Below are 57671 nucleotides of genomic sequence, written 5' to 3'. Positions count from 1 at the left end.
ACGGCGCGCTCGTCATCGTGGGAACGCTGCTGTTCGCCGTCGGCCTCAACTGCTTCATGGAGCCTAACGGTCTCGCTCCCGGAGGAATCTCTGGTGTCGCGATCATCATCAGGGCCGCGGTCATCGCGCAGGGTGGTCCGGATATCCCCGTCGGCATCCAGACCCTCGTTATGAACGCGCTGCTGATGGTACTCGCCTGGCGCGCGGGTGGTCCGCGCTACGTCGCCAAGTCCCTCGCGGGCATCGTGTTCTGTTCGGTCTTCATCGACCTCACGGCGCCGTTCCTGCCGGTTCTCGGCAATGGCGACCTGCTGCTTTGCGCACTGTGGGGCGGCGTTGTCTCCGGCACCGGCCTTGGCCTCGTGTTCCGTGCGGGCAGCAACACCGGCGGCACCGATATCATCTGCCAGATCATCGCGCGCCACTCGATGTTTCCCGTGGGCACGTGGGTCATCATCACGGATTTCATGATCGCCGCGGCTTCGGCCCCGGTCTTCTCGGTCGAGAACGCGCTTTATGCCTGTATCGCCACCTATTTCATGGGTAAGGTCTGCGACATGGTGATTGACGGCCCCAGCCGCGAGCGCGTGGCGTGGATCATCTCGTCCGAGCACGAGGCGATTGCCCAAGCAGTTCTTGAGGACCTCGATCGTGGTTGTACCGAGGTCACGGCGAAGGGCAAGTACACTGGCAAGGAGCGCCCGATGCTCTTCTGCATCCTGAGCAGGTCAGATATCGCCCCGCTCAAGGACATCGTCGCCGAGGTCGATCCGGACGCCATTGTCGTCATTACCGAGGCCCACGAGGCCTTTGGCGAGGGCTTCCGCAAGCTCGAGAGCGGAGCCTCGCTGTAACGTTCCGGCGAGTGGGTCTCGCGAGGGGCTTCGGGCGCGCGGCCTTGCGAGTGGGCCTTCGTCGCCAGAATCTACCTCTTGTAACGTTTCGAGTCCGAAATCCGGCCCGATTCCTTACAAGAGGTAGGTTTGCGCGTTCCGACGCGGCGGCGGGCGTCCCGCGACGTCAACCGTGCGTGTGCCGACGCAGCGCCGGGCGTCCCGCGAGGCAGCCGCGCGCGTGCCGGCGTGGCGCCGGGCGTTCCGCGACATCAACCGTGCGTGTGCCGACGCGGTGCCGGCAACAACCGCGCAGTCGCGTCGTCGCTGCGCGCGCGGCTGACTCCCCATTTTTCGTGAGTGCGGCATGGAGCGCCGCCAGTTGCCTACAATCGTGTCGTTGATTCGTCTCTACGAGGAGGAAGTATGGAGCGCGAGAACGCCTGGAAGAAGTACACGGACGAGCAGCTTGAGCAGCTCGAGGCTCTGAGCTGCCGTTATCGCTCGTTCATCAGCGAGAACAAGACCGAGCGCGAGTGCGTCGCCACCGCTCAGGCCAAGGCCGAGGCCGCCGGATACGTGAGCCTCGAGGACTTCGCCGCCAAGGGTCGCACGCTTGAGGCCGGTGACAAGGTCTTCGTCAACACGCGTGGCAAGGCTCTCACCCTCTTCAACATCGGCACTGTCCCGATGTCAAAGGGTCTCAACATCCTCGGTGCCCACGTCGACTCGCCGCGCCTTGACGTCAAGCAGAACCCCGCGTACGAGAAGGCCGACCTCGCCTTCCTCGACACGCACTACTACGGTGGCCTCAAGAGCTCGTTGTGGGTCGCCACGCCGCTCGCCATCCACGGCGTCGTCGCCAAGAAGGACGGCACCGTCGTGCCTGTCGTCGTGGGCGAGGACCCGGCTGATCCGGTCTTCTGCATCTCCGATATCCTGATTCACCTCGCCGGCGAGCAGATGAAGAAGACGCATGCCGAGGCCGTCGACCCCGAGGCCCTCGACGTCATCGTCGGCGGCAAGCCCGTTCGTCTCGGCGATGCCACGGAGGAGGGCGCCGACGAGCCCAAGGAGCCGGTGAAGCGCCTCCTGCTCGATCTTCTCGCCGAGCGCTATGACATCGAGGAGGAGGATCTCCTCTCCGCCGAGCTCGAGATTGTTCCCGCAGGCCCCGCCCGCGACATGGGCCTTGATCGCTCGATGATTCTCGGCTATGGTCACGATGACCGCGTGTGCGCCTACACCTCGCTCGAGGCCATGCTCGAAGTCGAGAACGTCGAGCGCACGAGTGTGTGCCTGCTCGTCGACAAGGAGGAGATTGGCTCCGTCGGCGCCACGGGCATGCAGGCCCACTATTTCGAGAACGCCCTTGCCGAGGTCATGAATCTCGCTGGTGAGAGCGGTGACCTCGCGCTGCGTCGCGCGCTTGCCGCCTCCCGCATGCTCTCGAGTGACGTTTCCGCTGGCTTCGACCCGGCCTACGCCGGCCAGTTCGAGGAGAAGAACAGTGCCTTCCTCGGTCGTGGCCTGTGCTTCAACAAGTACACGGGGTCTCGCGGCAAGAGTGGCTCGAATGACGCTGACGCCGAGTATGTGGCCCTCATCCGCGACATCATGGACGGCGAGGACGTGAGCTTCCAGACCTGCGAGCTCGGTCGCGTCAACGCTGGTGGCGGCGGCACCATCGCCTACATCATGGCTCGCTACGGCATGGACGTCATCGACTCCGGCGTCGCCGTGCTCTCGATGCACTCGCTGTGGGAGGTCGTCAACAAGGCTGACGTCTTCGAGGCCTATCGCGGCTACAAGGCGTTCCTCCACCGCGCCTAGGGTTACGCGGCCCTAGCGCCGGTATAGCTCCGGGACGAGCTAACTCTTTGGATAACGGCTTCTGGGTAGGCCCACTTTCGGGTGGGCCTACCGCCAGGGGCGAGTAGCGGCTCCCGGGAAGGCCTGTTTTCGGGTGGACCCGCCGCCGGGGCGACTCCCTTACTCCCCAGAGATTAGGGACATGAGCTCGCGGGCGTCGCGCGCGATTACGGTCGCGCCGGCGTCTGCGAGCTGCTTTGTGCTGCGGAAGCCCCAGCAGACGGCGAGGCAGGGGAGGCCCGCGTTGGCACTCGTGGCGACGTCCACCTCGGAGTCGCCCACGTAGGCGGCGCGACCTTCGGCGGCGTCGCGCGCGGCCTCCTCGCCCATCAACGAGAGCGCGAGGTCGACCATGTCGCGCGAGGGCTTCTTGGCAACGCCCTCGCGCACACCCACGGCGACGTCGAAGGCATCCGGGAAGTGCTTGGCCACGAGACTCGCCACGGCGTAGTCCGTCTTGTTGGAGACCACGGAGATGCGCCTGCCCTCCGCGCGAAGGCTCTCGAGGAGCTCGGGAATGCCGGGGTAGGGGTGCGTGTGGTCGTCGCAGTGGACGGCGTAGAACGAGTCGAACTCCGCCTGCATCGTGTCGATTATGTCCGCTGACGTGCCTCCGGGCACCGAGTTCTCGATGAGACGGCGGATGCCATTGCCGACATACGCGCGTGTCTCGGCGAGGGTTTGCTCGGGCAGGCCTGCCCAGGCGAGCGTGTGGTTGATGGCGAGGTGGAGGTCCTCGAGCGTGTCGAGGAGGGTGCCGTCGAGGTCGAAGACGACGGTGCTGTAACCGGTCATGTGCTGCCTTTCTTCGTGTCTCGCCCTATCGTAGCGCGCTACTCTCCTCGAGTTTCCGGAACGTAACAAGTACGAAGCGTTCATGCGGCGCTGCTATTATTAATCAATGGCCATACGCACATGTTGCCAGTCGCGGCGCGTGCGTGAGACCGCATCCTGCATGGTGAGAGCCGAGGAGGCAACCTTGACGGAGAGAGACACCACAAACAGGCGAGACGCCCTACGCGCGGCAGAGGAGGAGGCGGCGAAGACATTCGCCGGCATCGATCTGCCCGAGAGCCTTCGCGACAACCTCGAGCTGTTTCTGCGCCTTCTGCGCGAGGTTCTGAGCGAGTACTCGCCCGAACTGCGTTCCACGTTCGATGAAGTTCTCGCAGACCTCATCGCTGCAGACGAAGTCGGCGTGGTCAGCGCCACCGGCGCGTCCACCGAGGACGAGAACTTCCAGGCCGCTTACGAGCTCATGCGTGGCCTCACCGTTGAGCAGCAGACCATGCTCACGCGCGCCCTCACCGCTTACTTCCATCTCGCGAACCTGTCCGAGGAGAACTTCCGCGTCCAGACGCTGCACGAGCGCGAGCGCGCGGTGTCCCTTGACTCGGAGACCGACGAGTCCAACGCGCTCGCCGTGGCTTACCACCAGCTTGTGGAGGAGGCCGGCGAGCAGCATGCCAACGAGCTGCTCTCGCGCCTCGAGTTCCATCCCGTGTTCACCGCACATCCCACCGAGGCTCGCCGCAAGGCCGTCGAGGGCAAGATTCGTCGTCTCTCCCGCCTGCTCGAGCAGCACCCGCATCTGGGTGGCTCGGACCTCGCGGAGAACGAGCGCCACATGCTCCAGGAGATCGATGCGCTGCTGCGCACGAGCCCCATCGCGCTCAAGAAGCCCACGCCCGTCGAAGAGGCCGACACGATCATCGACATCTTCGACAACACGCTGTTTGACATGGCGCCGCAGGTCTACCGTCGCTTCGACGACTGGGTGCTCGGCGACAACGCCGGCAAGGTGAAGCCCGTCTGCCCGGCGTTCTTCCACCCCGGCTCCTGGATCGGTTCCGATCGCGACGGTAACCCCAACGTCACGGCCAAGGTGAGCCGCCAGGTCGCCGCGAAGTTCTTCACGCACATGGTCGCGACGCTCGAGGACAAGTGCCGTCGCGTGGGCCGCAACCTCACGCTCGACGTCGACCACACCAAGCCCTCCGCCGAGCTCGTGAACCTGTGGAACCACCAGGTCGAGATGAGCGAGAAGCTCACCGCCCGTGCCGAGCTCATCAGCGAGTCCGAGCTGCACCGCGCCGTCATGCTCGTCATGGCAGACCGCCTGAAGGCCACAATCGTGCGCAACTCCGACACGATGTACCACTCCTGCGACGAGTTCCTCGAGGACCTGCGCATCGTCCAGCGTTCGCTCGTCGCCGGTGGCGCCACCCGTGCCGCCTATGGCCCGGTTCAGACGCTCATCTGGCAGACGGAGACGTTCGGCTTCCACATGGTGGAGATGGAGTTCCGTCAGCACTCGCTCGTGCACAGCCGTGCGCTCGCGGACATCAAGAAGCATGGCCGCAATGGCGAGAATGGCCCGCTCGATCCCATGACGCGCGAGGTGCTCGACACGTTCCGCGCGCTGGGTTCCATCCAGAAGCGTTACGGCGCCAAGATGGCTCGTCGCTACATCATCTCGTTCACGAAGAGCGCCCAGAACGTCGCCGATGTCTACGAGCTCAACCGCATCGCCTTCGCCCATGCCGAGGACGTGCCCACCATCGACGTCATCCCGCTGTTCGAGCAGCTCGAGGACCTCGAGAACTGCGTTGACGTGCTCGACGACATGCTCAAGCTTCCGGACGTCCAGACGCGCCTCGCGGCAACAAACCGTCGTATGGAGGTCATGCTCGGCTACTCCGACTCCTCGAAGGATGCCGGCCCCACCACCGCCACGCTCGCGCTGCACTCCGCCCAGGAGCGCATTGCCCAGTGGGCTCGTCGCAACCATATCGACCTCGTGCTCATGCACGGCCGCGGCGGTGCCGTGGGTCGTGGAGGCGGCCCGGCCAACCGTGCCGTGCTCGCCCAGCCCGCGGGCTCGGTCAACTGCTTCTTCAAGCTCACGGAGCAGGGCGAGGTCATTTTCGCGCGCTACGGCAACCCCGTGCTCGCCCAGCGCCACCTCGAGAGCGTCGCCGGCGCCACGCTCCTTCAGAGCGCCCCGTCCGTCGAGAAGACGAACACCGAGATGACCAAGAAGTACGCGGACATGGCCGCCAAGCTCTATGACGCGAGCCATGACCACTTCGTCGAGCTGCTGAACACGCCGGACTTCACGCCGTGGTTCTCCACTGTGACGCCGCTCGTCGAGATTGGCCTCCTGCCGATCGGCTCGCGTCCCGCCAAGCGTGGCCTGGGTGCCAAGTCGCTCGATGACCTGCGCACGATTCCCTGGGTCTTCAGCTGGAGCCAGGCGCGCATCAACCTTGCTGCCTGGTACGGCCTGGGCACGGCGTGCGAGAAGCTCGGAGACCTCGACCTTCTGCGTGCCGCCTACAAGGAGTGGCCGCTGTTCACGACGTTCATCGACAACATCGAGATGTCCATCGCCAAGACCGACGGTCGCATCGCTCGCCACTACCTGGCTCTGGGCGATCGCGATGACCTCGCCGAGATGGTTATGGACGAGATGGCGCTCACGCGCAAGTGGACGCTTGCCATCGTGGGCGACGAGTGGCCCCTGCAGCATCGCCGCGTGCTTGGCCAGGCCATTCGCGTGCGCAACCCCTACGTGGACGCCCTGTCCATCTCCCAGGTGCGTGCCCTCACGGCCCTGCGCGAGCACGAGGCGGAGCTTACCGCCAAGGAGCGCGACGCTTACATCAAGCTCATTCTCTCCGCCGTCGCCGGAGTCTCCGCGGGTCTGCAGAACACCGGGTGATGTTCAGGCTTTAGCTCTATCGCAACTATGTCCGCCGGTAGCACTCGCTGCCAGCGGGTGACAAAGGGACAGTCCCTTTGTCAACTTTCCAGGCCTGTCTCGCGCTTCTTGCGCGGGGCAGGCTTTTTTGTCGGCAGGTTTTCAATTTGGGCCATTTGTCCCAAACCGTGGCTCGCAAGGGGCCTTGTGGGCATGTGATTATGCTTTCCCGGGAATCAGAATCCTAGTTGAGAGGAATCGGACGTTGTGTCCGTGGCATCGCTTTAATAGTCAAACTTGTAGGCAGGGAGGCAAGTATGGGGCTCGAGAGCGTCAACTACCAGTGCCCGGCGTGCGGGGGTCCGTTGCGCTATGACGGCGGCAAGGGCAAGCTCGTCTGTGACCATTGCGATTCCGAGTTCGAGGTTGCGCAGATCGAGGCCATGTTCGCCACCGCCGAAGCCAAGGCGGAGGAGCGGGCGGCGGGTGCTAGCGCCCAGACGCTTGACGGCGGCTATGTCTGCGCGTCGTGTGGCGCCCAGCTCATGACTGACGGCACCGTTGCCGTCTCTCGTTGCCCCTACTGTGGCAACCAGACCATGCAGGCAGCCACCTTTACGGGTGACTTCAAGCCTGACCTCGTCATTCCCTTCAAGCTTGATCACAAGGCTGCCGTCGCCGCCCTTGACGAACACTACAAGGGCAAGATCCTCCTCCCGCGCGAGTTCAAGACGGGCAACCACATTGACGAGGTCCAGGGCGTCTACGTGCCCTTCTGGCTCTACGACTCCAACGCCAACGGCAGCGCCACGTTTGAGGCAACCAATACCCGCAGCTATATGCGTGGCGACGACGAGATCATCGAGACTGACCACTACACCTGCGAGCGCTCTGGCTCAATGGCCTTCACGCTCATTCCCGTCGATGGTTCCACGCGCATGCCTGATGGCCACATGGATTCCATCGAGCCGTATGACTACCAGTCTCTGGTTACCTATTCTTCTGCCTACCTTCCTGGCTTCCTGGCGAATCGCTGGGACGAGGACGTCGATGCGTGCCGCTGCCGCGCGGAGCATCGCGTCACCAAGAGCGTCGAGAACGCCCTCGGTGAGACCGTGACCGGCTATGCCACGGTCGACTGCACGTCTTCTAACGTCGACTGTGGCTGGCACGACGAGAAGTGCGCCCTGTTCCCTGTGTGGATGCTGAGCACGAGCTGGGAGGGGCAGAACTTTCTGTTTGCGATGAATGGTCAGACCGGGCGCCTCGTGGGCGATCCTCCCATCTCCAAGCCCAAGCTCATCGCTATCTGCGCCGTTGTCTTCGCCGTGCTCTTCGGTGGGTTGTGGGTCGGCATGGACGGTGCCTCCGTCATGGAGTCCGACAACCCGCTTTGGGGCCTTGCGATGATCGTCCTCATTCCCGTCATCGTCACCGTCATCGTCGGCGCGGTCCTCGTGGGACAGATGAAGAGCGCGATTGAGGCTGGTCAGGCGGATAACTACCTCGACCGGAGCACCTTCCAGCTTGCCTCCCAGAGCGATACCTACACGCACACCACCACGCAGGTCATCCACCACGAGAAGAAGAAGTAACAGCAGCGTCTTTGCGACGCGCATTCGATTGGCTCCAGTACGTACATAACGGCCGTGCCCCGCGGGGCGCGCGCCAACCGGCTCCACCACGTTCGCCACTTCGAGAAAGGAAAAACCATGGGACTTCTTAAGGCTGGTATCGGTGCGGCATCTGGCGTTCTTGCCGATCAGTGGCGCGAGTACTTCTACTGTGAGGCCCTCGATGCTGACACACTCGCCGCGAAGGGCCAGAAGCGCACGGGTAACCGCAGCAGTAACAAGCATGGCGAGGAGAACATCATCTCTGACGGCTCGATCGTCGCCGTGGCTGATGGCCAGTGCATGATTATCGTCGAGGACGGCGCCATCGTCGACGTCTGCTCCGAGCCGGGTAAGTTCGTCTATGACACCGGCACCGAGCCCTCCGTATTCACGGGCAATCTCGGCGAGAACATCAAGAGGAGCTTCCAGGAAGTCGGCAAGCGCTTCTCCTTCGGTGGTGACACTGGCAAGGACCAGCGCATCTACTACTTCAACACCAAGGAGATTATCGGCAACAAGTACGGTACCGCGAGCCCCGTGCCGTTCCGCGTCGTTGACAACAAGATTGGTCTCGATGTCGATATCACGGTCCGCTGCAACGGCGAGTACTCCTACAAGATCGTCGACCCGCTGATGTTCTACAAGAACGTCTGTGGCAACGTTGACACCGTCTACACGCGTGACCTGATCGACTCGCAGCTCAAGAGCGAGCTGCTGACGGCGCTCCAGCCCGCCTTCGCGCGTATCTCCGAGATGGGCATTCGCTATAGCGCGGTGCCGGCTCACACCAAGGAGCTCGCTGCCGCCCTCAACGAGGAGCTCAGCTATGAGTGGCGCGATCGTCGCGGTATCGAGGTCGCCGCCTTTGGTGTCAACACGATCAGCGCCCCTGAGGACCAGGAACAGATGATTCGTGACCTCCAGAGGGCTGCCGTCATGGCCAACCCGACTATGGCCGCCGCAAACATTGCGGCCGCCCAGAGCGATGCCATGCGCACCGCTGCGGCGAACCCCGCCGGTGCCGCCATGGGCTTCATGGGCATGGGTATGGCGGGCGGCATGGGCGGCATGAACGCCGCGCAGCTCTTCGCCCAGGGCCAGCAGCAGGCCGCCCAGATGCCGGCTCAGCAGGCCCCCGCTCAGGCAGCTCCCGGCATGGCGGGTGCGGCTGTCGCCGCCGGTGGTGCTCCTGCCGGTTCCTGGACCTGCTCGTGCGGTGCCGTCAACACGGGTAACTTCTGTTCGACGTGCGGCTCTCCCAAGCCCGCCCCAGCAGCCCCCCAGGCTCCCGCCGAGTGGTACTGCCCGTCCTGCGGCACGAAGAACTCCGGCAACTTCTGCATGAGCTGCGGTACGCCGAAGCCGTAGCGGCATAAGCGTCTGCTTCGGGCGCGGGGCGTTCGAGCCTCCCTTCCGCATCCGCGCCCGGGCAGACGCCGAGAGACGACTAGCAAAGCAAGTGGGAGAAAGGACAAGACATGAAGAAGACGGCGAACCTCTGGCGGAGGATGCTCGTTGGCATCGCGCTCATGCTCACCATGTGCCTCGCCCTTGTGGGCTGCGGCGGCGGTGGCGGCTCCGCTGAGTCCAAGCTCATCGGCTACTGGGAGCTTTCCGGCGGCACCCTCGAAGGCGAAGAGCTCGATGATGAGTTTATCCAGATGATGAAGGACTGGGATGCTCACATGATCATCCACTTCGCCGAGGACGGTAAGTGCGAGGTGGACATGTTTGGCGACGTCTACGACGCCACATGGGACGCCAAGGCCAAGACCATGGAATGGGAGGGAGAGACCGTCGAGTTCAAGCTTGATGGCGACACCCTGAGCATCGTTGACGGATCGGATCACATCGAGTTCAAGAAGGGCAATTCGACCGACCTTGCTTCCTTCATCGAGACCGATCGCTCCAACATGACTCGCAGCGGTACCGATTCCACCACGGACCCTGACGTCGAGCCTGCCATGGTTCCCCTCGATCCCGTCCAGACCATCGCTGATGACGAGTGGATCACCGCTACGGTCGACGCGAAGTACGCTGACGAGTACGGCTATGTTGGTCTTGTCATTTCCGTCAGGAACAACTCCAACGAGAACGTCACGCTCTATTCGCCCACCGGCATGAACTACGTTGACGGCGTCGAGCACGAGGCCTGGTTCAGCTGCAGCCTGACGCCCGGAGAGACCATGACCACCGAGCTCTACTACGACGGCATCACCTCTGTTGACCAGCTCGTCAACATCACCCTCAACCTCGGCCTTTACTATACCGAGTCCTATGACGACATCTGCAGCTACAGTACTGTCGTCATGTAGCTCTTCGTGCGATAGCCGTCCGTTCGCGAGCTAAGTCATGAACGAGGGGCCGGGACGCTTTGAGTGTCCCGGCCCCATTTCTGTGCGCTGGCGACGCAGTGATGCGGAGGGGTGTGGTGCTCGAGCATGCGCGTGGGGAAACGGCGGTCGTGCTGGGGCGAGGGAGTGCGCCGCCATCACGTTCCGTGTCCGCTGCGCCCCCAGCCGTCCGCCACGCGGCGCTGGCGCTTACTTGTCGCCGATGCGCGGGACGATGGAGCCCTCCGCCACGGCATGTACGGCGAGGCGGAGGATGTTGTCATAGCCCGTCTTGGCGAGGATCTCTCCGATACGACGCTTGACCGTGCCTTCGCTCATGAAGAGCTCGCTGGCGATCTCCTTGCGGCTTTTGGCCTCGCAGACGAGGCGGAGAATCTGGATCTCCTCATCCGTGAGAGCTGCGCTTCCGGAGAAGACGGAATCCGGAGCCTTGGGGAAGGTCGAGTAGCCGGAGTCCGTGGAGCGCATCACGGAGAGTAGCTCCGAGATGCCGACGTTCTTGTAGACGAAGCTGTCGACCCCGGCGTCACGCGCCTGCTCGACGAAGGTGATGTCCGGCATGCCCGTCATGATGACGACGCGCGTCCCGGGAGAGTCTCGCTTGATGCGCTTGGCGGCCACTATGCCGCTCGAGTCATTCTCGGTGCAGACGTCCATGAGGGCGAGGCCGACGCCGCCCCTGGCAACGAAGCCAGGCGCATCGGCGGCATCTGCGAGCGAGGCGACGACATGCATGTCTGGCTGGGAATCGATGGTGGAGACGAGGCTTTCCCTGAGCATCGCCTGGTCTTCGACGATCAGCACGCCAATGGTTTCCATGTGATCACCTCTCGGGAATGCCGACATTGATAACGAAGGGGGATTTGCTCGCGATTTCGAGGAAACCGCCGAGGGACTCGACGGCGCGTCTCATGCCCGCGATGCCTGTGCCGCTCGTGATGTCCGCGTTCTTTGCCATGCCGTCGCCGTCATCATGCGCGACGAGCGTGACGAAGCGGGTGCCGTGCGAGGTCTCTTTGCGTCCAAGCTGGATTTCGACCGTGTGGGCATGGCCGTGCTTGCAGGCGTTGGTTGCCGTCTCGCGGATGACGTCGACGAGCGTCGCCGCCACCCGAGGGTTTGTGGGCAGCTCGCCTGTGACCTCGATCTCTACGCCCACGAGGGCGAACGCGGAGACGACGGCGGCGAGGGCGGTGCTGGCATCCCCGGCATTCCCACGCAGGTCATTCATGACCGTGGTGATAAGCTCCTTGAGCTCTGCGACGGAGGTGTCGTCGATGCGCTGTTCCTCGAGGTACCGGTGGATGATGGAGAGACGTTGACCAACGACGTCATGGACGCGGGCTCGCATCTTTAGGTGCGCCTCTCCCTCGGCGACGAGGCCGACGAGCGACATCTGCTCCCGAATGGCCTCGGTTGCATCTTTGAGGTCGAGGTTTGCCCGCCAGAGATTGCGGTTGGCAAGGGCGAGGTCGGTCACGTCGAGTGCGAGCGTCATTTGCCTCTCGTCGTTCTCTAATATCTCCCTAGTGAAGAGTTTGTATGTATCGTTGGGAAGGCGAATGAGGAGCTTCTCGTTTCCCTCGCCTGAAGGCAGCGGGATTCCCTGCAAATTCGCGATGGTGCGAAGGGGTTCCGCAATGCGGTCGAGGCGCTCCCACATGTCACTAAGGTCTCCAAGGTCGGTCGGGAGATCGAGAATGCCGAGCGTGTCTCGCATGGTGTTGTTCATAAGCGCGAAAGCTGATCTGTGCTCTGTGGCGAGGATGCCCACCGGAATGACGTTGACGGTCTCGATGACGGAGAGCTTCGAGAGCTTTTCCGTGCGACGGATGGCGTCGACGCAAATCGCCGCGGTGGTCCTGAAGAGGAAGTACGCCACGTCAAGAATCGCGACGATGGTCCAACTTGGGCCGAGAAGCCTGAGCGCGGGTGGCGTGCAGAGCGCCATGAACGTTATCTCCGGAATCATCACCGGATGTTTCAGGTAGATGCAAAAGGCGATGCCGTATGCCACGGTGATGGCGTTGCCCCAGAGGAAGTGGCCCCATTGGGACGCGAGGATCGTGTCTGCCGCGAATGTGCCTGTGTTCGAGAGGACGCCAATCATGTAGTCCGCTGCGAGGAAGAGGTGGTTCGCGACGCCTATCTCGTAGAAGAGGCCGATAAAGGCGAGGCGGCGGTTGCGTCCGGCTGCGGTGAGGGGGACGTGGACGAGCTGGAGGCAGCAGCTGATGAAGCTACCCACGAAGAGCAGGAGCAGGGATGCCTCGTTGAAGACGCCGGGCATCATGCGTCACCTCCCAAGCGGACCCTCGCGACGAGCCTGAGCTCGCCGGCGTCACCGGAAAGGACGAAGATCACGTCGCGCGCCTCGAGGGTGCGCTCGAGCTCGACCGCCTGGGGTCGAGCCAGGAGGTCGTCATCATCGTCAGACTCGAGCACCGCGCGGAGCTCCGCCGTTCCGTCGGGGCGAGTGCCAAGGTGATAGAGCAGGCTGGGCTTCTTCGTGTCGAGCGCAACGAAGGCGAAGTCATAGATGCAGTCATAGAGCGTGCTCATCTCGCTCGTGGCGAGGGCATGGGGAAGATCGACGGCGGCGGCGCAGTCGATGCCGACCGCGCGAAGGTCGCTCGCAAGCTCGTTGGCGATGAGGACGATGCGGTCTCGGTTGAGCTCGGGGTCCTCGCTGGTCGAAAGGACAAGGGAGCCTTTGCGCTTGCTATAAGCGACGAGCATACGCGCCCGTTCGACCTCGCGCCGGCGTTCCTCGTCGTGGCCGGAACCCTCCGGAAGCGTATCCAGGATTCTCGCCGCCCGTGAGAGGGACGTGGCGAGAGCTGTCTCGATCTCATCGACGAGCTTGCGCTCTGCCTCTACGCCAGCGAGGGCCTTGGCAACCTGCACTTGGGCGCCAAGCACCTCGCTGTCGCGGAGGAGCTCCGCGTGGACCTGCTCGAGTTCGGCATGGACATGGTCAAGACCGCTGACGTCCTGCGCGAGAATTGCGGCTCCGCCCGAAATGGGCCAGACCCTTGTGATCTCGTGCTCGCCCGTTCGTATGGAGATGGCGCCGTCGCCCTTGCTCTTGGCGAGTTCTTCGAGCAGGTGGCGGACGGTGTCGCACCGGACGGACTTCGCCTTAGTTGTGACGAGGTAGGTTTTGCCGTCGAGGTCAACGATGCGCAGGTCAAGGGGGATCTTCGCAAAGGATTTATCGAACCTGACCATGGACGGAATGAGCCCGAGGTCGAGTGAGAGTTCGAGGGCCGTTACTACGAGCGAGGCGTAGACGAGCGAGAAGTTGAGGCGCATTGCGAAGGGGAGACGGAACACGTAGCCGAGCATGTAGAGAACACCAACCAGAAAGACGCCCACAATGATGGCGATGAATGTGCGGAGGTGCTTTCGCGACGCGCGGGCGAGGCAGACGAAGAAGCCGGCGTAACAGAGGACGTTCCAGATCATGAAGAGCCAGTAGCCGCCGCGGTACTCATACTCACCCACTACGCCCGGGTTAGGCGAGTCGAACGAGAAGACGAGCTGATGGAGGTTGTTGGAGAAGACGAGCACGATGAGGGCGCCGGCGAGGGCGATGAGGCCGCATTTGATGTCGCGGGCGGCGGGGGAGCGGTCGAGGCCCGTGGCGCGCCCGCCAATCAGCAGGGTGAGCAGCGGGATGACCGTCATGGGGACGTAGTAGAAGTACCAGCAGAAAATGCCGAGCCAGAGGCTGTGCGTCTTCCACTTGATAATGGCGTCGAGCATCCAAAGGACGAGGAAGATCGCGATGCCAGCGAGGTAGATGCGGTTCTTGCGGTCGAGGCAACGGAGATAGGCGGAGACTCCCCAGAGCGAGAAGGCCGAACTCGCGATGCGCATGTGGACCGCACGGTCTCCCATCCACCTGAACCGGACGTTGCCCTGCGGAACCGGGGGAATGGGCGGCCCCGCAAAGGCCATGGCGGCGATGACGAGGGCGAGGAACGTGATGGCGATCGCGCCACAGACGACGAAGGCCCCGCGCTTGCGGGCTAGGTTTCTTGCCGACTTGATTGGGCTGGCCATCGTCACCTCCCCATGGCGAGACTCATGCATCTTCGGTACTTCTAGGATACGCGACCGTGGGTGGGTCACGTGTCCCAAGCTCGCCATTCTCGGTGCGTGGATGGGCGTGCGGGTGCGTGCGGGTGGGCGTGCGGATGCGTGTGGGCGTTCGAGCGCTTGCTCTCTCTTTTACTCCTCGCGCCAAAGAATCTTCTCGTTAACGAAATCGAGTAGGTGGGGAACACGCATACGGACAAGGCCATAGCCCGCGGCCTCGATGACGCGCTCGCGAATAAGGCTTGTGCGGTATTTGCTTGCCCATGCGCTTGAACGTTCGCATCGCCGAGCGATATCCGCCAGGCGCGATGGTCCTTCCTCGTCCTGGGCCATTGCCTCAATGAAGAGACGCTGTGGACTTCTGAGCCCGTAGTAAACAGGTGCACAAACTGCATCAAAGAAGGCCTCACGAGCGTCGCGAACGCCAAGCTCGACATCAACGGGTTCAATCGTGTCGGATCCACGTTTGTCCGCGGATCGCCACATGTAGTAGCCGACGAGCTGAACAAGGTAAGGATAGCCGCCGGAATGACGTGCGGCGCGCATGGCAGCATCGGAGCCGATTTCCTTGCCCGCTCGGTTGACGGCCTCGACGTATGAATCTCTAACGTCGGGAATCATGACGTCGCCAAGGCGTTCTTTCTGCGCGCGACGCGAGAAGGTAAGGACCTTATTGTCGAGCAGGTCATCCACGGAGGAGGGAAGTGCGGCGAAAACCATGGCGATGCCGCACTTCTGGTCATCCGGCAGCGGGCTCATATCCTGGTCTGCGATGACGTGTTGCAAGGTGGTGGCGAGGGTGACCATGTCTTGCTCCGACGCCGCTTGCGCCTCGTCGACGGTGAAGACAATGCCGCGACCGGGCTCCATTTCTGCGAGTCGAGCGTTGATGGCATCGCATAGCGTGAGGGCACGTTCCTCGGGCGCTGTGATGGAAAGGTTGCCGAGACTTGCGCTGACGACGCCCCCGATGCTCACTGAAGGACTGATTGAGGCGGCGTCTACCCGTGCCTTCCTGGGGGAGAGGGCTTGGAGGAGACGGTCGCACATGCCTCGTGAGGCTGTTTCCGGGAGAACCGTCCATCCACGCGCAATGGCCTCACGGCGAAGTTCGCCAAGCATGACGGTCTTGCCATAGCCTCGGTTTCCGCTGATGAGCATGAGCCTCCCCGGTGCGCCTGCGCCATTTTCGAGGCCTTCGACGAATTCGTCGATTACGCCTTGGCGCCCGACAAGGACCGGGGGCATCTTGCCTGCCGTAGGTTTGAAGGGGTTCGTGGCCACCGCGTCTCCTTCGGTGTGATGCTGGGCGTTTTGTTCGTTGCCCGTTTGATTGAGCTTTACCAACTTATACCAACTTATACCGAATTATACCGAGGTTACGAAGGTCCTCAGCACCTTAGTTATTAAGGAGGAGGATGGCTCAGAGCTTACGGTTTTCGAAAGCTAGCCTGTACTGATTGTCCAAGCTATGTGACATGCTGCTCGTCTCGCGGTTCATGCGCGGGGCGGGCAATTTATGTCTCTGCCGTCTGGCGATTGCCTGCGGGCGTATGTCGCCTGCTCCTGTACACTCAATTGGATTATGTAAATCACCCGCATGTGCCCATGGGGATGAGCGTGCCTTACGAGGGGAGAGACATGGAAGATACCGAGAAGGAGGCGCGCGAGCGTGAAGTTCGCGTTATCGAGGTCAAACAGAGCGTGTTCGCGAGCAACGACCGCGCGGCGGACGCTCTCCGCGACGAGCTCCGTACTCGCAAGACCTTCCTGCTCAACTTGATGAGCAGCCCCGGCTCGGGCAAGACCACAACGCTCGCACGTACCATCGAGGCCCTTGCCGGCGACCTTTCCATCGGTGTCATGGAAGCGGACATCGACTCAGACGTCGACGCGCGCGCCATGGCCGCGACGGGTGTCACGGCGATCCAGCTCCACACGGGTGGCATGTGCCACCTCGATGCCGCTATGTGCCGCCAGGGCCTCGCGGAGCTCGAGGCCGCTGCCGAGGCCGCGGGCACGACTCCCCTTGACCTCGCGATTCTCGAGAACGTGGGCAACCTCGTGTGTCCGGCGGAGTTCGATACGGGCGCGAGCGTGAACGTCGCGATCCTCTCCGTGCCGGAGGGCGACGACAAGCCTCTCAAGTATCCGCTGATGTTCGAGGTCTGCGACGTCGTCCTCGTCAACAAGATGGACGTGGCGCCGTACTTCGACTTTGACCTCGCGCGCTGCGAGGAGAATGTGCGCCTACGAAACCCCGGTGCCAAGGTCATCCCGATGAGCGCCAAGACGGGGGAGGGCACAGACGCGTGGGCGGCATGGCTGCGCACCGCCGTCGCCGCGTGGAAGACCGGCACGTTCGAGAAGGCCACGCCGGCCAACAGCGAGGCCCCGCACTATCCAGGCGAGTAGCGGCGGGCTACGTCATCCGCCACGTCCGCCGCGCGCCACGCGGGAAGCGCACGCCCGGCTCCCCGTCGTCCGCGCACGCCCACGTCCATCCGTACGCCTGCGCCCGCACACCCGCGCGCACGCGTCCGTCCGTCTCCCAGATCCGCCCCTTACGCCCCAACCCAGAGGAGTGACCATGATCATTAACGGCCCCGGCATTTCCTACACCGAGCCTGACATCGGATCCGAGTTCGTCCCCGAGCTTCCGGAGAACCCGCGCCCCAGCATCGTGGCCCTCTGCAAGCACTGCACGAACCGCCTCCTCGGAAAAGACGAGCTCCTGCCCTACGAGTACTGGAGCTTCGCAGAGGCTGCGACTGACGAGCAGGCTGACATGCTCGTCAAGCTCAAGATGCGCCAACCCTACACGCTCGAGGCCGCCGTCAAGGCGACGGGCATCCCGGCGGAGAAGCTCGAACCCATGCTCGACGAGGTCTCCTACGTGGGCCTCCTCGAATACAACTGGGAGAATCCCCAGCATGAGAAGCAGTGGGTTCTCCCCATGCTCGTGCCGGGATCGGCGGAGTTCCTCAACATGCGCTGGAGCCAGCTCGAGGAGCACCCGGTCTTCGCCAAGTTCTTCGAGCAGGCCTCGAAGGGCCCGCTCTCCCGCGCGACACCGCTCGTGCCGCCCGGAGGCGCGGGCATCGGCATGCACGTCATTCCCGTCGAGCGCGCCATCGAGCACGAGAACCAGTCCATCTCCATCGAGCACATCAAGCATTGGCTCGACAAGTACGACGGCAAATACGCCGCCAGCGCCTGCAGCTGCCGCATGAGTCGCCAGCGCATGGGCGAGGGCTGCGGCGATGACTTTAACGACTGGTGCATCGCCGTCGGCGACATGGCGGACTACGTCGTCGAGACGAACCGCGGCCACTACATCACGCGCGAGGAGGCCCTCGACATCTTCCAGCGCGCGGAGGATAACGGCTTCGTCCACCAGATCACCAACATCGACGGCGAGAACAAGATTTTCGCCATCTGCAACTGCAACGTGAACGTCTGCTACGCGCTTCGCACCTCGCAGTTGTTCAACACGCCCAACCTCTCGCGCTCCGCCTACGTCGCCCATACGGATCCCGCCAACTGCGTGGCTTGTGGCCGATGCGTCGAGGTTTGCCCCGCCGGCGCCGTGAAGCTCGGCCAGAAGCTGTGCCAGAAGTCGACTGGCGAGGTGCCTGAGTATCCACGCCAGGAGCTGCCTGATGCCGTCAAGTGGGGCCCGGAGAAGTGGAGCCCCAACTACCGCAACAAGAACCGCATCGAGACCTACGACACGGGCACCGCCCCCTGCAAGACGGCCTGCCCGGCGCACGTCGCCGTCCAGGGCTACCTCAAGCTCGCGGCCCAGGGTCGCTTCACCGAGGCGCTCGCCCTCATCAAGCGCGAGAACCCGCTGCCCGCCGTCTGCGGCCGCATCTGCAATCGCCGCTGCGAGGACGCCTGCACGCGCGGGCGCGTGGACGAGGCCATTGCCATCGACGAGGTTAAGAAGTTCATCTCCCAACTCGACCTCGACGCCGAGACGCGCTACATCCCACCCCAAGTCCGCCCGAAGGTAGAGGGTGACTTCGAGGAGAAGATTGCGATCGTCGGTGCCGGTCCCGCGGGCCTCACCTGCGCCTTTTACCTCGCCGAGAAGGGCTACAAGCCCGTCGTGTTCGAGAAGAGCGAGCGCCCCGGCGGCATGCTCACCTATGGCATCCCGGCATACAAGCTTCCCAAGGACGTGGTCCAGGCCGAGGTTGACGTCATCGAGGCCATGGGCGCGGAGTTCCGCTATGGCGTGGAGGTGGGCCGCGACGTCACGCTCGCCGAGCTGCGCGAGCAGGGTTTCAAGGCCTTCTACGTCGCCATCGGCTGCCAAGGCGGACGCCTCGCGGGCGTTCCTGGCGAGGATGCCGAGGGAGTGACGGTTGCCGTCGACTTCCTTCGCGAAGTCGCGACGGAGCAGCTGGACCGCGGCGAGGCAGTACCCGTAAGCGGGAAGGTCGTCGTCGTGGGAGGCGGAAACGTCGCCATCGACGTCGCACGGACGGCCGCCCGCCTTGGTGCGGAGAGCGTCGAGATGCTCTGCCTCGAGTCTCGAGATGTCATGCCCGCCTCGAACGAGGAGGTTGCCGAGGCTGAGGCCGACGGCGTGCGCCTCTCCTGCGGATGGGGCCCGAAGGAGGTCCTCGCGCGGGACGGCCACGTGACGGGCATCGTCTTCAAGCGCTGCACGCGCGTCTTTGACGAGGACGGCCGCTTCGCTCCCGAGTATGACGAGGACGACACCATCGAGCTTTCCTGCGACCAGGTGGTCATGTCCATCGGCCAGACCATCGTGTGGGGAGACCTGCTCGAGGGTAGCGCCGTCGAGCTCGGCCGCGGCTCCGGTGCCGTGGCGGATCCGAAGACCTATCAGACCGCAGAGCCTGACGTCTTTGTGGGCGGCGACGTCTACACTGGCCCCAAGTTCGCGATTGACGCCATCGCCGCAGGTCATGAGGCGGCGGTCTCCATCCATCGCTTCGTCCAGGGCGGCACGCTCACCATCGGCCGCAACCAGCGCAGCTACGTAGCGCTCGATCGGGACGACGTTGACTTCGGCTCGTATGACACGACGGCTCGCCAGGAGCCTGCGATTGACCACGACCGCGAGAAGGCCGAGCCCTTCGGCGAGTACGTGCGCACCTTTACCGCAGAGCAGGTCATGGCCGAGACGGCGCGCTGCCTTGGCTGCGGTGCGTCGGTGGTCGACCCCAACAAGTGCATTGGCTGCGGCCTCTGTACCACGAAGTGCGACTTCGACGCCATCCACCTGTTCCGCGAGAAGCCCGAGTGCTCCACGATGGTCAAATACGAGAAGAAGGTGCCGAGCCTGCTTAAGTATGCGGCAAAGCGCCAGGTAAAGATTATGTTTGGTGGCAAGGGCAAGTAGGCCTTGCCAAGCGCCCGCCCGTCGCCTCGTGCCGGGCGGGCGCGCCGTCGCTTGGGGGGCCGCGTGCACGAGCTGGGAATCGTCTTCTATATCATCGACGACGCCAAGAAGGCGGCGACGGACAACGGGCTGACCTCCGTGCGGCGCGTGACGCTCGACCTCGGCGAGGTGTCCGGCGTGGTGCCGGACCTCCTCCAGGACGCGTGGACGTGGGCGTGCAGGCGCGAGCCGATGATGGAGGGGTGTGAGCTCGAGGTCTGCGAGAGGGAGGCGGCGAGCGTCTGCGAGGCATGCGGGACCGAGTACGGGACCGTTGCCCACGGGCGCATCTGCCCCGCGTGCGGCAGCGAACGCACGCATCTGTTGCACGGGCGCGAGGTCATGATTCGCGAGATCGAGGCGTACTAGGCGGCCGCCTTCTCGCGACGGGCGTAGATCTTGCTTGGGCGGATGATCATCAGGGCGATGAAGACGAGCAGCGTCGTGGAGCCAAGGCTGATGGGGTAGATCGCCAGAAGCCTCAGGAACGAGGGTGCGGCGGGGAAGACCACGCTCACCCAGAAGAAGCGCCACCCGCACACGCTTATGGCCGTGATGAGGGCCGGCGGCAGCGAAATGCCAAATCCGCGCAGGTAGCCGCTCATGTTCTCGTATGCCATGCTGAACATGTACGACGGGAACAGGACGCACATCCTCAGATAGCCCAGCTCGACCACCGTGGGGTCGGGATTGAAGGCTGCCATGATCTGCCTACCGAATCCCAGCAGGATGGCGAGCACGATAAGCTCTGCGACCTCCGCCTCCGCGAATGCGATGAGCAGAATCTTCTTGCAGCGCTTGATCTGGCCGGCGCCGTAGTTCTGGCCCACGAAGGTGGTGCAGGCCTGGCTGAACGAGTTCAGAAGGTTGTAGACCACGTACTCGAGCGACAAGACCGCCGAGCTCGCGGCCATGACCTCGGTGCCGAGGCTGTTGATGCAGGCCTGGATGACGATGTTCGCGAGGGAGAAGACCGCGCTCTGGAGGCCCGCAGGCAGGCCGATGCGCACGATGCGCCCGAGGACCTGACGGTCGATGCCAAGCTCGCGGGGGTTCAGGCGGATGGGTGAGTCTATGCGCACGAGGCGCACGAAGAGGATGGCGGCGCTGATCGTGTAGCTGATCGCCGTTGCCGCCGCGGCGCCGCCGACTCCCAAGTTCAGCACGGGGATGAACAGGAACACGAGCGCGACGTTGACGAGTGAGGAGAACGCGAGCGCCTGGAGCGGCATCTTCGTGATGCCGACGCTGCGGAAGATTGCCGCCTCGAAGTTGTAGAGCAGGATAGAGGGCATGCCCAGCAGGTAGACGCGAAGGAAGGAGAGGGCCTGACCGAGGTTCTCGGGCGGTACGTTGAGAAGGCGGAGGAGAGGCGCGGCGAGTAACTCTCCCACGATCGTGACGACGACGCCAAAGGCGGTGAGCGAGACCGAGCTGTGGACCGCCTTGTGGACGGTGTCCTTGTCGCCCGATCCGATTGCGTTGGCGATGACGACGTTCGTGCCGAGCGCGATGCCGATGAACAGGTTGAGCAGGAGGCTGGTGATGGGCGTGTTCGAGCCGACGGCGGCCATGGCGGCAGGGCCGGCCTCGCCGGAGAGGTGACCGACCATCATCGTGTCGATGAGGGAACTCATCTGCTCGAGGATGCCGGTGAGCGCGACGGGCAGGGCGAAGGCGGGAATCGTGCGCCAGAGCGAGCCGCGAAGCATGTCGAGCCTGCGACGGCTACCAGCGGAGTGCTTGTCGTTCGTCTCTTCGCTCTGAATCGCGCTCGTCTCTTCGCCCATGCCACCTAGCCCTTCGAGTGCACCCTGTTCGACAGCTTTAGTCTAGACACGCCGCGCGTGCGTGCGCAACGCTTTTGGGAGGTTGAAGGTGGATTTGTAACGGACGCGCGGCGAACCCTACAGGCAGTCGTAGGCGATTTTGGCGAACTCGTCGATGACGTGCCAACGCTGCGGGCTCGCGGGCAGGCAGAGGCTGATTAGGTAGCTCGCGCTCGGGCCCAAGTCATATATCAAGAGCTCACGGCGTTGAAGCCTGCTCGTGATGACGTCAAGCAGGTTGAGGGGACAGATGCAGGCGCCGATTCCGTTCAGGGCCAGCGCCAGCAGCGTGTCCATGTTGCGCGAGCTCGCGCGCACGATCGGCTTGAATCCGGACCTGCCAAACAGCTCGCTCGCGATGATTCCCGTGACGTCCTCCGGCGGGCTCGCCACGAACGGGCATGTGGTGAGAGGGGAGAGGTCCCCCTCGGAGAGCGGCTCCGCGATGGCGTGCTTGTCGATGCCAACGTTCTGCAGGAGCTCCTCGCTCACCAAGAGCGCTGTCTGCTCGCGGTAAAGCGGGGTGGCCTCGATGCCGGGCACGGGGTGTCCTGCGACGCCAATCGCCACGTCGAGCTTGCCCTCCGCAAGCGCGAGCATGATGCCGTCGTTGTCGTTCTCGAGGACCCTGATCGCGACGTTTGGGTATTTCTTGCCGAGGACTGACGCGATGCGGGGGAGGACGGCGCGTCCGCGGGTGAAGGACACGCCGATGCGCAGCGTACCGGTCTGCTCTGTGGAGTCGCCGGCGAGCTGGCGCCTCAGGCTGCGCATCTCCGCGGAGAGGCGCTCGCAGTAGGCGAGGAAGGTGTCACCCTGGTGCGTGAGCCGCAAGGGTACGGAACGTTCGATCAGGGTGCATCCGAGCTCGCGCTCGACCCCGGCGATGTGCGCGGAGAGCGTCTGCTGCGTCACGTGCAGCCGCTCCGCCGCCTTCGTGAAGCTGCGCTCCTTCGCGATCGCCTTGAAGTACTCCGCCGTCTGGAAGTTCATCCCACCTCCTCGCCCACGCGACCTGAAAAAGGGACAGTCCCTTTTTCAGGTTTTCCTTTGGCATGCCCGCGATTGAAAAAGTGACAAAGGGACAGTCCCTTTGTCAACTCGTGGCCACAAGTATAGATTGTGGCAATCACTAGAAGCAACAGTTTGAACGTGTGGATATCGGGGCGCATAGTGGGGTGGCAAGCGGGCGGAGGGAGGCCCGCAGCGACGTGGATGTGGAGGATGTCTTGGCGGAGATCGTGGTTCTCGGAGCGTTTTGTACGGAGCTCATCGCCTGCGTGGCGCTTGGCGTTCCCATGCCGTTCGCGCTCCTTGTGGGTCTCGCCATGTTCTGCGGCTATGGCCGCTATCGTGGCCACGGCGCTCGCGAGCTCGCTCGCATGTGCGCGGACGGCGTTAACTCCGCAAGTGGCGTTATCCAGTCGTTCGTCCTCATCGGTATCCTCACGGCGCTGTGGCGCGCCTGTGGCACGGTCTCCCAGATAGTGGTCATGGTGACCCCACTCGTGACTCCGGCAACCGCGCCCCTCTCGGTCTTCCTGCTCTGCTCGCTCATGTCGTTTCTCACGGGCACCGCGTTTGGCACGTCTGCCACGATGGGCGTGGTGAGCATGACGATGGCGAACTCCATGGGCGCGAACCCGCTGGTCTGTGGCGGCGCGGTGCTTGCCGGCGCCTACTTTGGAGACCGCTGCTCCCCGATGAGCTCGAGCGCCCTTCTCGTCCGCTCGGTCACCGGCACCAGCATGTCTGACAACTTCAAGGCAATGATGCGCTCGTCCGCGGTCCCCTTCGCGGGCGCGGTCGCGATCTATGCCGTGGCGGGGCTGCTCCTTCGCCCGAGCGGCTCGTTTGGCGCCGCGTCGACCGCCACGGTGCTGGCCGCCTACTTCGACCAGGGCATCGTCGCCCTGCTCCCCGTGGTTCCCGTCATCGTTTTCCCGCTCATGCATATCGGCATGAAGCGCTCGATGGCGGCGAGCATCGCGGTCGCGGCTCTCGTGTGCGTTGTTTTCCGCGGCATCGCGCCGATGGATGTCGCTGCCTTCAGCCTGCTTGGCTTCCGCGTCGCGACCCCGCTTGTCTCGAGGCTCATGTCGGGCGGTGGCGTCGTCTCGATGCTCAACGTGACCGCCGTCGTGTGCCTGGCCTCGTCCTTCGTTGGCCTCTTCGAGGGAACCGGTCTCCTTGATGGTGTTCGCAACCATATGGAGGAGGTCGCGGACAGGATCACCCCCTTCGGGGCGATCCTCGCGGTGACGGTTCCGGCGAGCATGGTTGCCTGCAACCAGACGCTCGGCATCATGCTTGCGAGCCAGCTCTGCGAGAACGTCGAGCCCAACAAGCGCTCGCTGGCCCTCGCCCTCGAGGACTCCGCCGTGGTCATATCGCCCCTGGTGCCGTGGTCGATCGCCTGCACCGCGGTCATGACGATGTGCGGCGCCCCTTCGGCCTGCTGGGTCACCGCGGTCTACCTGTGGTTCATTCCCCTCTGGCACCTACTCTGCAGCCTGCGCTCACAGCGCACCGGTCGTCTCGTCCCGGCGATTGCCTGCGAGTAGCTGACGCGGCAGCGACGCGGCTGCGACGAGGCTGATGTCGCGCCGGGCTGCCGCGTGTCGCGTGCCGGGCTGCCGCGTGTCGCACCGCGCGACTAGGCGACTAGAAACGAAAACCTACCTCTTGTAAGGAATCGGGCTCGATTTCGGCCTCGAAACCTTACAAGAGGTAGGTATTGGCGATTTGAGAGGCCCCACGCTGGGGTGACAGCGAACTGCGGTTCGCCCCACGCCGGGGTATCAGCGAGCTGTAGGGCGCCCGCGCCCGCCAGCCGCCCTCGCGAAAAGTTGACAAAGGGACTGTCCCTTTGTCAACTCCCGCCGTCGCGAGCGCCCTACTTCCTCGGGCGGTAGGCGGGGTCGACCTCCTGCAGCTCGGCGAAGGAGTCGATCTCGATGATGTGCGAGGGGTCGCATTCGCGCACGTGCACGTCGTAGTTCTCGGCGAGGACGCGACAGGGCACGTCATCCCAGAAAATCTGGCGGTTCTCGTCAGACATCTCGAACGCGACGGGTAGGTCGCGAGCGAGCTTGGCGCCATCCTCGGCCGTCCAGTAGGAGAGGCCGACCATCTGCCAGCAGTCGTGGCCGAGGTCCTTGGCGAGCTTCGTGATGCGGCCGCTCTCGTCCGTCTCGAAGTACCAGTCGAGCGTCTCGTCAACGGGGAATCCGAGATAGCTGCTCCGATACTGGTACTTGCTGATGTAGCGCGGGTTCGTGAGGTAGAGGTCCGACTCGAAAGCGTAGGCGTTCTGGAAGCACTCGGGCACGGCCTTGACCGCCGCCACGGCGGAGGAGATGTTGTTCGTCTCGGCGTAGATGGGGTTGTCGATGAAGTGGATCCCGGGGTATTGCTTGAGCAGGACGTCGAACTCGTCCGGCAGGTAGCCGCGGATGACGTAGATCTCCTCGATGCCCGCGGCGAGCACAGCGTCAATCAGGCGCTCGATGAAGCGCTTGCCGTGGACGCGCACGAGCGGCTTGGGCGTGTTGACCGTGATCGGCAGCATGCGCGAGCCAAAGCCCGCTGCGAAGAAGACCGCTCGGCGCGCGCGATAGGGCTCGAGTGACATGAAGCCCGCCGTGGTGAGCGAGGCACCCACGCTCGTGCGGTTGACGAGGCCCTCGTCCGCGAGTCGCGCAAGCACGGAGGCGTCCGCCTCGTTGCCCCTCCCGCCTTCGACGGCGACGAGCGTGTCGAACTCGGGGCGCGTGAGGGCGTGGAGGTTCTTGCAGCTCTCGTCCAGCATCTCCTGCGCGGCGGCACTGAAATCCTTTGCGGCGTCATACCAGATGCGCGTCCACTTGCCCACCGGTGCGCCCTTGCACTCCTTGAAGAGCGCCCAGACGTACCAGTACCAGCCCACGACAGCCACACACGCGGTGCAGTGCAGAAGCTCCTCGTCGGTCGCCTCCCGGCCGAAGTAGTAGGGCAGCACCTCGAGCGCGCGCTTGACGCTATAGCCCGAGCCCTGTGCGATGAAGTTGCCAAAGTCGCAGCCGTAGTCGCCCATGGCCGCGTACTCCCAGTCGATGAGGCAGATGTCGTCACCGGTAACGAGGAGGTTCGGGCCGTAGAAGTCGTTGTGACAGAGGACGGGGGCGCCGGCGCCGGTGCGCATCGGGCCGACGAGCTTGCCGATTTGCTCCGCAAGCTCGTCGAAATCCGCAGGCAGCGGCCAGCCCTCCTCCTCGAGCAGGTGCCAGATCCGCTTCGCCTCGTCGTAGAAGTCGAACTTCCAGGGCGAGGTGGCGCCGGACGCGTGGAGCGAGCGCGCGATCTCGAGCGCGTGCCTGACCTCGTCCTCGTTCTCATAGTCGAGCTCGTGGCAGCCCTCGATGAAGCGGCTGAGCTTCCAGCCGGTCTTGGGGTCCTCGTAGATGAAGCTCGAGTCGAGACCCAGGTCGGAGGCGACGCCGAGGGCATAGGTCTCCGCCTCGCGGTTGATGATCTCGTCCGTGCCGGCGCCGGGGTGGCGGTAGACGTAGCGCGCGCCCCTGCAGGTGAAGAGGACGGACAGGTTCGTGAGACCCGAATCGAGCGGGTGGACGTCCGTGATGTCGTCGCGGCCGCAGCTGAGCGTGCGGCAGATGTTGTCGAGGATCGCGGAATCGACGTTCTCCATGAAGGCGGTGTCGAAGGCGCAGAGGTCGCCGAGGTAGTCGAACTCGTGGATCGTGTCGCGGGTGAGCTTGCGGGCGAACATGTGCAGCTCGTCGACGTGCTCGATGAAGATGGTCTCCCAGAGCTTGCCCTCGGTCTCGGGGAGGTTGTACTCGTCTTCGAGGATGTCGAGGTAGTCGTCGGCGAAGTCCTGGTCGAGGTAGGCCGGGCCCTCCATGCGCCAGGCGACGTCGGTGTCCTTGCGCGCGGCGACGATGAGGTCGTTGGCGCCGAGGTCGAATGCCTGCTTGGCGCCCTTGCCCTGGGTGCGCACGGCCACGCAGCTGGAGCGGTACTCGTACGGGTGGAAGAGGTTCTCCTCGTAATACTGGTCCGCCGGGCACACGTAGGTGTTGCCAAGGAAGCTGCGCGCGCTCCAGAGCGACGCGTGGTTGTTCCTGGTGGCGTATTCCGTCGTCTGGACGAGCTTCACGCCGAGCTTGTCCTCGAGGTAGTAGAAGCTCTCCTTCATCGGCCCGACGACCACGTGGATGTCCTCGACGCCCGCCTCGCGCAGCTGGCGGATGAGACGCTCGATGAGGACCTCGCCCCTCACGCGGAAGAGCGCCTTGGGGCGCTCGAAGGACAGCGGGGCGAAGCGCCTGCCGATGCCCGCGGCGAGGATGACGGCGCCGCGCACGCGGAACGGCTCGAGCGCCTCGCGTCCGGCGTCGGTGATGGAAAGGTCGCTCGCGACGAGGCCGGCTTCCGTCAGCGCGCGAACGGCCTTGTTGACCGAGCCGAGCGAGACGCCGGCGTTGGCAACGATGTCTCGCTGCGTGGTCGCGGGCTTGGTGGCCAGTGAGGAGAGAACGCGGAACTGGATGTGCGAAATCATTGACGGTCCTTCGTTTGTTGGAAACCTGAAAAAGGGACAGTCCCTTTTTCAGGTTTTGGGCGTGATGGCGGGTGGGTGCGGAGCGGCGGGCTAGCAGACTCCGTGGCCGAGCATGCCGCGCGCGATGGCGGCGGCGACGCCCTGGCGCTGCGGGCGATACGGGCGACCCTGGAGGAGAAGCTCCTCGACCTTGATACGCTGGAGCTCAGCGGTGGGCACCTCGTAGGGGTTCTCGGAGAGAATCACCATGTCGGCGAGCTTGCCGGCCTCGAGAGAACCGCGGTCGTGCTCGTCGAAGGTGGCCCAAGCGCCGTTGTAGGTCGCGGCCCTGAGCGCCTCGCGGATGGTGAGAGACTGGCCGGGCGTGCTGTTGTTGCAGGCGCGGTGCAGCCAAAGGATCGGGTCGGGGTCCGTGCAGGGCGCGTCCGAGCCGAGGGAGATCACGACGCCGGCGTCGGCGATGTCGCGAAGCGGGTTCAGGCGGCCGACGCGCTCCTCGCCGAGGAGCTCGACGAGATAGGACTCGGGCTCCTGCGGCCAGTCGATGAAGGAGGACTGCATCGGGAAGTGGATGCCGTGGCTCGCGCAGAGGGCGATGCCCTCGGGCGTGGGCAGGTCATCGTGGATGATGCCGTGGCGGGCGTCCTCGCGCGGGAACTCGTCGAGCGCGCGGGCGAGGCAGCGGGCCGCCTGGTCAAACGCGGCGTCGCCTATGGCGTGGACCTCGATCTGGAGGCCGGCGCGGTTGGCGGCACGGCAGAACTCGAGGACCTGCTCGTCGGTGTAGTAGAGGACGCCCTTGTCGTCGGTGCCCTCATAGGGCTCGTGCATCGCGGCGTCCTTCGAGCCAAAGCAGCCGTCGAGCGCGCAGGCGAAGCAGCCGCCGATGCGCGGCAGGTGGCGCTTGGTGGCGACCTTCGGGTCGAGCGACTGCGGGAAGACGCGGATTTGGAAGCCGCTCTGGGCGCTCTTGGCGAGCCACTGCTCGAGCGAGATGTCGAGGTCGCCGGTGAAGCCGACACCCGAGACGTCGTGGACCATGCCGATGCCCTTGCTGGCGAGGTAGTCCATCGCGTGCTGGATGTTCCTGACGAGCTCGGGGATGGAGAGCGAATCAGTGATGAAGTTCGAGACCGCGAAGAAGGCCTCCTGGTTCATCTCGCCCGTGTCCGGGTGGTAGCCGCGGAGGACGGAGACCTTATCCTCGACCTTCTTGAGCAGGGGAGTGTTGACGACGCAAGCGTGGCCGTCGTACTTCACGATCATGAGCGGGCGGTCCGGGCAGACGGCGTCGAGCTCCTCGCGCGTGACGAGGTGGCCCTCCTCGACGGAGTAGGGCGAGGCGCCGAAGGCGATGAGGGTCTTGGCGGATGACCTGACGGCGAACTCGCTCACCATCTCGCAGATCTGGGCGTTCGTGCGGGCGTCCATGACGTTGAGGCCGGCGTTGAACGTGGCGAAGCTGGCGAGGTGCTCGTGCGTGTCGACGAAGCTCGGGCAGAGGGCGCGGCCGGCAAGGTCGACGCGCTCGCCGGTGGCGTAGCGTTCGGGCAGGTTATTACCTACGTAGACGATGCGTCCGCCGTCTTCGACGAGGTAGCGCGCCACGTCGTCCGTGGCGTTGACCGTGAGGATGGAACCTTCGTAGACCTTCATACGTGTGTCCTTACGTGCAAGCGCGAGCCTTTGTTCACGAATAGTGTTCACATGTGTAAGGAGTCTGTAAAGAGTGAACATGAAAAAGAAGCGGCGAACGTGCCGGCTCTTTCCCGGAACGGTTCTTTTGGGCGGGGCCGGGTGCCGCTCGGGTGCGGACGTGGCGATACGCAGGTCTCGCACAGCTGCCGCGCGCCGTCGCCTGGCTTCGCGCTATACTTCCTTCTACCTATGAAATCTCATGGGCCGCCGGCTTCCCGGTGGCTTGGTGGCCGGTGCAGCCGGCCAAACGAGAGGAGAGACGCATGGCCGATCCCATTCCCGGCACCCTCCGGGTCTCTAACGACGTCATCGCTGACCTCGCCGGTTACGCCGCGTTCGAGTGCTACGGCGTCGTGGGCATGGCCTACACGGATGCCCAGGACAACATCGTTCGCCTGCTGTCGCTCGGCAGCCTCCGCAAGGGCATCGACGTCACCGTGGTGGATGGTCGCGTCAAGGTCGACCTCCACACCGTCCTCGAGCAGGGCGTCAACATGGCGAGCGTCTCCCGCAACCTCGAGAGCGCTGTTCGCTTCACGCTCAAGGAGGTCGCGGAGATCGACAACGCAGACGTCACGGTCCACGTCGAGGACCTTCGCGCCAACAGGTAGCGCCCACTCGGTCCGGGGCTATCTCGGGCCGTACCCTTGGCCCGGGCCTTCTCGGGTCGCCGCACGACGCCCGCCCTGCGGGCACCAACGCCGCTAAGGCAATCGATATGGAGAGAGTCCCAAACATGATTTCCAACGTGATTCGCTCGTGCTTCCCCGTCGCCGCCCAGGCTGTGGCCGACAAGTCGGAAGACATCAACAAGCTCAACGTCTTCCCCGTGCCCGATGGCGACACCGGCACCAACATGTCGCTCACGCTCGGCACCGTCGTCCGCGAGGTCGAGGCACTTCCCGCAGACGCGGACATGGAGGCCGTTGCCAAGGCGATCACGCACGGCTCCCTCATGGGCGCTCGCGGCAACTCCGGTGTCATCACGAGCCAGATCCTTCGCGGCATGGCGGAGGGCCTCGTCGGTTCCCGCGAGCCCGTCACCGCCGCGGACATCGCCGCTGCCTTCCGCAACAGCGTGAAGGTCGCCTTCAAGGCCGTCCGCAAGCCGGTCGAGGGCACGATCCTCACCGTCATCCGCGATATGTCGACTCGCGCCGACCGCTGCGAGAAGGAGAAGATGCCGGTCCCCGAGATGCTCGAGGCCCTCGTCGTCGAGGCGTACGAGTCCGTCGCCCGCACGCCTGACCTCCTGCCCGTCCTCAAGGAGAACGGCGTCGTCGACTCCGGTGCCTACGGCTTTGCCACCTTCGTCGAGGCCTTCGTCAACGCCGCCCTCGGCAAGTCCGGCAAGATCGACTTCGAGACCTCCGTCGCCTCCGCCTCCTCCGCGCACGGTGCCGCTGACGCTCGCGTCGCCATCGAGCTCAACGATGACTGGGAGGGCTCGGAGTACACCTACTGCAACGAGTTCCTCTTCAAGGCCGAGGAGGGCTTCGATCCCGACGCCGCCCTCTCGTACCTCGCCACGCTCGGCGACTGCGAGCTCGTCGTCGGTTCCTTCCCGGACTTCAAGGTCCACGTCCATTCCAACGAGCCCAACCGCGTGCTCGAGTACATGCTCAAGTATGGCCAGGTCTACGAGGTCTTCATCCACAACATGGTGATGGAGGCCCACGACCGCACGGCCAGCATCGCCGCCGACCAGGCTGCCGCTGCTCCCGCGGAGCCCAAGAAGCCCCTCGGCTTCGTTGCCGTCGCCGCCGGTGAGGGTGAGGCCGACATCCTCAAGTCCCTCGGCGTCGACGTCGTGGTCTCTGGTGGCCAGACGATGAACCCCTCCACGGCCGACATCCTCGACGCCGCCGCCTCCGCCAACGCGGAGCACGTCATCGTCCTGCCCAACAACGGCAACATCCGCATGGCCGCGGAGGCCGCCGCGAGCGCCTCTGAGGACTTCGAGATCATCGTCGTTCCCACCAAGACCGTGCCGCAGGCGTTCGCCGCCATGTTCGCCGTCGACGTCGAGGCTAGCGCCGAGGACAACGCCGAGGCCATGGTCGAGGCCATCGCCGAGGTCCGCGACGGCGAGGTCACCCACGCCGTTCGTGATTCTCAGGCCGCTGACGGCACCCCGATCCACGACGGCGACATCATGGGCATCGCCGGTGGCGACATCGCCATCGTCGGCTCTGACGTCGAGCAGGTCACCCTCGACCTCATCGCCAAGATGCAGGACGAGGAGGAGGGTGACACCCTCACCATCCTCGCCGGCGAGGACATGGACGAGGAGCGCTTCGACGCCCTGTGCAGCCGCATCGAGGAGGCCCAGCCTGACCTCGAGATCGACGCCCATCGTGGCGGCCAGCCGCTCTACCCGGTCATCTTCTCGATCGAGTAGCCTTCCGGGGTTCGTGTGACCGGCACCTCCGGCGACCTCGCCCGCGCGGCGGGGACCATTCCAGACATAGGCGAGGCGTCGCTGCGCCTCGCGCGCACGCGGGCGTGGGACGGCGATGTCTCGCGCCTGCGTTTTGCTCGAGGGTCTCGCGCCGAGGCCCTCGAACGCCTTGGCGTGGAGAGCGTCCGAGATGCGCTTCTCCATATTCCGCATCGCTATCTCGACTTTACGCGCATCACAAAGGTCTCCCAGGCGGACGTCGGCGCCGAGGTCACGTGCGTGGGCGTCATCGACAAGGTGACGCTCAAGCGCCCGCGCCCGCGCCTCCAGATCGTGGAGGTCGCGCTTATCGACGAGACGGGCGTGCTTATGTGCGCCTTCTTCAAGCAGCCCTGGCTCGCCGATCAGTTCCATCATGGCGATACGCTCGCGGTTTCTGGCAAGGTCACCTTTGCGTATGGCTTCAAGCAGATGACGCCGCAGTTCCACGAGGTGGTGGCGCGCGAGGGGGAGTCTGCCTCTCCGTCTGCGTTCGCGCGCCTGCTACCCGTGCATTCCGTCTCCGAGGGGCTGACGCCGGCCTGGATGCGCCGCATCGAGAGCGCCGCGCTGGCTGACTGGGGCGACGCCTGCGACTTCATGCCCGCCAGGCTCGTCGCGGCCCGCGGTCTCATGACCGAGGCACGTGCCATTCGCGAGGCGCACTTCCCGTGCGGCTCGCACGCCGCCGAGCGTGCCCGCCGTCGTTTCGCCTATGACGAGCTGCTCTGCTTGCAGGCGGCCCTTCTCGCGCGCAGGCAGATCGAGCTCGCGGGGCTCTCGGCCCATACGCACGTGACGTCCGGCCCCCACGTCGAAGCCCTTCTCGCCGCGCTCCCGTTCGAGCTCACGGGCGAGCAGCGTGCCGCCGCGGATGAGATTCTTGCTGACATGGCTGCCACGATGCCCATGAACCGCCTGCTTCTGGGCGACGTGGGCACGGGCAAGACGGCCGTCGCCGCGGTCGCCCTCGCCGCCGTCGCGGACAGCGGCACCCAGGCTGCCGTCATGGCGCCCACGAGCGTCCTCGCACGGCAGTACGCCGAGAAGCTCGGCCCGGTCTTCGACGCCGCGAGCATCACCTGGGCCCTCGTGACGGGCTCGACGCCCTCTGCCGAGCGCGCGTCCGCGGCGGCCTCGCTCGCTTCCGGCGACACCTGCGTGCTCTTTGGCACGACGGCGGTGCTCGGCGAGGACCTCTCATTTGCGGACCTCTCGCTCGTCGTGGTGGACGAGCAGCACCGCTTCGGCGTGGGCCAGCGCTCGCGTCTGCGCTCGAAGGGCACAGCACCCGACCAGCTCACGATGACGGCGACGCCCATCCCGCGCACACTCGCGCTTTCCGTCTACGGTGACCTCGCCTGCTCGCGCATCACGGAGCGCCCGCATGCGGGGGCCGGCATCACCACGAAGCTTCTCACGCCGGAGAACGCGGACGTCGCCCATTCTGCCATCGCGGAGGCTATCGCCGCGGGGCATCAGGCGTATGTGATCTGTCCGCTCGTCGACGACGCGGACGATGGCTCCGAGCTCGATGACGTACCCGCCGAAGAGCTCGCGCGCACGGAAGCCAAGCCGCACTCCGCGCAGGCGACCTTCGAGCGCCTTCGCGACAGGGTGTTCCGCGACGCGAGCGTGGGCCTGCTCACCGGCCGCATGACGCCTGCCGAGAAGGACGAGGCAATGGCCGCGTTCCGCTCCGGCGCCACGCAGGTGCTCGTGTCGACGACGGTCGTGGAGGTGGGCGTTGACGTGCCCAACGCCACGGTCATGATGGTCTGGGACGCCGACCGCTTTGGCCTCGCGACCCTCCATCAGCTGCGCGGGCGCGTCGGGCGAGGGAAGGATCCGGGCACCGTCTACCTCGTCTCCGCCGCGCGTGGCACGAGCCCGGCGAAGAAGCGCCTCTCCGCGCTCGAGCGGACGAGTGATGGCTTCGAGCTCGCGGAGACTGACCTGCGCCTTCGCCATGAGGGCGAGGTGCTGGGATACCGCCAGAGCGGTGGCGTGACGCTCCGGCATGTGGACCTGATCGCGGACGCGGACCTCGTAGAGGCTGCGCACGCGGACGCGCTCGAGCTCGTCTCGGCGGACCCGTCGCTTTCTGGGCCGAGAAACGCGCCGCTCGCGCGAGAGGTCCGCAGGAGGTTCGGGGCATATTTCAAGGGAGAAAGGGGAGACCAATGAGGATTGTAGGCGGCGAATGGAAGGGGCGCCCGATTGAGGCGCCCGAGGGCCGCGACGTCACGCGTCCGACCACCGATCGCGTCCGCGAGGCGGTTTCCTCCATGATTCTGTCCGCGCGCGGGCTGTCGCTCGAGTGCTCTCGCGCGCTTGACGCGTTCGCGGGGTCTGGCGCTCTCGGGCTCGAGATACTCAGCCGCGGCGCCTCGTGGTGCACGTTCGTCGACCTCGACCGCGACGCCTGCGCGCGCGTTCGCAGGAACGCGGCGTCGCTCGGCGCCGATCCGATGAGGTACAACGTCGTGCGCGGCGACTCCGCGAGGCTCGCCGCTGGTGGCAGGATTGCCGGCGCGCCCTTCGACATCGTGCTGCTTGACCCGCCGTACGCCACCGAGGCCGCCGATGTTGCCGCTCTCGTGGAGTCCCTCGATTCCACGGGCCTCCTCACGGAGGACGCTATCATCCTGTACGAGCGTGGCTCGAACCGCCCCACGATCGAACCTGCCGGTTTCGTGCCGCTCAAGCAGAAGCGCTACGGGCACACGTCCGTTGACCTGCTGGGAAGGGACAAGTAGCTCATGGAGAACTCTCACGTGAATCGTATCGAGCACGTTGTGGTGCCGGGTACCTTCGACCCCATCACCTACGGTCACATCGACGTCGTGCGCCGCGCGCGCCGCATTGCCGGTCGCGTGACCGTTGCCGTGGCGGCGAGCCTTGGCAAGAACGGCACCGGGCCCAAGTTCACGTTGGACGAGCGTGTCGAGCTCGCGCGCCAGGCCCTGGCGGACGAGGGCGTGAGCGAGGGTGTCGACGTGCGCCCGCTCGCAGGACTCCTCGTCGACTTCTGCCATGAGATCGGCGCGGGTGCCGTGGTCAAGGGCCTGCGCGCGATGACGGACTTCGAGTACGAACTTCAGCAGGCGGACCTCAACTCCCGCCTCGCGCCGGACGTCGAGAGCATCTTCGTGATGAGCAGCCCTGAGTACGGTTACGTGTCGAGTTCCATCGTTCGCCAGCTCGCCGGCCTTGGCGCGGACGTCTCGATGCTCGTTCCGCCCTGCGTTGTGGAGGCCCTCCGCGCGAGGTTCTAACCGACGCAGGTTGCGGCCCTGTGTGTGCTGAAACGTCGCCATCGTTTGTGGTGCCGAAGTGGTGCTTCGTCAGAACCTACCTCTTGTAAGGATTTGAGCCCGAAATGGGCCCCGAATCCTTACAAGAGGTAGGTTTTGTCGTCTGGGATCGTGCAGTCCGCAATTGAAATGATACGAAATCGGACTATACTGAACCAAAATTGTCCGAAACCGTATGATTTGGAAGCCCATGACGAACGAGGAACGCCAAGCCGCGGGCCCCATTCCAAGGGATCCGGACGGCCTCATCTCCGTCGGCGTTTGGAACCGCGAGTTCGACAAGCTCTATCGCAAATCTGACCAGCTCTATCACAACCTTGCACGCGGCTGTGGCCTCTCTGACAGCGCGTATTGGCTGCTCTATGCCATCTACGCCCGCGGCAACGAGGCCTCGCTGCGTGACCTCTGCGAGGCCTACTGCCTCAGCAAACAGACGCTCAATTCGACCCTGCGCACGCTCGAGTCGAAGGGCTACGTCGAGACGTCGTTCTGCGAGGGCAGCCGAAAGGCCAAGCGCGTCGCGCTCACGCCGGCAGGCCGCGCGTTCGTTGCCGCCAAGATCGTGCCCGCGAGCCAAGCGGAGCGTCGGGCGTTCGAGGTGCTCGCCCCCGAGGAGCAGGACGAGATGATGCGGCTCATCGACAAATACGTCGCTGCGGTCGAGGAGGAGATCAAGAGGATGGAAGGGGAGGAAGCAAGGTGAGTCAGGACAAGGACACGATAGAAAACGAACTGCGGAGGCAAGCCCGCGAACGCCGCGATGCCCGCCGTGCGGCAGCTCCAGGCGCCAGCGGCAAGTACGCCGCGGGCAAACCCCCCGCACCCGGCACCACCGGCAACGACGGTGATCCTGCCACCCACTCCAAGCGCGCCTCTAAGTTCGAGGCCGTCAGGCTCCTGGCCAGTCTTCTCGCGCCCTACAAGCGCCTCTGCGCGGCCACCCTCGTGGCTATGCTCTTCGACCTCTCGGGCATGCTGCTCATCCCCACGCAGCTCTCCATGATGATCAACGTCGCCATCACCACGCACGACGCAAACGAGTTCATGACCCACGGCGTCCTCATGCTGGTCGCGGCGCTCTGCGGATCGTTCGGCTACATCACGTCGACGTGGCTCGCCTCCCGCCTGTGTGCCAACGTCGGCCGAGACCTGCGCATGCGCGTCTATCGCGCCTCACTCGACTTCTCCGGCGGCGACTTCTCGCGCTTCGGCACCGGCTCAATGATCACGCGCACACTCTCGGACGCAAACGTCGTGCAGCAGACGCTGCTCATGGCCATTCTCATGATCCTGCCCGTGCCCATCATGTGCGCCATCTCGGTGGGGTTGGCGTTCTCGATCGATGCGCTCATGGGCTGGGTGCTGCTAGCCGTCACCGCGGCGACCATCGCCGTCTCCCTCGTGAGCGTCTTCGCCACCGCGCCGATCTTCACGCGCCTCCAGGGCTTCATCGACTCGATGAATGCGCGCCTGCGCGAGGCCATCACGGGCGTGCGCGTCGTTCGCGCGTTCGGCTGCGAGGACGAGACCCGCGAGCGCCTGGACGAGACCTTCTCCGCCTACGCGGACAACGCCATCCGCGTGAACATGGTCTTCGCCGCGACGGACACCCTGACGTTCTTCCTGATGAACGCCGTGGAGTCGCTCGTCATGTGGCTCGGCGCCAACCGCGTCGGCGTGCACGCGATGCAGATCGGCTCCATCTCGGCCCTCATCGAGTACGCGATGCTCATCCTGTTCTTCCTGATGATGGCGCAGTTCGCGCTCATCTCCGTGCCGAGGGCCATGGCGTGTCTCGACCGCGCGTCCGAGGTACTGCGCTTCGTGCCCGAGATTCGCGATGCCGAGACATGCGTGTCACTTCCCGCGCCCGCTCCCATCGAGGTCGCCCGCTTCGACCACGTGAGCCTGCGCTTCTCCGATGCGGACGAGGACACCCTCCACGACCTGACGTTCAGCATCCGCCGCGGCGAGGTCACGGCCATCATCGGCAACACCGGCTCCGGCAAGTCGACAATCGCCAAGATGCTCTTGCGCTTCAACGACGTCACCAGCGGCAAGCTCCTCTTCGAGGGCGTCGACGTTCGCGACATCGCCCAGGCGGAGCTCAGGAGCCGCATCGCCTATGTCCCGCAGAAGGCGTGGCTCTTCAGCGGCACCATCGCCGAGAACCTCCGCCATGGACGCGCCGCCGCGACGGACGAGGAACTCTGGCACGCGCTCGACGTTGCGCAGGCGAGCTTCGTCCGCGAGCTGCCCGGTGGCCTCAACGCTCCCGTGACCCAGGGTGGCACGAACTTCTCCGGAGGTCAGCGCCAGCGCCTCGCCATCGCGCGCGCCCTCGTGCGCCACGCGGACCTCTACGTCTTCGACGACTCGTTCTCCGCGCTCGATTTCAAGACCGACGCGGCGCTCCGCCACGCCCTCTCGACCGAGCTCGCGCATGCGGCGCAGCTCGTGATTGCCCAGCGCGTAAGCACCATTCACGATGCCAACCAGATCGTGGTCCTGAAGGACGGCTCGATCGTGGGCCTCGGCCGCCACGACGACCTCATGCAGACTTGCGACAACTACCGCGCCATCGCGGAATCCCAGCTCAGGAAGGAGGCCAGCCATGAGTAACGAAGGGGAGTTCAAACGCCGGGTGCCCGAACCCGAGGAGGAGCTCGAGTACCAGGCGCCCGAGCCCGAGGAGGAGCTCGAGGTGCCCGCAAACGCCGTCGCCACGGCCGTGCGCCTTTGGAACGCCGCCGCCGGTCAGCGTTGGAGGCTCGTCCTCATGAGCGTCTTCGCCGTGACCTACGTGACGCTGCAGCTTGGCGCCGTGTCCTACAGCGCCGGCCTCATCGACCTTTTGTGGGGCAACATCCAGGAGTGCTTCGCGCGTGGCGAGAGCTACGTCGTCGCCTTCGAGAACGGCGGCACCGAGATCCTGACGTTCTTCGGTCTCTGGACGCTCTCCTGGGCCTTCTACACCGTCAACTCCTTCATTATGGCGAGCTTCGCGGAGCGCCTGAACCTCAGGCTCCGCGAGCAGATCGCGGCCAAGCTCGAGCGCCTGCCGCTCGCGTACTTCGACCGCCACCAGCCGGGCGAGACGATCAGCCGCGCCACGAACGACCTCGACAAGGTCAGCGAGGTGCTGCAGCGCGGCCTCATGCAGGTCGTGAACTCGGGTCTCACGTTCCTCCTCGCCGTCATCCTCATGTTCTCCGTGAGCGTCAAGCTCGCGCTCGTCTTCACGGCGTTCGCCTCGGTGGCGCTGCTCGTGACGAGGTTCTTCGCGATGCACACCCTCACGGCGACGGCCTCGAGGCAGGCATCGCTCGGCAAGCTCACCGGCTGCGTGGAGCAGGCGTACTCCGGCCGCGCCGTCATCAAGGCGTTCGGCCGCGACGAGGCTAGCGTGGCGGAGATCGGCAAGGCGGCGCAGGAGCTCGCGACGGCCTCCGCGTTCTCGGACTTCCTGACGCAGTCCGTTGGCCCCGCCATCCGCTTAGTCATGCGCCTGTCGCAGGTCGTGATCGCGTTCCTCGCGGGCCAGATGCTGCTTGCCGGCGGCCTTACCGTGGGTGTCTTCCAGGCCTTCTTCCAGTACCTTAACCACGCGTCCGAGCCGCTCACGCAGGTCTCGCTCACCGTGAACATGCTGCAGGGTGCCCTCGCTGCCGCGGAGCGCGTCTTCCGCCTGCTCGACGAGGACGAGGTCGAGGCGGATCCGGCGGAGCCCATCGAGCCCGCTCAACCGGTCGAGGGCCGCATCACCTTCGAGCACGTGCGCTTTGGCTACACGCCGGAGAACCCCCTCATGCACGACGTCTCGCTCGTGGCGGAGCCTGGCCAGAAGATCGCCATCGTGGGCGCGACGGGCGCCGGCAAGACGACGCTCGTGAACCTCCTCATGCGCTTCTACGAGGTCGACGGCGGCCACATCACGCTCGATGGCCGCGACACGCGTAAGATGCGCGCCCGCGACCTGCGCCAGCAGTTTGGCATGGTGCTCCAGGACGCGTGGCTGTTCGAGGGGACCGTGGCCGAGAACATCGCCTACGGCTGCCCCGGCGCCACGCGCGAGGAGGTCATCGCTGCGGCTAAGGCGGCTCACGTCGACTTCTTCATCCGCACGCTGCCGGAGGGCTACGACACGGTGCTCGCCGGGGACGCGGAGGCCGTGAGCGCCGGCCAGCGTCAGCTCTTCACCATCGCTCGCGCGATGCTGCGAGACCCGGCAATCCTCATCTTGGACGAGGCGACCTCGAGCGTCGATACGCGCACCGAGCAGGCGATTGTCCACGCGATGGAGAACCTCATGGCCGGTCGCACGAGCTTTGTCATCGCGCACCGCCTCTCGACCATCGTCGACGCGGACCTCATCCTCGTGATGGACCACGGTAACATCATCGAGCAGGGTTCACACGACGAACTGCTCGCCCGTGGCGGCGCGTACGCGGAGCTCTACCAGTCGCAGTTCGCGTAGGGTCGCTCGCGTGGTAGGCTGGGTTTCAGGATATTAATTCCCGCGCACGTGGCGGGGGAGGGAGAAGGCATGGCTTGCACTACAATCCTGATTGGCAAAAAGGCGAGCTACGATGGGTCGACTATTATCGCGCGCAATGAGGATTCCTCTAACGGCACGTTCGACCCGAAGCGCACCGTCGTGGTGACGCCGGAGGAGCAGCCGCGCCACTATCGCTCGGTGCTCTCTCACGTCGAGATCGAGCTGCCGGACAACCCGCAGCGCTACACCGCCGTGCCCAACGCGCTTCTCGACGAGGGCATCTGGGGCGAGGCCGGCTTCAACGAGGCCCAGGTCGCCATGAGTGCGACGGAGACCCTCACCACCAACGAGCGCGTGCTCGGCGCAGATCCCCTCGTCACGCTCGTGCCCGCAAAGGGCAAGCCCGGCGAGGAGGGTTATGAGCCGGAGGTTCCCGGCGGCATCGGCGAGGAGGACTTCCTCACGATCGTCCTGCCGTACGTCAGCAGCGCGCGCGAGGGCGTCAAGCGCCTGGGCGAGCTGCTCGAGACCTACGGCACGTACGAGATGAACGGCACCGCCTTCTCTGACGCGGACGAGGTCTGGTGGATCGAGTCCGTTGGCGGCCACCACTGGATCGCCCGCCGCGTGCCGGACGAGGCCTATGTCACGATGCCCAACCAGCTTGGCATCGACGACTTCGACCTCGATGACGCCATGGGTGCCCAGCGCGACTACATGTGCAGCGCGGATCTCCGCGAGTGGATGGCCGCCAACTACCTCGACCTCACGCTCTCTGACGCTGACCTCGGCCTTGCCGGCAGCGAGGAGGGCGCGGTCTGCGCGGACGGCGTCCACACGCGCTTCAACCCGCGCGAGGCGTTTGGCTCCCACACCGGCCGCGACCACGTCTACAACACCTGCCGCGCGTGGATGATGCAGCGCACGCTCAACCCCAGCGACGCCTGGGACGGCCCGGACGCCGAGTGGGGCCCGGAGAGCGACGACATACCCTGGTGCCGCGTACCGGAGCGCAAGCTCACCATCGAGGACGTGAAGGACGTGCTCTCGAGCCACTACGACGGGACGCCGTTCGACCCCTATGGCAATCTCGGCACCGAGGCGGAGCGTCGCCGCTTTCGCTCCATCGGCATCAACCGCAACAACCACCTCGCCGTGCTGCAGCTGCGCCCCTACGCGCCCGCGGCCACGCGCTGTGTGCAGTGGATGGCCTACGGCTCGAACGCCTTCAATACCCTGGCGCCGTTCTTTGCCCAGGTTGGCGACATGCCGGCATACCTGCGTGACACCACGGGCCACGTGACCACGGAGAACTTCTACTGGGCGAACCGCATCATCGCCGCGATCGCCGATCCGCACTTCAACGACAACGTGAACACCATCGATAACTACCGCGAGCGTACGATGGCCTTTGGCCAGCGCGTCCTGCGCGAGACTGACGCCACGGTTGCCGCGCTTGCGGAGGTCGGAGCTGGCACCGCCGAGGTCGAGGGCGTGCTCGAGGAGGCTAACCAGCGCGTTGCCGACGAGCTTCGCGAGGAGACCGACAAGCTGCTCGACAAAGTGCTCTACACCTCGAGCATGCTGATGAAGAACTCTTTCTCGCTGTCTGACCACTAGGAACGGCAGCTGCCCGGGCGCGCCCGAAGGGAGGTCGCGCCTGAGGATTCGAAACGCAGAGGCGCTCGTCACCTACTTGGCGAGCGCCTTCTGTTTTGCGGCGGCGCGCGGAGCGGACGGCGCGGGGCCCCAAAGCCTGGCTGCGCACCAAAACCTACCTCTTGTAAGGTTTTGCCGCCGAAAAGGGGCCCGAAACTTTACAAGAGGTAGGTTTTGGCGAGTCAAGTGGGCGCGCGGGGACCGCGCGAGTGGGCTTCCACTGCGGTCGCGCGAGCCAGCTGCCGCCGCAGCCGCGCGAATGGGCGCTACTCCACGTGCTCGATGGTGCCGCCGCCGAGGACTTCGTCGCCGAGGTAGAGCACCGTGGCCTGTCCGGGCGTGATTGCGCGTTGCGGTGCGTCGAACTCGAGGCGTACGCGGCCGTCAGGAAGCGGCATCGCCACGCAGGGCTGATCCGGCTGGCGATAGCGCACCTTGGCCGCCGCGCGTACGGGCTCGCCGGGCACGCGTCCGGACACCCAGTTCCAGTCGCCGGCGACGAGCGCGCTCGCCATGAGGCGATCCTCGTCGCCGAGGGTCACGGTGTTGGCAATGGTGTCGACGTTGCAGACGTAAACGGGCTTGGCGCACGCCACGCCCAGGCCCTTGCGCTGGCCCAACGTGTAGCGAAGCGCGCCCTGATGGCGGCCGAGGACGTTGCCCTCCGTGTCGAGAATGTCGCCCTCGGGCGCTACGCGGCCGGTGCGCTCCTCAATAAAGCGCAGGTGGTCGCCACCGGGAACGAAGCAAATGCCCTCGGAGTCCTTCTTGTTGGCGCTCGTGAGGCCATAGCTCGCGGCGATATCGCGTACCTCGGGGTCCTTGAGCATCCCACCCAGCGGAAACATGACGTGGGCGAGGCGCTCCTGCGTGAGGCCGAAGAGGAAGTAACTCTGGTCCTTGCGTGCGTCCACGCCCTTGAGCAGGTGCCAGCCGGCGTCGTCGTGCGTGACGCGCGCGTAGTGGCCGGTGGCGACAAAGTCATACCCGAGCTCGAGCGCCAGGTCGAACAGGGCGCCGAACTTGAGGTGCCGGTTGCAGGCGACGCAGGGGTTGGGCGTGAGGCCGGCCTCGTACGCCGCGACGAAGGGGTCGATCACGTCGCGGGCGAACTCGCGCGAGTAGTCGAAGACGCGGTGCCGGATGCCCGCATCCCAGCAAGCCTGGCGGGCGTCGGCGATGTCGTCGGTGCTGCAGCAGGTGCGCTCGCCGGGGCGGTCGTCCTCGTTGGTGGCGAGGCGCATCGTGGCACCCGTGCACTCGTAGCCCGCATCGACCAGCAGCCTCGCGCAGACGCTGGAGTCGACGCCGCCGCTCATGGCGACGAGCACGCGTCCGGAAGTCATCGGGCGTCACCTCCCGCGGGTGTGCCGGAGGGCGGGTTGGCCGAGACGTGCGGCTGCGCTGTCAGCGTTTCACCTTGCTTGCGCAGGCGCGCGGCGACCGTGGCGATCGCCTCAGCGGCGCGGTCGACAGCGGCCTCGTCGTTCTCCTCGGCATCGAGGGAGACTCGCAGATACGTGCGCCCTACCTCGGGCGATATGCCCATGGCAGAGAGGACGTGGCTCTCATCGAGAGCGCCCGCCGCGCAGGCGGAGCCGGCGCTCAGGCACACGCCGAGCTCATCGAGAAGGACGAGGGAACGCTGGTGGTCGACCCCGTCGAGCGTGAGGGCGACGATTCCGGGGAGGCGAAGCGAAGGGTCCGCAGGGCCGAGCACACGCACGCTCTCGGTGCTGGCAAGGCCTCGAACAAATCGCTCGCGCAGCGCTTCTACCTGCGACGTATTGGCTTCAAGCCTGTCGCACGCCTCGTCGAGTGCAGCTGCCATGCCTGCGGCTCCCGCGACGTTCGAGGTGCCAGCGCGGTGTCCGCGCTCCTGCGCGCCCCCGAGGACGAGCGATGTCGGAACCACGCGGTGCGAGCACACAAGTGCGCCCATCCCGCGGGGCCCGTGGAACTTGTGGGCGGAGAGCGTGAGCAGATCGAAGCCGTCTCGCGTGAAGTCGATGGGGAGGTGGCCGGTGGCCTGGACGGCGTCCGTGTGGAAGAGGGCGCCGCGCTTGCGGGCCATGCGGCAGACGTCGCGCACGGGCTGCACGGCACCTACCTCGTTGTTTGCGTACATGAGGGAGACGAGGCAGGTATCCGGGCGCATGGCGGCCTTGACGTCGGCCACGCTGACGAGGCCGTTGGCATCCGGCTTCACAAGTGTGACCTCGAAGTTCCCTCCATAAGGGCCGTCGGGCGAGGCGAGAAGCTCGAGCATGCGAAGAACGCTCGGGTGCTCGATGGCGGAGGCGACGATGTGGCGCCTGCCCTCGCGCGCACCGTATGCGGCGCCCGTGAGCAGGGCTTGGTTGTTCGCCTCGGATCCGCAGGAGGTGAATTCGACCTCGCTGGGGCGCGCGTGGAGGCGCTCGGCGATGCGGCGGCGCGAGCTTTCGAGCACGCGGAGCGCCGCGTCGCCGGCGGCGTGCTGGCTCGCGGGGTTGGCGAAGGCGTCGCCGGTGTATACCTCGCGCATGGCGTCGAGTGTGGTGTCGCTCGTGCGTGTGGTGGCGGCGTTGTCGAGATAGACGATACTCATGAGCTGCGGTTTATTGGCTAGGCCTGCGTGGTGGAGGAGGCGATGGACTGGGCGGGCGCAGTGGACGCATCAGTCGCGTCGGCCTCGGCACCATCCGCCCCGTCCCCGTGCGGCGCAGAAGGGGAGTGGCGCATGGCTTCAATCGTCTTGTCCATGAGAGTGGCGAGATCCCAGCCGAGGCGCTCGGCACCCTGCTCGATAACGTCGCGCGAGCAGCCAGCGGCGAACTTCTTGTCCTTGAACTTCTTCTTGAGCGACTTCACCGTGAGGTCGTCGACGCTCTTGGAGGGACGCATGAGCACCGCGGCGCCGATGAGCCCGGTGAGCTCGTCTGCCGCGAAGAGGACCTTCTCGAGATCGCTCTCGGGCTCATAGGGCGTGCCGGTGAGACCCCAGCCGTGACTGCAGCACGCACGAATAACGAGCTCGTCGATGCCGGCCTCGCGCATGAGCTGCTCTTCGCGGACGCAGTGCTCCTCGGGCCAGCGCTCGAAGTCGAGGTCATGCAGGGTGCCAACGGTCTGCCAGAGGTCCGCTTCGTCAGCGTGGCCCATATCCACGGCGTACCAGCGCAGGACCTCGCCCACGATGCGACCGTGCGTGAGGTGGAACGGGTCTTGGTTGTAGCGCTCGAGCAGCTCGAGAGCCTCCTCCGGGGTGGGGATCATTGCTTCTCCTTCGTCTTGCATCAGCAGCCTGGGCGATGCGGAAAGCCCGCCCGATTGAAGTGTTCTCGCTTGCGCAACTCGTGCGTTAACCTATTATCCTATAGCAATGATAGGAAATAGACCGCGACGAACCCTTGGGATGCGTCACGTGATTGTACGCCCAAGCCTCGGCGCCATGCCGCGCTCGTTAGGGGCTGGGAAGATCTGGGGGAGCCATGCTCGTATCCACGAAGGGCCGCTATGCCCTGCGCGTCATCGTTGACCTCGCGGAACACGAGGGTGAGGGCTATCTGCCCCTTCGCGATATCGCGCATAGGCTGGACATTTCCGAGAAGTACCTCGAGAGCGTCCTCAAGACCCTCGTGCGCGATCGCCTAATCGAGGGCATGCGTGGCAAGGGCGGCGGTTACCGGCTCACCCGTCCGGCGACGGGCTACACGGCGAGCGAGGTGCTGCGTGCGACCGAGGGCTCGCTTGCGCCCGTGGCCGGCCTGGATAACGAGGAGGCTTTCCGTATTGAGGAGCCTCGATGTCACGGGATGTGGGAGAAGCTCGACGCACTTATCGAGGACTACCTCGACGACGTCAAGGTGACGGACCTCTGCGTCTCGACGCTCGCGGGCAACGACTACGTGATCTAGGGCCGCCGCTGCGATTCCGCGATTGCCGCGCTGGTCGCGGAGGGCGCGCGCCGCGCTGGCCGCGTCTGCGTGCTGTCCCCGTCGCGCCGCTCGCGCCCCCGCCGGGCCCCGCGACCCCCCGTCACGACGCCGCGCTTACGCCTCGCGCACCTCGGACTCGCGAACCCATCCCAGCTCAGAGCATCCGTTTGCACTGGAAAGCTCGTAGGCGGGCTCGCCGCCGATCTCTCCCACGGCGTTCACGACGCAGGGCGTGTTGGTCGCTTCGTCGATCACCAGGTCGCCGACGCCAAACCGCGCGACGGGACCCGCCGCTGCCTTCGCCGCCTCTTCGCGGGTGATGCGCTCCTGCGCCTCGTGACCCGCCTCACGGCCATATCGCTGCTGGTCAGCCTGGTGGGTAAGGTGCCAGCCGCCGCAGTATTCGCACTTGTAGATGTAGAGCGGCCGCCCCTCAGACTCCTCGCAGAAACGCAGAGTCGCGCGGGCCTGATCATACGTGGCATAGCGGCGCTTCTTCGCGCACGAGTTGGCCGCGCGATACATGTGCTCGTTGACGAGGCGTTCGTGCCTGCGTTCGCGTTCGGCGCGCTCGGCACGCGACTCGCGGCTCAGCCGCTGGTCAGGGCGCAGGGGTGCATCGCCGGACTTATAGCGCTTGGTACTGTCCATGTGCCGTCCTTTTGTGTGGTTGTCTGGAACCATGATAGCGGTCGTTGACTAGATGGCTTGTGCGTGGGGCTTGCTGAGCGCGCATTCGAAGCCGCTGCGACAGCAGCGGCTTCTCTTCGGCCGCAAAATGCGGCCGAAGATGGCGATGTAATACCGTCTCTTAATTGAAGCGCGAGCTAAAAACACGTTAAGTAGGGGGCTGTTTCGGGTTTGGCCGAGTAGACGACCGATATGGATCTTTGCCAACTGGGGTTTTACGGCGAAAAGACGGGGGCTACTTGGGCCATCAGGGATTAGCCCCCTACTTAGCGACATTTTTCGTCCGGGTGTCTGGACGCTTGGGCCTAGGCGCCGCCCATCGGCATGTGTGATCACTCGAGAAACGACTCAGCCGAGGAGCATTGACCCGATTCTCGTGCTGTCGAGCAAGCCCGCGCTTCGCCCCTAGCCCCACATCCCGGGTATCGCTCTCTACAGCTCAAGCTCCCGGATGATCTTCTTCATCTCGAGTGCCCAGCCGAGCTGCTCCTTGATGAATTCGTCCCACTTGTCCTGCTGCGTCCTGATTGCGCGCCCGGGCTTGTAGAGACGAATGCCCGACGCCTTGCTCGCGTCGAACACCTTGGCCTTGAGTCCGAGCCTCTGCTCGAAGATGGCCACGTTCGCGATGGCCCTGTGGCCAATCTCCTTGTCGTCCGGCACGTAGAACTCGACGCCCGTACGGCCGCCCTGCGTGTCGATGATCAGCGCCATGTGATACGCCGAACTCTCGCAGCTCAGGGTGGACCAATGATTCTTCGCCGGCTTCCTGGGGCTGAACTCCTTCATGAACTGGGGTGTGGCCTCGGCCACCTCGCGATACCTCGTCCAGTAGGCGAGCTTAATCTTGTCGGTCTCGGACAGGCCCTCGCTCGCCTTGATGGCGCGTGCCCACTCGTTGGGTTGTTCGACCACGTTGAAGCGCGGCGCGGGGAGGGAGTCGCCGATGGACCAAACCTCTATCTCGACGAGGAAAAACGCGACCTCTTCATCCGTATGGGCGTTGAGCCACTCGATGGCCTGACGATGCTCGTCGCGGGCGTGGCGAACGATCCAGATGACCGCTTGGGCGTCCTTGCCCGCGGCGTAGGTGATCACCTTGCCCAGGTGGTCGTGGTTGGTGTCCTCGAGCTGGTTCTCGATGATTACCTTGGCGCCCGTGGCCGTGTCAGCGGCGTAGATGTCCGCGCGGAAGGAGCCGACGGCAGACTCGACCTCGCGAAGCTCGAGGTCCATCCCCACGGCCTCGCTGAGCAGCGCTAGGCTGCTCTCCTCCGCGAGCCACTTGGTGAAGTCCAGCGCCTCGTGAGGCCAGACGGACTTGAGGTCGACCTTCTTGATCGTCCCGAGGTCGTAGTGCTTCATGGGTTCTCCATCCCCTGGATTACGTTCAGCAGATCCTGGTAGCTGTGAACGACGTTATATCGCACGTCCTCGCCGGAAAACTCGTTGAAGAGCTTCCTGGCGCACTCGATCTTGCCGCGCTCGATGTCGCGCAGCTCGAGGCTGTCCATACTTCCCTTGGTCTCCGCAACGAAGAAGACGTGGCGCACGCTGCCCTTTTCGAAGGCGATGGCCCAGTCGGGTGCGTAGTTACCCACGGGCGTTGGAATCTTGAACGACCTCGGCAGCTTGGCGTAGACAGCCACCTTACCCTCGGCGGACTCAAGGTCGCGCGCAAAGTCGCGCAGGCCCACGTTGTCGACGAGATCTACCCCTCCATCTTGTTGCCGAAGGTGGCTTCGACGAAGTCGGCGAGTTGACCGTTCTTGGCCAGTTCGGCGGAGTCTGCCTTAACGAAGTTGGTGTCGCAGTAGGCACCAATCTCGTTGTTGTAGCCAAGGATGTAGTGCGTTGCAATCTGGTAGATGATCTCGGTCGGCGCAATGCCAAAGACCTGCTTCTCCAGGATGTGATTGAGGCGTTTGCGGTCATCTGGGAAAATCTCACGCATCTTCTCGCTGTTGTATAGGCGCTTGATTATCTCCGTAATGTAGAGGCCAGACTTCATGTACAGGTCGGCGAAGGTGTGGTTCGGGTCGTCGAAGCAGCCCGGATTCTCCTTCTCGAAGAGGTCAACCATATCGATGACGACATTACGCGGGGTAAAGATCTGGTTGGTCTTCTGCGGCGGCACGTAGTCGAAGATGTCCTCGTCGAGAGACTCGTCGAAGTAGTTGGCTAGCTTGGTGCGCAGATCAATGAACTCGCGTACCGAGTCATCGAAGACATCGGGGTCAAAGAGCTGGCCTGCGAAGTATATCTTCTCGCCAGTCTCGGGATCGATGACGTCTCCACCGTCGCGCAGAAGCTTGAACTGATCAACAGTTACACTCGTTACCTCATAGAACACGTCTGCCGGAATAATCTTGTCGAACTCGGAAAGCGTGGTGCTCTCAGTACCGTACGCCATGAGGAACGAGGGGATGGTGCGAGAAAAGCCGCGCAGGTGGTCGCGAATGCTGCCTTCGAGCGTCTGCTTCTTGGCTTCCTTCTTTGCGGTCTCAACCTCGCGAACGATGGTCTCACCAGCGCTCTTCACAAGTTCCTCTCGCGATTCCTTAAGGCTGCTGACCAGTTCCTTGCGGGCAGCCTCAAGCTTTTCGTCATGCTTGCGATTGATGCTATCTTCCTCGGCCTGGGTCTGGGCGAGCTTGAGCTCATTGGCGCGGTCGCTCTCAATTCGGTTCTTGGCGATATTGAAGTTGCCCACCTCGCGGTTGAGCTTAATGTCCACGTCAGCCTTGATGCGACGCTCCATCTTTCTCTGCTGGGCAGGCTTCATATCGGTGCCGTAGTTCTGTTGGGCGGCGTCAACGAGGGGCTTGGTGATGCTGTCACCAAACGTCTTGGTGAGTGCGTCTAAGAGGTGGTCGTCAGGATCGTCGGACTTCTCGATGCAAATGGAATCGATGACGCCGTTGAGATCATTAGCGATGGTGCTATAGACCTTGTCGCCAAAGAGTTCGTCGGCGAGGCCCACAATCTGCGTGGCAGGAATTTCTACATCGCCGTCTTCGTTGAGGTCGAGTTCCGTTGCGATTTCTCGATTGACATCCAGCGGGTCATTGGATGCTTTATACGGCTCAAGCTTCTGCAGAACATCGACGATCTCCGATGGCGCGTGGAAGATGCTGCTAATGTTCTGGAACAGAAAATCGCTCATGAAGCCCCTGCGTACAACCTCGTGCGAGCGGATCTTGCGGGGGATGGAGGGCACGCGCTCGGCGTCCAGCTCTATCATCTCGCCATTCTCATCCTCACCGATCACAGGGAAGAAGTTCAGAAGCGTGCGAATGCGCTTCTTGCGATCGTCGAGCGTGCCTCCGCCTGACGCGGTGTCTGTATACAGGTCGTTCGCGAATTCCTCGAAGATGGTGAGGGTTCGCGCCGGGTCGAAGTCGAAAACGTAGGCGTTTTCCTTACGGAAGAACTTGCCATCAATATTGAACAAGCACGGGTTCTGCGCGCGGAATGCGGCTTGCATGTAGAGCGAGGGACTCTTCATGTTGGAGAGCATGAGAACGGCGGTCCACTCGGGAACCGTAACGCCGGTGGTCAGCTGGCCAACGGAAAGGGTGATGGTCTTGTCGTGCGCCGCAATCGCTTCGCGAACCGCATCGAAGGCATTTGCGGATTCGTCGGCATCGTCCAGCTTGCCGTCGCCGGCGGCTAGAACGATTTCGTAATCCTTGAATACCGGATGCGCCTTGAGCTTCTTTGCCAGGGCCTTTGCAGAGTCGACGCGATTGAGCATCCAGAAGGTGTGGCGAAGCTCGCTGCGGAGCTCGGGCGTGGAGAACGGGAACTTCTTCTGCGTGGTGAGTGCATCGAGGAAACGATTGACATCTTCGTTGTGCAGGAAAAAGCCATTGGCGTTGGTGGCGAAAAACTCATTTAGGTCGAAAGCGTATTCGACTGTGTCGCCGTCTATGCTGCAACCTCGACGCACTTCGTCCTCGATGATGTCACTCATTTGGTAAGTGAACATGTTGAGGCGGGGAAGGTCTGCGTACGGGTTGGGGAGAGCCGGGTTGTCCCAATCGCGCTTTGCTTGCTGCTCGTCGGCATAGGTCCAGTTGAAGATTGCATCAGAGGGGAACTTCTCATTGGCAATGGCCTTGAATGGCGTGCCGGAGAGGTGAAGCGTGAACTTGCGCTTGATGTGATCAAACGCAACATCTGTCTTGAAGGTGTCGACACCCTCGTGCGCCTCGTCAATGACAAGGACGTCCCACTCGATATCGGACACGTGCTTCAATTTGTCGAACTTGCCACCGAATTCAATGGCGCCCTTGAGGTCCTGAAGACTAACGAATTCGATGAATCCCTTGGACCCGCTACTGCGAAGATTCTGCAAGTACTGTTCACGAGAGAGACAGTTGGGCTTGCCTTGAAGCGCGCTTACGCTGCTGATGAAGCAGAGGCCAGATTCCTTGCCGACGAATTTCACGTAGTCGTCGTACCAGGAGTTGGCGATGGCGGGGCGATTCGTGACGATAAGGACTTTCTGGGCCCCAAGCTTCTGGCAGAGGTCGTAGCTCGTGAGAGTCTTGCCAAAGCGTGGCTTGGCATTCCAGAGAAACTCGCCGCGATCGTGCGCGTGAGCGTAGTTGACGGTCTGTCGCACTGCCTCGGACTGCTCGTCGCGGAGCTTGTAATCAATCGCCTCAGGGGTATCTAGGATGCCGTGATTCTCGCGGAACTCATAGAAATGCAGCTTGGCTGGTTGAGGCTCAATCTTGAACCATTCAGTGCTTGGCTCGTTGGTGATCTCGAGCTTTCTAAGATAGCCGTGGAAGTCAGTGTCGCGGAACGTCTCGCCGGTGTCCTCATAGGTGGCATTTCCGTGCCACTCGATAATGACGTGGATGTCAGCCGTGTGGGTCTGTTGTTTGATGCGCGTTTCAACGTCCTGCTCGGTATAGCCAATCTTCGTCCAACCATCGTGTCGGGCGATTTCGGGCGTGGTATAGGCATAGATTTGCGGAAGCGCAGGGCGCGACGTTTTGACGTGCCCGGTGATGTCGGAGAAGGCCATGGCTAATCCATCTCCTTCACATGGGATTCGATGAAGGAGATCTCATCTTCGTCGAGGCCATACTTGGCATAGAGCTGCTTGTCGATGTCAGGGATGGGCTTCGACCAGTCAATGTCAGAGGCGGGGGTGAAGTCCTGGAGAGGGACAAGTCCCCATACCCTTGGCGTAATGTCCTGCGTGACTTTCAAGATTCCCATAAGCGAGCGTGAGAATTTAGTCTTTAGATATTTTACGAGAGCGTCAGCTTCTGATTCTGTGTCGAAGTTACCCATTGAAACGAAAGACTGGGTGTGACCAACCCTTTTTGCTGCGACTGCGAGGGATGTCAGTTTCTCGCCAAAAGTGCCAGATCCGCTGGCCTTAGATAGCAGCACTTTATAGCCTTCAAAATTGTCTGGAACGTCTATATATTCGCGCCTAATCCAGAGATATTCCCTCTGCTTATTGTGAAGCCCAAATACGGCGACGTAATCAAAATCAGCTTCCTTGTTAGGAAAGAACAATTTGTTATCTAGATTATCTAGAGCATTTGTCCTGAGGTCATAGGACTTGCCCATAAGCTTGAGAAGCTCTGGGTGGTCTTTTTTCGCTTTGTCCGAATACCTGTAGGGGACGGCACCTGTTACAAGGCCGGATAGGGTCTTAGTAGTAGAGGCCTGAACTTTGCTCAAGATTTCCTTCATGGGGTCAAGTGCAATGAAAATGCCAATCGGTTCAAACTTGGCGTTCAGGTCTCTGTAGGTTACGGCGACCCCCCCTTGATTTCGACATTAGAGAAGACGGCGTTTGCGTCGGCCTCGTATCTTGCGACCATAAAATGAGGGTCGCTCAGCATTTTTCGATTCCACTCTTTTGGAGTCTGACCAGCATCAAATAGGAATCTTGCGGGCGTAACGAGCTCTACTCTTTCAGCTACGCTGAAGGCAGCGTCCATAAAGTAGTGATAAATGGGTGGCTTGCGACCATTGGAGTCGCTTTTGCCCTGATAGGGCGGATTGCCAATCACTGCATAGAATTTCTTACCCATGGGGCACGCCTTGCCTTTCAACGATGCAAGCTCATACGGTTCGTTGTTCTGCCAGTCGTAAATGACGCACAGAGGAACTGTCTCCTTGGGCTCCTCTGGCGTTATCTCTTCTTCGAATACATCGTCAAACATGTCAAACAAGGACTGCTGAGCCGGTTCTGGCTCAGGCTCTACGAGCGTTGACTGGATGACAACATCGGTCTTATTGGTCGGAACGGCATCGGTGAAGCCGTTCATTTGCCAGAAGTTCCAGGAGACGATCCAGGCAACCTGGTCCAGCACTTCGATGGTTGGCTCATCGCCCCAGCGATTGCGTAGATGCTCGCAGAAGGTCTCAAATACGTTGATGTGTGCGATGAGGAGATTATCGCCTTGATACTCAAAGCCATATGAGGCCTTGAGTGCGGCGAGGACCCACTCCAGCCACTCGGTGCGGATATTGGCATTCTCGGTAACAACGCGAAGCTTCCGGTCTAGGAAGCCAATGCGCTCTTCTACATGGAGGGCATCGCCGGTGACGGTGTCATAGCGAGAGCAAACGAACGGCGCTTCGCCGCAAGTGATTTCGAGACGCTTGCTCTTAACGTAGGCACGCCAATCGCGGCCTGTGTCTTCCGGGAACTCTACGGGGTCATCGCAAGGTGACCATCCGTTATTTGTTTCAACGTTGAAGACATCTCGGCGTCCAAACCAAATCTCGTCCAGGTCGTTGTTCATCTGGTTGCACAGCCACGACGGAGTGAACACCTCCGCGCGGCTCTTTGTGCGCTTGGACTGTCTCTCCTGCTCCTTGGCAATACGTGGCTTGATGACGTTGGAATTCGCACCCGTGATCTTCTCGACGGTGATTTCATCGTCGCCCAGATAACCATCGCCCAGAGCCTCGTACTCGTTGTCTGCCCAGATGATGTTGCGACCTGTAGTGCGATCGCATAGGAGGGTTTCGAGGATGCGGGTGGGGTAGCGACGCTCGAAAGCCTCGATGAAGCCGGACTCGAGTGAATTCGTGGCAGGGGGCAGGGAGGCCACGGCTGCTGCGATTTCCGAATCCGATGGCGTCATATACCGCACTCCATATCTCTGTCGAAGCTGTCTATCGATTGGACCGTCACGCTTTGTACGATGCTAGGTGACGGCCTTGAACTAGTCATGCATCCTATTCTACCAAAGTAACGGACATTAATAAGAAGGGTGGTTTTAGCTCGAATTTAGCGATGATTGCACCTCGCTTGTTTGGTCGTCGGTCGAAGCTGGCGCCATTGGCAAATGATCCTTAGTGGTTGGTCGGTAGGGTTCCGGCCATTTTTGTCCGTAAGCTCTGCCGCATGCGACCGCTCGCGGAACACGTCGTGGGGAGTTGCCCGGGGGATGGCACAATCGGAGGGACAATCCGTTGAAAGGTGACCCCCCATGATGTCCTTCAACATTGACCAGGTGAGTTTCCGCGACCTCTATCGCCAGGTCCTCTTCGTCGACTACTCCCTGCGCGAACTCCTCGCCGCTGCCGGCGTCGCGGATCTGCCGGAGGACGCGGACGGCATGCTCGCCTATGGCTACATCGATCCGGACGCCGGTCTCAGCTTCGAGGCGCTCGCCCCGGCGCGCATGTCTGACCTCGCGGTTTATTCGGATTTCGACCTCCGGCGCAAGCTCAAGTGCAGCGTGAAGGTGCGCGGCGCGGAGATGTCCGTCCACACGACCGTCGCCTACTCCAAGAACCTCGAAGAGTACCGGGAGACCTACGCGGACCACATCGCCTCGATCGACGAGTTCTATGCCGTCAGCCCCGACCGCGAGGCGACCCGCAAGGACACCGCGATTGACCACCTGCGCCACCCGTGCTACCCGGACGATATCCGCATCAGCATCGTCGACGAGGACTATGGCGAGGAGCGCCTCTGGGCGACCATCCAGGGCTGCACCGAGGACGGCCTCTACTACGTCGGCAAGCTGCTCAACGAGCCCGGTCAGAACTTCGGCGTCCACGCCGGCGACCTCGTCACCCTCGTTCCGGACCGCGGCGCGGATGGCATGGGCGAGCTCGCCTTCCTCACCACGCCCAAGCTCAAGCTCGAGCCCGAGGACGACGAGGAGGATCCCGATGACGAGGACTTCGAGGTGAAGTTCGTCGTCGCGTGCGAGGTCATGCGCCGCGCGGACCTTCTCGACCTTGGCACCAACGAGAAGCACGCCGCCCCGGCGGACGAGTATGACTTCGAGGCGTTCGTCGCTGCCGACTGCATCTCCGCGGACTCCGACATCGAGCAGGCGGCCGCGGTGATCGCGAAGATCTTCGGGACGTCGTTTGACGTGGAATGCGACGCGCTCGAGTGCGAGGAGGCGGCCGAGGAGCTCCTGGCCTCCTGGGACGAGGCGGGCGTCGAGCCCGATGACGTCGACTATGACCCGATGCCCCTCGTGGACGAGCACTTCTCGCGCTGGGATGAGGAGAAGGCCCGCTGCGACGAGGAGGCTTCTGCGGCGGCTGACGCCGACGGCGAGCCGGGCGATGCCGGTGTGACGTACCACTTTGTCGTCCGCACCTGCTCGCAGGACTGGGACGACGAGGACGCCGGCGAGTACGAGGACGCCGGCGAGGGCGACGTTGCCGATGAGGGCGACGCCGAGGGCGACGCTGCCGGCGAGGGCGAGGAGTAGCGTTCGTGGTGCTCGGGGATCGCGGCAAATCCGCTGCCCGCGCGCTGATTCTTACGTCCGCATCTGGGTAAGAATGGGGGAGCCCGCGTCGGCGCGCTCACGTCGCGCCGCGCCGCGATGCTCACATCTTTCGCGGCCCCGCCGCGTTCGCCCGGAAGGACCGCCCCATGACCCAAGACCTCATCATGCTCGCCGTGATCCTCGCCGCCGTCGTGGCGTCGTCGTTTTTGGCGAGCCTCATTCCCGGCCGTCCCATCCCGGAGGTCGTCTTCTTCGTGGTCGCCGGCGCCGTCTTGGGCCCACACTGCGCGGGCGTTATCCACGCTTCCGCTGGCATGTCGCTCGTGAGTCGCCTCGGCATGGGGTTCCTCTTCCTCATCGCCGGCTATGACCTCGACCTCCGCGAGCTCATGGGTCGCGCGGGCAGGCACGGCGCTGTCTGTTGGGCCATCTGCATGGCGCTCGCCGTCGCCGCCACGCTCGCGCTTGACCTCGGGCTTTCCTCCACTGGCATCGCCGCCTTCGCCATCGCGCTTACCACGACCGCCTACGGCACCCTCGTCCCCATCATGCGCGACCGCGAGCTTTCGGGCACCGCGGTGGGCGGCGTCATCGAGTCCTACGGCGCCATGGGCGAGCTCCTCCCCGTCGTGGCGATGTCGCTCATGCTCTCGCCCGCCCGCTCGATGTCGGCGAACGTGGCCGTGCTCGTGCTCTTCGTCGCCGTGTGCGTCCTCGTGGCCCTCCAGGCCGAGCGCGCCCGCGCCTGGGGTTCGCGCCTGTGGAAGTGGGTCGTCGACAACGCCGAGACGAGCTCGCAGGCGACCCTCCGCGTCACGGTGCTGCTGCTCGTGACCCTGCTCGCCCTTGCCGCGGCGCTCGACCTCGACGCCGTGCTCGCCGCATTCGCCGCCGGCTTCATCCTGCGCCACCTCCTGCCGGACGAGCGCGGCAAGCGCCTTCTCGACAAGATCGAGATCCTTGCCAACGGGTTTTTCGTGCCGGCCTTCTTCGTCATCTCCGCCACGAGCATCGACTTCGCCGCCGTGGGCGCCGCGCCCGGCCTGCTTGCCATCTTCGTGGGGCTGCTCCTGCTCGTGAGGGCGCTGCCCGTGGCCGTCTGCCTGCGGGTCTTCCCCGAGACGCGTGACATGCCCACCGGCGAGAAGATCTCCGCGAGCCTCTACTGCACGATGGCGCTGCCCCTGATCGTCGCCCTCACCGAGGCCGCGACCGCCGTCGACGCGATGCCCGAGTCGATGGCGAGCGTGCTCGTGACAGCGGGCGCGCTCACTGTGCTCGTGATTCCCGTGCTCACCAACGCCTCGCGCGTGGCGATCGCCGCGCATCCCGTCGAGGCGGCGCACGAGATTGCCGAGCACCCGGATTCCGTCCGCGAAATCATTCACGAGCACCACGAGCACGTGCGCGAGGCGACCGAGCTCTTCCACGAGGAGCGCGCCGAGCTGCGCCGTCGCGGCGTGAGGCTCTCCGCCGCCGACTACCTCGCCCAGGCCGAGCAGATCCGCGAGCGCCACATCGACGACCTGCATCGCATTAATGAGCACAGCCGCGAGGAGTACGAGGGCCTCCGCGAGGACCGCCGCCACGCGAAGTAGGCACCGGCGCGCGGGCGTGTGCGTGCGTGGGCGCGTGGGCCGCGCAGAACGTGGCCCTCGCCGGTCCCCGCCACGTTGTGCGTGTGCGCCATCGTTCCCCGCCGCGATTCGCCCGCCGCCGCACCGCCCGTACGCCCGCCGTCGCCCCGCGTGCCACGTCGGCGTTTGTTTCCACCAGGTGGCGCCCTGCGTTTCTCGGGCGGCCCCTCCGGCGCGGGGTCGTATTATGGTGGGCGGACAATACGCCGCCGCGGGCCCGCCCCGCGGCGCAGAAGCTAGGAGACCCCATGGCAGAGAACAATGCCCAGCTAAAGGCAGACATCGAGGAGTTCGTCGACCGCGTGTGGCCGGAGGTCCTCGACGACATCGAGGCTCTCGTCGGCCACTGCAGCGAGGAAGATCTCGAGCATGCCACCGAGGGTGCCCCTTGGGGCCCCGGTCCGCGCGCGGCACTCGACGAGGCGCTTTGTATCGCCAACGTCTGCGGCCTCGAGGCACATGACTGCGAGGGTTACCTCGGCTATGCGGACCTTGTCGGCGAGTCCGAGAAGCAGATCGCCACGATCGCGCACGTCGACGTCGTCCCCGCCGGCCCGGGCTGGCACACCGACCCATTCGAGATGGTCCGTCGCGACGGCTGGCTCCTCGGCCGCGGCGTCATCGACGACAAGGGCCCTGCGGTTCTCTCGCTCTACGCCGGTCGCTTTTTCGCGGAGCGCGTCACGGCCACGGGCAAGCGCCTGCCGTACACCCTGCGCGTGATCCTCGGCGCCAACGAGGAGACCAACATGGGCGATGTCGAGTACTATCTCGCTCACAACCCCGAGCCGGATTTCCTCTTCACGCCGGACGCGGAGTTTCCGGTGTGCTGCGGCGAGAAGGGCCTCTACGGCGCGACCTTCCGCTCCGCGCCCATCTCCGGCTCCGTCGAGGGTTCCGTGATTCGCGCGATCGAGGGCGGCAGCGCCACCAACGCTATTCCGAGCCTTGCCGCAGCCATCGTCCGCGCGGACGCTGCCACGCTGCCCGTCGCGGCTGACCTCGAGATCGAGGACGCCAGTGAGGACGGCGAGACGCTCGCCCGCATCACCGCGCACGGTATCGGTGGCCATGCGAGCATGCCCGCCGGCACGAAGAACGCCATCGCCATCCTCTGCGCCTACCTGCTCGAGAACGGTCTCTGCTCTGATGCCGAGCGCACGTTTCTCGAGCTCGAGGCCACCATCCATGCCTCCACGGACGGCTCGAGCCTTGGCATCGCCGCCACGGATGACATCTTCGAGCCGCTCACCTGCATCGGCGGCACCCTGCGCCAGACCGTCGACGGCCGTCTCGAGCAGACGGTCGACTCCCGCTACCCCAAGTCCACGACGTCCGAGGCGATCGACGCGGAGCTCGAGAAGATCGCTGCCGCCTACGGCTGCGAGTTCGAGCCCGGCCGTGCCGTCGTGCCGTTCTACGTCTCGCCGGATTCCCCCGAGATCCAGACGCTCGTGCGCTGCTACAACGAGTACACCGGCAAGGACACCAAGCCCTTCACCATCGGCGGCGGCACTTACGCCCGCCATTTCAAGAACGCTGCGAGCTTTGGTCCGGAGGTCCCGGGCCTCGAGACGCCGGAGTGGGTTGGGTCCATGCACGGCCCCGACGAGGGCGCGAGCGAGGAGCAGCTGCGCGAGGCGCTGAAGATCTACATCTGTGCCATCGCCGAGCTCATGAAGCTCGAACTTTAGGAACCTGACCCTGAGGAGGTATTCCGCGTGGAGCGCGCGAAGCAGATTTCCGAGTCCATCGAGATGGGTGCCATCATG

General features: G+C 64.1%; 42 protein-coding genes (2 of these 42 cut by a window edge). 24 read left to right on the top strand and 18 right to left on the bottom strand.

Going from position 1 to position 57671, the window contains the following annotated elements; translation table 11 throughout:
* Together Q0H23_RS02365 and Q0H23_RS02360 are read left to right on the top strand one after the other, a co-directional pair.
* Positions 1–854, top strand: the 3' portion of a protein-coding gene (locus Q0H23_RS02365; protein WP_293835314.1) for a YitT family protein. It extends 46 nt beyond the left edge of the window; 854 of the gene's 900 nt are visible here — the last part of the coding sequence; the start codon falls outside the window, past its left edge; it ends in the stop codon at positions 852–854.
* Between the two features lie 405 nt (positions 855–1259).
* Positions 1260–2666, top strand: a complete 1407-nt coding sequence (locus Q0H23_RS02360; RefSeq protein WP_293835312.1) for an aminopeptidase — start codon at positions 1260–1262, stop codon at positions 2664–2666.
* A gap of 159 nt (positions 2667–2825) precedes the next feature.
* Here Q0H23_RS02360 and Q0H23_RS02355 read toward each other — a convergent pair whose 3' ends face one another.
* Positions 2826–3500: an HAD-IA family hydrolase gene (locus tag Q0H23_RS02355; RefSeq protein WP_293835310.1), complete on the bottom strand. Its 675-nt coding sequence runs from the start codon at positions 3498–3500 to the stop codon at positions 2826–2828.
* A 184-nt stretch (positions 3501–3684) separates the two neighbouring features.
* Between Q0H23_RS02355 and Q0H23_RS02350 the strand changes: the two genes are divergently transcribed.
* The 4 genes from Q0H23_RS02350 (at position 3685) to Q0H23_RS02335 (ending at position 10339) form a co-directional block, all read left to right on the top strand.
* Entirely contained in the window at positions 3685–6429 is a 2745-nt protein-coding gene (locus tag Q0H23_RS02350; RefSeq protein WP_293835307.1) for a phosphoenolpyruvate carboxylase, read from the top strand.
* 296 nt (positions 6430–6725) lie between these two features.
* On the top strand, positions 6726–8003 hold the full coding sequence (locus tag Q0H23_RS02345; protein WP_293835305.1) for a hypothetical protein: 1278 nt from the start codon (positions 6726–6728) through the stop codon (positions 8001–8003).
* Between the two features lie 117 nt (positions 8004–8120).
* A complete protein-coding gene (locus Q0H23_RS02340) occupies positions 8121–9392 on the top strand; it encodes an SPFH domain-containing protein (protein WP_293813913.1) in 1272 nt (423 codons plus the stop codon).
* A gap of 110 nt (positions 9393–9502) precedes the next feature.
* On the top strand, positions 9503–10339 hold the full coding sequence (locus Q0H23_RS02335; RefSeq protein WP_293835303.1) for a hypothetical protein: 837 nt from the start codon (positions 9503–9505) through the stop codon (positions 10337–10339).
* Between the two features lie 228 nt (positions 10340–10567).
* Here the strand turns inward: Q0H23_RS02335 and Q0H23_RS02330 are convergent, their stop codons facing one another.
* The 4 genes from Q0H23_RS02330 to Q0H23_RS02315 all read right to left on the bottom strand — a co-directional run bounded on the left by Q0H23_RS02330 (position 10568) and on the right by Q0H23_RS02315 (position 15730).
* Positions 10568–11197 carry a response regulator transcription factor gene (locus tag Q0H23_RS02330; RefSeq protein ID WP_293835300.1) on the bottom strand — a complete coding sequence of 210 codons (630 nt, stop codon included), beginning with the start codon at positions 11195–11197 and terminating at the stop codon, positions 10568–10570.
* 4 nt (positions 11198–11201) lie between these two features.
* On the bottom strand, positions 11202–12671 hold the full coding sequence (locus Q0H23_RS02325; protein WP_293835297.1) for a hypothetical protein: 1470 nt from the start codon (positions 12669–12671) through the stop codon (positions 11202–11204).
* Positions 12668–14446, bottom strand: a complete 1779-nt coding sequence (locus Q0H23_RS02320; RefSeq protein ID WP_293835294.1) for a histidine kinase N-terminal 7TM domain-containing protein — start codon at positions 14444–14446, stop codon at positions 12668–12670. The genes Q0H23_RS02325 and Q0H23_RS02320 overlap by 4 nt, the downstream gene beginning before the upstream one ends.
* A gap of 168 nt (positions 14447–14614) precedes the next feature.
* Entirely contained in the window at positions 14615–15730 is a 1116-nt protein-coding gene (locus tag Q0H23_RS02315) for an ATP-binding protein (protein WP_293835417.1), read from the bottom strand.
* A 393-nt stretch (positions 15731–16123) separates the two neighbouring features.
* On the opposite strand from Q0H23_RS02315, the gene hypB reads away from it, so the two are divergent.
* The 3 genes from hypB (at position 16124) to Q0H23_RS02300 (ending at position 20270) form a co-directional block, all read left to right on the top strand.
* On the top strand, positions 16124–16897 hold the full coding sequence (gene hypB, locus Q0H23_RS02310) for a hydrogenase nickel incorporation protein HypB (RefSeq protein WP_293835292.1): 774 nt from the start codon (positions 16124–16126) through the stop codon (positions 16895–16897).
* Between the two features lie 175 nt (positions 16898–17072).
* On the top strand, positions 17073–19862 hold the full coding sequence (locus tag Q0H23_RS02305) for an FAD-dependent oxidoreductase (protein WP_293835289.1): 2790 nt from the start codon (positions 17073–17075) through the stop codon (positions 19860–19862).
* 63 nt (positions 19863–19925) lie between these two features.
* Positions 19926–20270 (top strand): hydrogenase maturation nickel metallochaperone HypA, encoded by a 345-nt coding sequence (locus Q0H23_RS02300; protein ID WP_293813920.1) that lies wholly within the window; start codon positions 19926–19928, stop codon positions 20268–20270.
* Here Q0H23_RS02300 and Q0H23_RS02295 read toward each other — a convergent pair.
* The gene (locus tag Q0H23_RS02295) at positions 20267–21691 is read right to left on the bottom strand and encodes an MATE family efflux transporter (protein WP_293835287.1); all 1425 of its coding nucleotides are present in this window, start codon (positions 21689–21691) and stop codon (positions 20267–20269) included. The genes Q0H23_RS02300 and Q0H23_RS02295 overlap by 4 nt on opposite strands.
* Positions 21692–21808: 117 nt before the next feature.
* Positions 21809–22723 (bottom strand): LysR family transcriptional regulator, encoded by a 915-nt coding sequence (locus tag Q0H23_RS02290; protein ID WP_293835285.1) that lies wholly within the window; start codon positions 22721–22723, stop codon positions 21809–21811.
* Between the two features lie 218 nt (positions 22724–22941).
* Between Q0H23_RS02290 and Q0H23_RS02285 the strand changes: the two genes are divergently transcribed.
* Positions 22942–24294 (top strand): Na+/H+ antiporter NhaC family protein, encoded by a 1353-nt coding sequence (locus Q0H23_RS02285; RefSeq protein ID WP_293835283.1) that lies wholly within the window; start codon positions 22942–22944, stop codon positions 24292–24294.
* Positions 24295–24626: 332 nt separating this feature from the next.
* On the opposite strand, the gene Q0H23_RS02280 is transcribed toward Q0H23_RS02285, so the two are convergent.
* Positions 24627–27293, bottom strand: coding sequence for an NTP transferase domain-containing protein (locus tag Q0H23_RS02280; protein ID WP_293835281.1), 2667 nt, complete (start codon positions 27291–27293; stop codon positions 24627–24629).
* A gap of 90 nt (positions 27294–27383) precedes the next feature.
* Positions 27384–28949, bottom strand: a complete 1566-nt coding sequence (locus Q0H23_RS02275) for an amidohydrolase family protein (protein ID WP_293835278.1) — start codon at positions 28947–28949, stop codon at positions 27384–27386.
* A gap of 305 nt (positions 28950–29254) precedes the next feature.
* Here Q0H23_RS02275 and Q0H23_RS02270 point away from each other — a divergent pair, with 305 nt between their 5' ends.
* The 9 genes from Q0H23_RS02270 (at position 29255) to Q0H23_RS02230 (ending at position 40866) form a co-directional block, all read left to right on the top strand.
* Positions 29255–29602, top strand: a complete 348-nt coding sequence (locus Q0H23_RS02270) for an Asp23/Gls24 family envelope stress response protein (protein ID WP_293813926.1) — start codon at positions 29255–29257, stop codon at positions 29600–29602.
* Positions 29603–29727: 125 nt separating this feature from the next.
* Positions 29728–31392, top strand: a complete 1665-nt coding sequence (locus Q0H23_RS02265) for a DAK2 domain-containing protein (protein WP_293813927.1) — start codon at positions 29728–29730, stop codon at positions 31390–31392.
* A gap of 15 nt (positions 31393–31407) precedes the next feature.
* Positions 31408–33618, top strand: a complete 2211-nt coding sequence (locus Q0H23_RS02260) for an ATP-dependent DNA helicase RecG (RefSeq protein ID WP_293835276.1) — start codon at positions 31408–31410, stop codon at positions 33616–33618.
* Positions 33615–34190, top strand: a complete 576-nt coding sequence (gene rsmD / locus Q0H23_RS02255; protein ID WP_293835274.1) for a 16S rRNA (guanine(966)-N(2))-methyltransferase RsmD — start codon at positions 33615–33617, stop codon at positions 34188–34190. The genes Q0H23_RS02260 and rsmD overlap by 4 nt, the downstream gene beginning before the upstream one ends.
* A 3-nt stretch (positions 34191–34193) precedes the next feature.
* A complete protein-coding gene (gene coaD / locus Q0H23_RS02250) occupies positions 34194–34709 on the top strand; it encodes a pantetheine-phosphate adenylyltransferase (RefSeq protein ID WP_293835272.1) in 516 nt (171 codons plus the stop codon).
* A gap of 229 nt (positions 34710–34938) precedes the next feature.
* Positions 34939–35451: a MarR family transcriptional regulator gene (locus tag Q0H23_RS02245; RefSeq protein ID WP_293835269.1), complete on the top strand. Its 513-nt coding sequence runs from the start codon at positions 34939–34941 to the stop codon at positions 35449–35451.
* On the top strand, positions 35448–37370 hold the full coding sequence (locus Q0H23_RS02240) for an ABC transporter ATP-binding protein (protein WP_366509935.1): 1923 nt from the start codon (positions 35448–35450) through the stop codon (positions 37368–37370). The genes Q0H23_RS02245 and Q0H23_RS02240 overlap by 4 nt, the downstream gene beginning before the upstream one ends.
* On the top strand, positions 37363–39225 hold the full coding sequence (locus Q0H23_RS02235) for an ABC transporter ATP-binding protein (RefSeq protein ID WP_293835266.1): 1863 nt from the start codon (positions 37363–37365) through the stop codon (positions 39223–39225). The genes Q0H23_RS02240 and Q0H23_RS02235 overlap by 8 nt, the downstream gene beginning before the upstream one ends.
* A gap of 69 nt (positions 39226–39294) precedes the next feature.
* Positions 39295–40866 (top strand): C69 family dipeptidase, encoded by a 1572-nt coding sequence (locus tag Q0H23_RS02230; RefSeq protein ID WP_293835264.1) that lies wholly within the window; start codon positions 39295–39297, stop codon positions 40864–40866.
* 305 nt (positions 40867–41171) lie between these two features.
* Here the strand turns inward: Q0H23_RS02230 and mnmA are convergent, their stop codons facing one another.
* The 3 genes from mnmA to Q0H23_RS02215 are packed head-to-tail and all read right to left on the bottom strand — an operon-like array spanning position 41172 to position 44163.
* Positions 41172–42251, bottom strand: a complete 1080-nt coding sequence (gene mnmA, locus Q0H23_RS02225) for a tRNA 2-thiouridine(34) synthase MnmA (protein WP_293835261.1) — start codon at positions 42249–42251, stop codon at positions 41172–41174.
* Positions 42248–43495, bottom strand: a complete 1248-nt coding sequence (locus Q0H23_RS02220; RefSeq protein ID WP_293835258.1) for a cysteine desulfurase family protein — start codon at positions 43493–43495, stop codon at positions 42248–42250. Before Q0H23_RS02220 ends, mnmA begins: the two co-directional genes overlap by 4 nt.
* Positions 43496–43512: 17 nt before the next feature.
* On the bottom strand, positions 43513–44163 hold the full coding sequence (locus Q0H23_RS02215) for a hydrolase (RefSeq protein WP_293835254.1): 651 nt from the start codon (positions 44161–44163) through the stop codon (positions 43513–43515).
* 215 nt (positions 44164–44378) lie between these two features.
* Between Q0H23_RS02215 and Q0H23_RS02210 the strand changes: the two genes are divergently transcribed.
* The gene (locus Q0H23_RS02210; RefSeq protein WP_293835252.1) at positions 44379–44804 is read left to right on the top strand and encodes an Rrf2 family transcriptional regulator; all 426 of its coding nucleotides are present in this window, start codon (positions 44379–44381) and stop codon (positions 44802–44804) included.
* 135 nt (positions 44805–44939) lie between these two features.
* Here the strand turns inward: Q0H23_RS02210 and Q0H23_RS02205 are convergent, their stop codons facing one another.
* The 6 genes from Q0H23_RS02205 to Q0H23_RS02180 form a co-directional block, all read right to left on the bottom strand.
* Positions 44940–45476 carry a hypothetical protein gene (locus tag Q0H23_RS02205; RefSeq protein ID WP_293835249.1) on the bottom strand — a complete coding sequence of 179 codons (537 nt, stop codon included), beginning with the start codon at positions 45474–45476 and terminating at the stop codon, positions 44940–44942.
* Between the two features lie 471 nt (positions 45477–45947).
* Positions 45948–46880 carry a DUF4268 domain-containing protein gene (locus Q0H23_RS02200; RefSeq protein WP_293835246.1) on the bottom strand — a complete coding sequence of 311 codons (933 nt, stop codon included), beginning with the start codon at positions 46878–46880 and terminating at the stop codon, positions 45948–45950.
* Positions 46877–47212: a hypothetical protein gene (locus Q0H23_RS02195; RefSeq protein WP_293835243.1), complete on the bottom strand. Its 336-nt coding sequence runs from the start codon at positions 47210–47212 to the stop codon at positions 46877–46879. The genes Q0H23_RS02200 and Q0H23_RS02195 overlap by 4 nt, the downstream gene beginning before the upstream one ends.
* Before the next feature lie 14 nt (positions 47213–47226).
* Entirely contained in the window at positions 47227–50556 is a 3330-nt protein-coding gene (locus Q0H23_RS02190) for a DEAD/DEAH box helicase family protein (protein WP_293835240.1), read from the bottom strand.
* A gap of 2 nt (positions 50557–50558) precedes the next feature.
* Positions 50559–51227: a hypothetical protein gene (locus tag Q0H23_RS02185; protein ID WP_293835237.1), complete on the bottom strand. Its 669-nt coding sequence runs from the start codon at positions 51225–51227 to the stop codon at positions 50559–50561.
* Positions 51228–51298: 71 nt separating this feature from the next.
* Positions 51299–52645, bottom strand: a complete 1347-nt coding sequence (locus Q0H23_RS02180) for an Eco57I restriction-modification methylase domain-containing protein (RefSeq protein WP_293835235.1) — start codon at positions 52643–52645, stop codon at positions 51299–51301.
* Positions 52646–52993: 348 nt separating this feature from the next.
* Between Q0H23_RS02180 and Q0H23_RS02175 the strand changes: the two genes are divergently transcribed.
* From Q0H23_RS02175 to Q0H23_RS02160, 4 genes are all read left to right on the top strand, one after another.
* Positions 52994–54241, top strand: a complete 1248-nt coding sequence (locus Q0H23_RS02175; RefSeq protein ID WP_293835232.1) for a hypothetical protein — start codon at positions 52994–52996, stop codon at positions 54239–54241.
* 167 nt (positions 54242–54408) lie between these two features.
* Positions 54409–55860, top strand: coding sequence for a cation:proton antiporter (locus Q0H23_RS02170; protein WP_293835230.1), 1452 nt, complete (start codon positions 54409–54411; stop codon positions 55858–55860).
* Between the two features lie 287 nt (positions 55861–56147).
* Positions 56148–57593 carry a Sapep family Mn(2+)-dependent dipeptidase gene (locus Q0H23_RS02165; RefSeq protein WP_293835228.1) on the top strand — a complete coding sequence of 482 codons (1446 nt, stop codon included), beginning with the start codon at positions 56148–56150 and terminating at the stop codon, positions 57591–57593.
* A gap of 27 nt (positions 57594–57620) precedes the next feature.
* Positions 57621–57671 carry the start of a YoaK family protein gene (locus tag Q0H23_RS02160; RefSeq protein WP_293813946.1) on the top strand. 615 nt of this gene lie beyond the right edge of the window, so only the first 51 of its 666 coding nucleotides appear in the window; its start codon is at positions 57621–57623; its stop codon lies off the right edge, out of view.

The organism is uncultured Parolsenella sp., from assembly GCF_934660935.1.
Taxonomy (GTDB): Bacteria; Actinomycetota; Coriobacteriia; order Coriobacteriales; family Atopobiaceae; genus Parolsenella.
Note: the sequence above shows the minus strand (reverse complement) of the source record. Positions and strands in the feature narration are given on the sequence as shown.

Bases quoted from the DNA above. Each gene is read 5' to 3' on its own strand.
- Q0H23_RS02360 (WP_293835312.1), top strand. From the start codon at position 1,260: ATGGAGCGCGAGAACGCCTGGAAGAAGTACACGGACGAGCAGCTTGAG.
- Q0H23_RS02355 (WP_293835310.1), bottom strand. From the start codon at position 3,500: ATGACCGGTTACAGCACCGTCGTCTTCGACCTCGACGGCACCCTCCTC.
- Q0H23_RS02345 (WP_293835305.1), top strand. From the start codon at position 6,726: ATGGGGCTCGAGAGCGTCAACTACCAGTGCCCGGCGTGCGGGGGTCCG.
- Q0H23_RS02340 (WP_293813913.1), top strand. From the start codon at position 8,121: ATGGGACTTCTTAAGGCTGGTATCGGTGCGGCATCTGGCGTTCTTGCC.
- Q0H23_RS02335 (WP_293835303.1), top strand. From the start codon at position 9,503: ATGAAGAAGACGGCGAACCTCTGGCGGAGGATGCTCGTTGGCATCGCG.
- Q0H23_RS02330 (WP_293835300.1), bottom strand. From the start codon at position 11,197: ATGGAAACCATTGGCGTGCTGATCGTCGAAGACCAGGCGATGCTCAGG.
- Q0H23_RS02325 (WP_293835297.1), bottom strand. From the start codon at position 12,671: ATGATGCCCGGCGTCTTCAACGAGGCATCCCTGCTCCTGCTCTTCGTG.
- Q0H23_RS02320 (WP_293835294.1), bottom strand. From the start codon at position 14,446: ATGGCCAGCCCAATCAAGTCGGCAAGAAACCTAGCCCGCAAGCGCGGG.
- Q0H23_RS02315 (WP_293835417.1), bottom strand. From the start codon at position 15,730: ATGCCCCCGGTCCTTGTCGGGCGCCAAGGCGTAATCGACGAATTCGTC.
- hypB (WP_293835292.1), top strand. From the start codon at position 16,124: ATGGAAGATACCGAGAAGGAGGCGCGCGAGCGTGAAGTTCGCGTTATC.
- Q0H23_RS02305 (WP_293835289.1), top strand. From the start codon at position 17,073: ATGATCATTAACGGCCCCGGCATTTCCTACACCGAGCCTGACATCGGA.
- Q0H23_RS02295 (WP_293835287.1), bottom strand. From the start codon at position 21,691: ATGGGCGAAGAGACGAGCGCGATTCAGAGCGAAGAGACGAACGACAAG.
- Q0H23_RS02290 (WP_293835285.1), bottom strand. From the start codon at position 22,723: ATGAACTTCCAGACGGCGGAGTACTTCAAGGCGATCGCGAAGGAGCGC.
- Q0H23_RS02280 (WP_293835281.1), bottom strand. From the start codon at position 27,293: ATGATTTCGCACATCCAGTTCCGCGTTCTCTCCTCACTGGCCACCAAG.
- Q0H23_RS02275 (WP_293835278.1), bottom strand. From the start codon at position 28,949: ATGAAGGTCTACGAAGGTTCCATCCTCACGGTCAACGCCACGGACGAC.
- Q0H23_RS02270 (WP_293813926.1), top strand. From the start codon at position 29,255: ATGGCCGATCCCATTCCCGGCACCCTCCGGGTCTCTAACGACGTCATC.
- Q0H23_RS02265 (WP_293813927.1), top strand. From the start codon at position 29,728: ATGATTTCCAACGTGATTCGCTCGTGCTTCCCCGTCGCCGCCCAGGCT.
- rsmD (WP_293835274.1), top strand. From the start codon at position 33,615: ATGAGGATTGTAGGCGGCGAATGGAAGGGGCGCCCGATTGAGGCGCCC.
- coaD (WP_293835272.1), top strand. From the start codon at position 34,194: ATGGAGAACTCTCACGTGAATCGTATCGAGCACGTTGTGGTGCCGGGT.
- Q0H23_RS02245 (WP_293835269.1), top strand. From the start codon at position 34,939: ATGACGAACGAGGAACGCCAAGCCGCGGGCCCCATTCCAAGGGATCCG.
- Q0H23_RS02235 (WP_293835266.1), top strand. From the start codon at position 37,363: ATGAGTAACGAAGGGGAGTTCAAACGCCGGGTGCCCGAACCCGAGGAG.
- Q0H23_RS02230 (WP_293835264.1), top strand. From the start codon at position 39,295: ATGGCTTGCACTACAATCCTGATTGGCAAAAAGGCGAGCTACGATGGG.
- mnmA (WP_293835261.1), bottom strand. From the start codon at position 42,251: ATGACTTCCGGACGCGTGCTCGTCGCCATGAGCGGCGGCGTCGACTCC.
- Q0H23_RS02220 (WP_293835258.1), bottom strand. From the start codon at position 43,495: ATGAGTATCGTCTATCTCGACAACGCCGCCACCACACGCACGAGCGAC.
- Q0H23_RS02215 (WP_293835254.1), bottom strand. From the start codon at position 44,163: ATGATCCCCACCCCGGAGGAGGCTCTCGAGCTGCTCGAGCGCTACAAC.
- Q0H23_RS02210 (WP_293835252.1), top strand. From the start codon at position 44,379: ATGCTCGTATCCACGAAGGGCCGCTATGCCCTGCGCGTCATCGTTGAC.
- Q0H23_RS02205 (WP_293835249.1), bottom strand. From the start codon at position 45,476: ATGGACAGTACCAAGCGCTATAAGTCCGGCGATGCACCCCTGCGCCCT.
- Q0H23_RS02200 (WP_293835246.1), bottom strand. From the start codon at position 46,880: ATGAAGCACTACGACCTCGGGACGATCAAGAAGGTCGACCTCAAGTCC.
- Q0H23_RS02190 (WP_293835240.1), bottom strand. From the start codon at position 50,556: ATGGCCTTCTCCGACATCACCGGGCACGTCAAAACGTCGCGCCCTGCG.
- Q0H23_RS02180 (WP_293835235.1), bottom strand. From the start codon at position 52,645: ATGACGCCATCGGATTCGGAAATCGCAGCAGCCGTGGCCTCCCTGCCC.
- Q0H23_RS02175 (WP_293835232.1), top strand. From the start codon at position 52,994: ATGATGTCCTTCAACATTGACCAGGTGAGTTTCCGCGACCTCTATCGC.
- Q0H23_RS02170 (WP_293835230.1), top strand. From the start codon at position 54,409: ATGACCCAAGACCTCATCATGCTCGCCGTGATCCTCGCCGCCGTCGTG.
- Q0H23_RS02165 (WP_293835228.1), top strand. From the start codon at position 56,148: ATGGCAGAGAACAATGCCCAGCTAAAGGCAGACATCGAGGAGTTCGTC.